The sequence below is a fragment of the Agathobacter ruminis genome, assembly GCF_002735305.1.
Taxonomy (GTDB): Bacteria; Bacillota; Clostridia; order Lachnospirales; family Lachnospiraceae; genus Roseburia; species Roseburia ruminis.
The window spans coordinates 1-50,574 of sequence record NZ_PDYG01000112.1; the positions used below are offsets into that span (position 1 = coordinate 1).

Genomic DNA, 50,574 nt, shown 5'->3' on the forward strand with positions numbered 1-50,574 from the left:
GCGGAGGGAGAAAATCGAAAATGGGCAGTGGCGCGCGGCGGGAATTTCGAATATAATAGTGGGTGACCCTAATGCGGTCAGACAAAAAAGGAAAGAGGAATTTCAATGAATAAAAAAGAAGTTATGGAACTGAAGCGCCGCTTTAAGAAGGACGCGGCCACATTCTCGCGTCTGGTGGGATGCTATGTGGATGGAGAACATCACAAGGTATGTAAATTCGGCGGACAATTTCTGACGCTCGAGGAGGACGAATATTATAAGTATCTGGAGATTGCGAATAAGCTGCTGTCCGGAACCATCGGCAATAATCTGCTGAATCTGGAGTTTCCGATTGATGAGGAGGCAGTGGGCGGAAGACAGCAGATTCTGATGGCACTGCGCGACTGTGATCTCGAGAATGAGGATTTGCTGGATACCTATTATGATCTGGTGATTGATACCTATGATGAGGTGGGAAATTATCTGATTCTGCTGTATCTGGACAGCTATGATGTAATGACACGCACCAAAGATAATATCAATCTGGATGAATCGGAAGAAATCTATAAATATTTGCTGGTAGGTATTTGTCCGGTATCGCTTTCGAAACCGGGTCTGGGATATCTGGAAAAGGAAGGACGCATCGGACCGCGTATCCGCGACTGGGTTGTCGGTGCACCGGAGACCGGATTTTTGTTCCCTGCGTTCAATGACAGAAGTACTGACATCCACTCTACCCTGTTTTATACCAAGAATACGAAGGAGCCGCACTCTGAATTTATGGCCAACGGATTGGGCTGTGGCATAGAGCGTACTGCAACTGAGCAGAAAATGGCATTCCATTCGATTGTCAGAAATGTACTCGGTGCGGAGGAAGAGTCGACCGAAGATACTTTGCTCGATATCCAGCAGACGCTGGCCGACATGGCGGAAGATTATGCGGAAGTTCATGATGTCGAGGAAGATCCGTTTATTCTGGACAAAGAAGTCATCAAGCAGGTACTCGAAAGCAGTCATGTGCCGGAGGAAAAGATTACCCGCATCGAAAAGAATGTCGATGAGGCATTTGGAGAGAAACTGCCGCAGGCTGAGAATGTCATCGACAATAAGGCTTTGGTTGCAAACGAACTTCGCGTCGAGAAGCTGGCACTCGAAGAGCAGGTTGGCGATCTGACACTGAAATTGAACGAAAAGCAGGAAGAGATTGACAGTTACAAGGAAGAGGTCAAAACCTATGATGTGGTGCTGCATGTAAAGCCGGAAAAAGCATCTCAGATTAAGTCGACCACCATCGATGGTGAGAAGTGTATTGTCATCCCGATGAAAGAAAACGAAAATGCGACCATCAATGGTGTAAATACCACAATTTAACTTGTGGCATTATGGCGCATCTGTTATGATAAAAATTGAAACAAACAATCAAATAACGGAGGTAAGTTATGGATAATAACAATTACTATCAACCACAACAGCCATTCGCACCTAGACCTGGCTTCCAGTTTAGCAGCTTATTACAGCTGACATGGAAGAATCTGGTGATTTGGGCCGGAGCATTACTCTTTGTATTATTCTTCATTCCAATTATGTCAATGAAGATAACCTTCTTCATCGAAATGAAAATGCGTGTCAGTGGATTAAACATGATGATCAATCGCTTTCATTTCATGGGCGAGTGGGGATCTCTCGGAGGTGGATTCTTCCTGATCGGATTCCTGCTGTTTTTGATTCCGATTGCACTGATTGTCATTTCACTGATCAATGCAATTGCCAATCAGCTGAAGGCCATCCTCACCATCGTGCTCGGCGCATTGGGATTCATCCTTGAAATTATCGCATTTGCAAAGTTAAAAGCTGAATTATCAGATGCAGATTCCGCACTGGGCGAGCTTTTCGATGCCGATGTGAAGGTACATGTGAATTTCTTCTATGTGCTTGTCATCCTGCTTTTCCTTGTTGTAATCGCCGCAGGTGTTATGATGATAATCACTAAACGCACCGATTCCATTAAGGACAGTATTCGCCAGCTTTCAGGTACCCGTCAGGTATATGCTACTCCGGTACAGCCTGTTGCTACCCCGGTTCAGCCTGTTGCCACTCCGGTTCAGCCTGTTGCCACTCCGGTTCAGCCGACTGCCGCTCCGACTCAGGAGCCAACCAGAATCTGCAAAAACTGCGGTTCTCCGGTAACCGGAAAGTTCTGTGCGAAATGCGGAACTCCGATCGAGTCATAATCAATTCAAGTCTCGCTTTATCAAAAAAAGAGCTGCAAATGCAGCTCTTTTTTTTACCATGTATCAACAACCGTTCCTGTTCCGTTTGTGACGGTTGTGTAGACATGATTGGATCCGCTTTCCCATACAACATTTCCTGCGGCATCCTTTTTGATGTACTTATACTCGATTCTGGTACCAGCCGGCAAACTGATATCATAGAACCAGGTAGGGTAATTTGCAATACTTGCAGTGTTATTGAAGAAGCAGCCTACTGCTTTATCCGGATTCCAGTTGCCCAATTCCGCGATGTTACCTACGATATAGAGGGACTGACCATAATTGGTATAGGCATTGTTCACAAAGAATCTTGTAGCAACCTGTGTGCGTCCGAATGTAACGATGCCTGCAGTATTGGTTACATCCTATAACTAGCCTTTCACAGCACCTGCTGCGATTCCGTTTACCATATTTCTGACAAGGCAGAAATACAACACTACGATTGGCAATGCGATAAATACACTGCCGGCAGCAAATCTGGCAAATTCCGTTTCATCCAGGCTCATCAGTCCGACCGCAACCGTATAGAGATTTTTTTCTTTTAACAGCAGCTTCGGCAAAATGAAATCACTCCACGGCCAGGTAAACGAAGTCAATGCGGTATAGACAATCATCGGCTTTGCCAGCGGAAGATTTATTTTGGTGAAAATTTGCAGATTTGTTGCGCCATCAATCTTTGCCGCTTCATCGATTGCCTTTGGAATGGTATCGAAGAAGCCTTTTTGTGTCAGATACCCCATAGGTGCGCCGGCAGCATAAATCAGAATCAACCCCCACAAATGGTTGATCAGACCAAATTGTGTCATCAAAAGATACACTGCTGTCATACCCATGAAAGACGGAAACATTCCAAGCACCATCGTGATTTTCATCATCGGTTTGCGCGCTTTGAATTCGAACCTTGACATGGTATAAGCTGTCAGGATGGTCAGAAATGTTCCAAGTATGCAGCTTCCCGTCGCAACCATAAGCGTGTTCAAAAACCACTTTGGGTAGTTATACATGGTTGTGTCCGTAAAAAGCTTTTTAAAAGTCGCAAGACTGTATGACCGTGGGAAAAATCCATCAAAGGAGTAGATGCTTCCTGATTTTGACAGTGAGGCTAAAATAATCCACAAACATGGAAAGAAAAAGATAAACGCCACAGCAATCAAAAGGACGTAGGTCACGCCGGTATCGAGCATTTTAAATCCATTCTTTTGTTTCATTACTGGAATGTATCCTCCTCTCTGTAAGATGGTGATTTCACATAAACAGTCAGAGAAATCACAGATGTAATCAGGAATATTACCAAACTGATGGCAGCACCGATACAATAATAATTGTTATCGATTGACAGGTTATAAAGCCAGTTGATCAGCAAATCGGTATCGCTTGCAAGGAAATATCCATCCATATACATACCGCCTCGCAGGAAATAGAAAATTCCGAAATTGTTGAAATTTCCGATAAACTGTCCCAGCAATACCGGCATGGTTGCAAAGAGCATAAACGGAACGGTCAGTTTACGGAACTGTGCGAACCGTCCTGCCCCATCGATTTTCGCAGCTTCATACAAGGACATATCACGGTTGGAAAGATGTCCTGTGGCAAGAAGCATGATGGACGGCACACTGATCCAGCAATTGACCAGAAGTCCGATCAGACGCGCACTCCACTTTGCATCGATTCCGAGGAATCCGAACGGGGTTCCTCCATTACTGATGATCATCTGGTTGATTGGTCCGCCGTACGAAAACATGAATTTGAATGCGAGCAGGGTAATGAATCCCGGAATTGCATATGCAAGAATCGGAAATGCACGCCAGATGGCCTTGCCCTTGACACATTCCTTGTTCAATAACAATGCCAGCCCCAGTCCCGCAAAATAATTGATTGTGGTAGAGAGCAAAGCCCATAAAAGGTTCCAGCCCAAAATCTTGAGGAAGGTCGGACCGAATTTGGAAAGGACCATTAATTTCCGGAAATTGTCCACGCCCACCCAGTCAACCAGCTCCGGCGGAACAATATTGCCGCCATAGTTGGTGAATGCAATCAGAATCATAAAGATAATCGGAAGCACATTAAATACACAGACTCCGATCAGCGGCAATGCCAATACCAGCACATAAAATTTCTGATCCAGCAGGTCTGCCAAATCCTGGCGCAAGGTCTTCTGCGGGAGATTATTTTCTGCACGCTTCTGCATTGCATATGCGCCCTTGATGTTTTGGACATAGAAGAATGCAAATACCGCAATTACGATAAATGCAAAAATACCCATGAGCATCATCACGACCGAGTTATCCCCCTCGATGCCTGCCCATGCATCTGCACGCTGTGTTCCTAATGTAAAAAATCCCCTGATATCATTGAATCCGCGCTGTACCAGATAATAAATCATGGACAGTTCCACGAATAAATACAAAAGCCCCTTTGATATACTTCCGTAGCGGAAATGTCCCGCTCCCATCAGGAGCAGGGACATTTTCACCGGTACGGTAGCTGTCTTCATAAATGTCTGTACGGTTTGTTTCATTGTTATTGCCTTTACTGTAATGTCGTGATTGCCTCGTTAATCTGTTTGCACATGTCTTCGAGACCTGCTTTCATTGACGCAAGATCTTTGTATTTCTTTTCGTTATCCGCACGGTATACATCCTGTGCCAAATCGATAAAGAATGTCTGACCCGGGGTCCAGATTTGTGCGATTGCCGAAATCGATGGCATCAAAATGATATTGCCTGCATCCAGATTCTTGAAAATCTCCTCGGATGTTCCGCCGACTTCCTTTGCCACATCACCTCTCGCCGGAGCAATTCCAAGCATATGTGCACGGCGCTTTACCATATCATAGCTTGTTGCAAATTTTACAAATTCAAGACATGCATTCGGTGCCTTCGTATAAGAGCTGACTGCATATCCGTTGACACCACCCATGCACTTGGAAACAATCTGTTCTGCATTCTTGTCTGTCAGATCCCCGCTTGAAGGCAACTGTGGAAGTGCTGTCATCACAAGATTTTCTTCCGCCTTTTTTGCGGCATCCCACTCGGAAAGACCCTCCTGCTCTTCATAAGCCTTGGTCAGCTCATCAAGGAAGGTAGAATAAACATCCGGTGTGGAGATGGTTGCAAAATAGCTGCCGTCTGCAAGTTTGCTGTATGCATTTGTAGTGATGGTATCATCGATGCAGTCTTCGTTCATTGCAGAAGCAAGCTGGCTTAACACCTGCGCACCCTTTTCTGCTTCGCCGGCCGCAAAACCGATTTCGGAAGGATCGGTATTGTTATTTCCAAAAATATATCCACCATATGAGAATAAGAATCCGCTTGAGAAATACATATCATTGAGCGACTTCATATAGCCATACTGTTTTTTGTTTGCCTCATGACGGGCAACTGAGTAGTCGTACATTTTTGACCAGGACTGAATCATATCCGGTACACTGTCCTTGTCCTCATCCCATGCGCTCTCCCAATCTGCCGGCAGCAGATCCTTGCGGTAGTAAAGCATCGGTGCCTGCACATTGACCGGAATTCCACAGGTATATTCGGTTCCGTCCACTGTGGCATGAAAAGCATTCCATGCTGTATCCGGAATCTGCTCAAAGCAGTCGAATTCTTCTGCCGGAAGCGGAAGGATATGCTTTCCGTCCGCATATTTCATGATAATATCATTTGCCTGATACAACACATCAGGTCCATATCCGTAAGGTCCGTCATTCGCGAGATCCAGATACTGATCCATGTTGGCATCCACAGCCTGAATTCCCTTATCTTTATACTCCTCATTAAAGGCGTCAATCAGCTCTTTGAAATAGCCCTTTTCAATTGCGGTATCATTTTCCAGTACGCGGATGGTGACATTCTCCTCCAGCTGTCCGTTAAATACAGCAGCTCCTGTTCCACCCTTTTTTGCAGTATTATCTGTGGTATCTGTGTCCGCGCCACCGCAGGCAGTTGCAGTGAGCGCTACCGTGGCAGCAAGTACTGCGGCAATCCATTTCTTTTTCATGATTTCATTTCCTCCTCATAAACTTCATAGTTTTCACGATTTAATTTCAATATAAATTTTGTTTTTTGATAACGACGTTCCACATACAGATAATCATCCTTTGCATAGACACGAACGATTCCGTAGCGGATGACATCTTTTTTCTTCCACTGCAAAATACTTTGTACTTCGCGTAAGAAATCCATATCCCAATGGCTTTGATCCCAGTCGAAACAGCGTCTCGAATCCGGATCGTATCCGCCTTCCATGCAGATTTCCGTTCCGTAATAGATACAGGTTGCTCCCGGAAAAGCAATCTCAAGCGCGATTGCACTGAGCAATTTCTTTTTATTCTTCCCCACTTCGGAGAAGAAGCGATGTGTATCATGCGAATCCAGCAGATTGAGCATCATATCATTGACCTGTGCCGTGTTGCGCATCAAATTGCTGTTTAATTTTTCCGCCATCTGCTTTGCATCAAAATTATCATGTGCAAAATAGTCCAGGCACGCCTTGGTAAATGCATAATTCATAATGCTGTCATACTGGTCACCCATCAGATAGGAATAGGCGTCGTGCCAGTTCTCCCCGACAATGACACAGTCTTTTTTGAGTGCCTTGACCTCACGACGGAAGCGACGCCAGAAATCATGTGACACTTCATCCGACACATCCAGTCGCCAGCCGTCAATTCCGGCCTCACGAATCCAGTATAATGCAATATCCAGCAAGAATTCCTGTACCTGCTCATTTGCCGTATTCAACTTTGGCATATAATTGCAGGAGGCAAAGCATTCATAATTGCATTTCTCCGGTTCCGGATAATCTCCGTCAATGATAAACCAGTCATAGTATTCGGATTTGCGCCCCTTCTCCATTACATCGCGAAACTGTTTCATGTCCATGCTGCAATGGTTGAATACCGCATCCAATACGATGCGAATGCCTTTCGCATGCGCCAGTTCCACCAGTTCACGGAAGTCCTGCATGTTTCCAAACATCGGATCAATGGTTTTGTAATCTTCAATATCATATTTGTGATTGGACTTCGACAGAAAAATCGGTGTCAGATAAATAGCACTGATTCCGAGATTCTCAAGATAATCGAGTTTCTCGATGATTCCGCGAAGGTCGCCGCCCGCGAAGCTTTTCGGGGTTGGCTTGTCGCCCCATTGCATATTGATATAGGAGCGGTCTTTTTGTGTATCCCCTGCAAAGAAACGATCCACAAAAATTTGATAAAAAATGGCACCCTGCATCCAGTCGACCGTCTCCATACGGTCATTCTCATTGATGTAAGGCATTTGGAAGAAGTTGTAAAAAGCTTCCGGAAAGGAATAGCTTTCTGTCAGGCCGTCCTCACTGTAATACAGGCTTTTGCCATCTTCTTCCACTCGAAAAATATATGCCAAACGGACATCGTCCAATTTTAATCGTTTTTCATAATATTTGTAAAGATTGTCTTCATAATGTGCAGTCATCTCCATTTCAGACTGCTGCATCTGGAATTGGTATTTCGGTCCGTAAACCAGAAATACTTTCACTTGATCGTCTTTTGCCATTCGAAGACGAATTACAATCTCGTCTTTCCCGACTGCAAAGCAATATCGCGAATCAGGAATATGTAATAATGCATGTTGGTTCATCTTATTTCCTTTTCCCCGTCAAAAAATAATCATGCGCTCATATTGACAAATTATTTTTTCACTCTGATAATAATACTAAAATTGCTGAAGCGATTAAACCCTTTTATGGAGGATTTGAAAATGTCCAGAAAAAAAATCACAATCAAAGATGTGGCTCGTCAGGCCGGTGTGTCCACCGCAACCGTTTCGTATATTGTCAACAATCGTACCGATATCAAAATCACAGAAGAAACCCGCAAAAAAGTACTGCAGGTGGTCAATCTGTTAAATTACTCGCCGAATCAGGCAGCTCAGGCACTTGCGGCAAACCGTAAAAGCCTGCTGGCAACCTATCTCCCGGCAACCGATACCTTGTTGCAAAATGCGGAGAATTTGTACATTCTCAAAACACTGACCAACTATTTTCATCAGAAAAAATATGAGATGATTATCTTAAATGATCTCGATCTTGAAAAATGTGATCAGGCAGATGCCATCATCTGCTACAATACCGATTCCGAAACATTCCATAAACTCGGTAATAACAACTTCATTCCTCTGCTCGCTGTCGATTGCATGATCAATGATCCTTTGTTCTTTCAGATCAATTCGGACCCGAATCGTTTAAAGGAGGCAGCTGACAGGTTCTTCCATGGGGAAGACTATTCGTTTGTCATGCTGGTGACTCCGAACAAACCGCGCGAGCAGTTTTTACAGACCGCATTCCCAAAGATGACTTTTGTTTCCACTCCGCAGGAGTGCAATGCCATCTCCGGGAAAAATATTCTCACTTGCGACCATACCCTGTATGAACTCCTGAAGGAGGAAAATGAAGTATGCTATGTTCCATCGCTGAATGAACAAAAGCTGTCCACGATTCATACCTGTATGGAAGAGGCGCTGGCCCGTACACCGCTCGACCAGCACGATGTGCTGGTCTAGGCATTTTTCTTTTACTTACCGTTGTAGGTAAATGTGATGGTATCGTATGGATTCAGATTGAAGTTCTCTTTGGTTGCTTCTGTATAATACGCATCCTCAGTATCATAAATATCTTCTGCCGGATAAGTGGTAAGTGTGAATGTATAATTTCCAGCTACCGCAACTTCGATGTTAGACTTCTTTACGGAAGCATCACCGAGGGATCCGGCACTCTTGAAATATTCGGTTCCATCCTGCTCTACAGATGTCAGATATCCGAAACCTCTCTGATCTGACCAGTTCTTGTCAATTGCAAACTGGAACTGATCTCCTGCCTGAAGATCCAGAGTGATGGTATAAACATTTGCCTTATCATTGGATTCCTTGGTAAGTTTCTGTGCGTCACCGACTACTGCTCCCCAGTTAGATTCCTTTAATACATCACTCTCACCGCTTCCTACGATATAGAAAGTTCTTGTATCTTCCGTATACTGTGCAAATCCTGCATAAATGGAAGTGTCTGCGGTAATTGCTGCTGTTGCATCAAATGCTCTTGACAATTCAGGGGTTGCATACCATCCCATGAATGTGTATCCGTCCTTTGTCGGAGCTTCAATATCCAATGTCTTTCCGCTCTCAACTTTTACAGTGTCGAGTACGGTCTTTCCGTCACTGTCATAAACGGTTACCGTGCATTCCGAATCCTTCTGCTCACTTTCTGTTGCGGTCTGGTTCTTTGCTGCATCCGTACCTTTATCGGAACCGCCGCATGCACTAAGGCTTCCTACCATAAGCGCCCCCAAAACCAATGCTGTTACTAATTTTCTTTTCATCTTGTTTTCCTCCTATTTAACCGTTTAAATTAAACTGAAAAATAAAAGCGGGCGCCTATATCCCGCGCCATCGCTTAACCGTTTAACTGGTTTATATCATATCATCACTTATTCCCACCGTCAACCGACAATAATTGCTAGTTTTTGTTATTGATTTTTGTGCAATACTACAAAAGGCTCCTTTCGGAGCCTTTTGATAATGAGAATCTTATTTGTATTCATTTACATTGGTTGCGTCAACCGGTACAAACGGAACCCAGACATATTTATGATCTTTGCTCGCACCTTCAATGTTTGACAATGACTTGCCGTTTCCAAGTGCGACTGCAGATTCTACCGCACGTGCGCCCTGGCCGCCTGCATCCTGCAATACTGTCATATACATGCCACCATCAACGATGGACTGGCATCCGTCTGCAGTTGCATCTACTCCTGCCACCGGATATTTGGAAGTATCATATCCATTATCCTTCAGCCATTTTACGGCACCGAGTGCCATCGTATCATTGTTGCAGATGATTGCATCAAAAGGCTGACCTGTCATCTTAAAGACATCGAGCTTCTCATACGCTTCCGTATCAGACCAGTTTGCATTATCCATAAAGACGATATTGGCATCCACCTGATTGTCGCGGAAGAAATACTTCACGGCATTGGTACGGCCAATTGCTCCTGAATGTCCCTTTTCGCCCTCAAGTATAATCAGATTCAGGGATGATGGTTTGCCAAGCTTATTCCATACATATTCCGCCTGGAATTTGCCGGCGTCCTGTTCATAGGATGCGACACAAACAAACTCATCATCTTTTAAATATTCCTTGTCCGGCACATTGTTGACAAATATCATTGGCAATCCATTTGCCACCACTTCCATCTGAAGTGCTGTGGTAGAATCAACCAGAAGGCAGATAATTGCATCATAGCCGGCAGCTTTCGCACCTGCAATCTGTTTCTTTTGCTCTTCAATATCATTGCCGCAGTATTGCACATCCAGTGTAACACCCTGGTCTTTTGCCGCATTGCGGATTGCATCTGAAAGAGTTGCACGGAAGGTATCATCTTCATCCGTAAGCGTATACAGGATTTTGCTTCCTCCTGCCGATCCGCCTTCGGATTTTGCGCCTCCACAACCTGCTATCAATGTCAAAGTCAACATCATTGTAAATACAATGGATAATAATTTTTTAAATTTCATATTCATCGATCAATACCTCCTATATCTTAAACTGCTGCACATAAGCTGTCAGCGTATCAGAGGTATTCGCCAGTTCATGCGAATTATCTGCCACATCCTGGCTACTCTGCGTGATATTATTTGCCTGTTCTACCATTTGATGGCTGGTCTCGAGGATTTCATCCGCGCTGGCCGCCTGTTCTTCCGAAATTGCTGCGACATTGGAAGATACATCATTTACTTTTTCGACATCCTGAATCATCAGGTCAATCAGCTGATTTGACTTCTCGATGTTCTCATAGATGCGATCAAAGGTATCCACAGCCGTCTGAATCAGGCCGCTGTTCTCTTCAATGTTACGCGCACTCGTCTGAGCCTGTTCCACAACACTTGCAACTGCATCACGTACACTGTCGATCAGGCGTGCGATGCTCTCTGCAGATGAGGAACTGTTCTGTGCGAGCTTTCCGATTTCACTTGCAACAACCGCAAATCCTTTTCCCGCTTCGCCGGCGCGTGCCGCCTCGATGGAAGCATTCAGTGAAAGCAGATTGGTCTCCTCTGAGATTTCTGCAATCAAGCCGACAATCTTTGTAATTTCTTCGGAAACCCTTCCGACCTCATTGATGGAATCCACAAGTTCATCATTGGCCATCTTGATTCCCTGCATTGCATGATTCAGCTGTTCCATATCAGCACGACCCTGCTTGCTGATTTCTACAGTCTCCTTCATGCTTTCGTTTGCTTGATTTGAATTCTCACGGGTATCTGAAACAACCATCGCAAGTGTGGTTGCATTCTGTGCGATTTCATTAACCGCTACGGCAAGCTGATCCACCGTTTGATTCAGATTCTTCATTGCATCTGACTGTGACTGTGATGCCTGGAACATATTCTTTGATACACGGTCACTGTTGTCTGACTGCTCTTTGAGTTTTTCGGATTCCTGGTTGATGTCGGCGAGCATCTTGCGCATGGAAACCACGAATTCACTCACCTTGGTACCCATCACACCGATTTCGTCATTGCTCTTGTTGGTCACCTCAATTGTGAAATCTCCGGCTGACATATCGCTGATGCTCTTTGTAATATTGCCAAGCGGAGCGATAACCTTGGATACAGTCAGGTTAATCAGTACAATAATTAAAATAATTGCAACTACACCAACCAGAATCAGAATCTGTGTCAGTTTCATAACATCTTTCAAAATGGTATTTTCTGAAATATAAGATACCAGAACCCAGTCAGTTCCACTGATTTCAGAGAATGCCACCGCATTTCCGGACAAAAATTCTGTTGTATACTCACGATCCTTGATCTTCTTTGCAATCGCTGCCATCATCTTGTCGCTGTCAGTCTCTGTCAGTTCTCCGAAGATGCGCGATGAATCGCGATGTGCCAGGATGGTATATGTACCGGTATCCACCAGGAACGATGCTGCCTGATCCATCTTGACTCCGGAATTGACGATTGTGCTGATTTTGTCCAAAGACAAATCTGCCGCAATTACCTTCAATTCTCCGGATCCGTCGTTCAAAATACCGGATGCACTGATGACAGCCTTTCCATCCGCTGTCTGATAAGCAGCGCCGTAATCCATGTTTACGCGGGTCATTCCCTGCTGATACCATGTTTCCTGTGTCGGATTGGTCACCGTTTTCTGTGACTCTGCTGCCTTGTACATTTTTCCTGTGGCGGTTGCCACATAAACACCGTCTGTACAATTTTTATTGAATCCGTAATATGCATCCAAAAGCGCCTGCAGACCTGCCTCATCCGGCTTTGTCCGCTCAATCGCCTGCTTCACCGTGGAGAAATTCTCCAGATTCTGACTCAGCCACGACTCAATATTGTCGCCCTGGTTGCTGATTGATGACTCAAGCTGTGCCGTTGCCATTTTTGACATACTGTTTCTGGACAATGTGCCCGAAATCAGTACCAACGCCAAAATTGTCAGTACTACCGCCGGCAGCAGAAACAGCAACAGCTTATTCTTTATTTTGCCTTTCTTTTGACTTTTCTCTCTTGCCATTTGCCAAGCTCCCTTCCTTGTTCGCTGAATTTATTTCCATAGGAAAATATTACTACATTTTTCCTATTTTCGCACTACTTTTCTCTTTTTTACGAAAAAAAGCATGTTGCCTCTCCCGACAACATGCTTTCTGTTGCATTCTCATTATTACCAGCTGATGACTTCATAGCCATCTTCCGTAACAAGGACCTGAATCTCCCACTGTGCAGATGGCTGATGGTCGGCAGTATATACTTCCCAATCATTTTCCTCATCCACAAAAATATCGACCTTGCCCATATTTACCATCGGCTCAATGGTAAACATCAGTCCCGGCGCCAATACCATATCGGTTCCGCGTTTGGTATGATATCCGACCCATGGCTCCTCATGGAATTCCACGCCTACGCCATGTCCGCCGATTTCGCGCACTACAGTATAGCCATTCTCATATGCATGATCATGTACGGCCTGTCCCATATCTCCGAGGAATCCCCACGGTTTTACTTCTTTCAGGCCCAGTTCCACACATTCTTTTGTCACCTGCACCAGACGCTTCTTTTCTTCGCTTACCTCACCAATCATAAACATGCGGGAGCTGTCCGAAAAGTATCCATCCAGAATTGTGGAACAATCTACATTGACGATATCCCCGCTCTTCAGAATTCTATTTTCCAACGGGAATCCGTGACATACCTGATCATTTACCGAAGTACATACGCTATACGGATATCCTTCATAATTCAACGGAGCCGGAATACCTCCCATATCCGTTGTCATATCATATACCAGTTTGTCAATCGCTGCCAAACTCATCCCTTCATGCACGGTCTTTGCAATCTCGTCGAGCACTGCCACATTAATTTTGGCGCTCTCCTTAATTTTTTCCACCTGCTCCGGAGTCTTAATCAGATCTCTTGTCGGCACTCTGTGATGCTCCGCCGCAAGTTTCGCCAGTTTGTCATCAAATGCCGCATGGCATGTCTTATACTTTCTTCCGCTGCCACACCAGCACGGATCATTTCTTCCAATCTTTGTTGCCATCTTCTTCCTTCTTTCCTCATTATTTTCCTCAGCAACTTCACTATGCAAATATACTTTAATTTTTCCCATTCGTCAACTTCCGCCCCACACAACTCCCCTGTCCCTCCCACTACTCCCGTCCCGGCCACCCGCCGTGCCTATCCCTCAAACCACACGATAGGCGGGCAGCTTAGATTCTCCAAAGGCATACGCGACGCTTCAAGAGGCTGTCCTTTCACCGATTTTGCAATTCGACAAACTGTCTTTTCCACGCAAACACATGAGAACTATCATATTTCTTTCCTGTCCATATAGACCGGTGCGGAACACTGTCCACTTGCTAAGTAAAACAACGAAGCCGCTTTTGAGTACTCGATACCGCCTCAGAGCGTCCATCCGGGACGCCATCGGCTCTCGCCACCGTCCGTGGCGGCTCGTATCGAGCACTTCGCAAAAGCGGCTTCTGTTTTACTAAGCGCGTTCCCAATGATGTTCCTTCACCGGTCTATATGAACCAGGAAAGGAATCAGGACTTTCGGGTGTTTGCGTGGAAAAGACAGTGCGGAAGAAGTGCAAATAGTTGAAAGAACAGCCTCAATCGAAGAAGCGTCGCGTGGCTTTGCTGAGAATCTTGCCGCCTTATGCCGTGTGTGGTTTAAGGGACAGACAGGGTGTTGCATTTGCGGGGGCGGAGGGTTAGAATAAAAAAGTAGCGTAAATTACACAGGAGGAATTTATTATGGGAAAAAAATTTGTGAAGACTCTTATCGCTTCCGCAGCAATCGCCGGTGTAGCCTATGCGGCCATCAAGAATAAAGATAAAATTGCGAAATTTAAGGATAAGATGAGTGCAGATGATGACATCTTTGACGATGAGGACTTTGACGAAGATCTTGATGATGAAGATGAAGATGAAGAAGTTGAATCAGAAGATGATACCATCGAAGCATATGATACAAGCGGTGACGGCAAAGTGGATACCGTGGCCATCGACAATTCGGGCGACGGAAGACCGGACGAGCTGATTGTCGATACGACAGGGGACGGCAAAGCCGATACTGCATTCGTGGATACGACAGGGGATGGTGTGGTAGATACCACAGTGGATTTATAATTTGATTTGTTAGGCAGATAGAATGAGAAAAGAGACGCAAATGCGTCTCTTTTTGATTTAGCGATCAATTTCTCCTTCAAGCGTAATCATGACACGCTCTCTCAGATAAGTCGGACTGGCAGGCTTGATAATATAATCGGAGGCGCCCACTGCCTTTCCTTTCATGACGGTTTCACGGTCACAGCTTGCCGTCAGGAAGATGACCGGTATTTTGGTAAACCCGCTGTCACGAATGGAGCGGACCGCGCTGATTCCGTTTAAAACAGGCATCTCGACATCCATGATGATCAGATCCGGAACACTCTTTTCCTTGATGAAGGAAATTGCTTCAATTCCGTTTGCAATGGCGACGACTTCATAATCCTGCCCGATTGCAGCCTTTGTCTGCATCAGACTGATTGGGCTGTCATCTACAATCATCACCAGCTTGCGGCGATCTTCTGTATTGCGCTTTTCGTTGAGGACTTCTACCGGCTCGTCCTTGATGATAGTGGCAATTCCGGATGCAACAATCGTAATTTCTCGATATGCGTGATCATTGCTCAGATCCACTTTGACATTGCGATGTTTCAGGCGGATAATCGGTCGTCTCGGCTGATCGGACTGATCAATGACAATCGCCTCTTCCCCATTCGAGAGTTTCACATCGATTCCCGGCGGATAGGCCGGAATGACTGCATGAATGGCATCGACAACACTATGGTCAAATAATGTATCTTTCCCTCCTTCGAGATAGTCATGCGCTTTCTCATGTGGATAAGGATCTTTGTAGGAGCGCTTGCTGGTCAGCGCATCATAGACGTCACAGGCGTGAATGATCTTGGCCAGTTTCGGAATCTCATCACCGGTTCTGCCAAGCGGATATCCGGTGCCGTTTTCATTCTCATGATGCATCAGAACTGCCTGACGAACGGTCGCAGAAATTGCATCATTGTCATACAAAATATCATATGAAAATTTGGAATGATTCTTGATGGTGGCATATTCCTCATCGGTCAGTTTGCCCGGTTTGTTCAGAATTTCTGCCGGAATTTTGCTCTTGCCAAGGTCATGGCACAGAGCGGCAACCGCCAGTTCCTCCAGCTCCGCATAAGACAATCCCATTTCTTTTCCGACAGCAACCGCATAGATGCCGACATTGACCGAATGATGAAATGTATAATCATCATAAGAACGAAGGTCTACCATATCTACGGAGATGGCAGAACTCGAAGCAATCTGATTGACCATGCTCTGCGAAACATCAATGATATCATCGACATTTCCCTCTGCAACGGCCTCCACTCCGGCTTCGAAAGTTTCAGTTTCGATTGTCTCATGGATGACAACATCCTTTGACAGATCATCTTCGATATATGCGCCAAGATAGCCCTTTCCCTGAAGGTAATTGACATATTTGGCGGTCAGTTGCGTTCCTTTTGCAAGCATAAATGCCTGCTTGCGACTGATGATGCTGCGCGCAAGAATCATGCCCGGAACCAACGATTGAGCTGGTACAAATCTCATTTATTTATCTCCCCGAATTCATTCATAGGACAATGTAATTGATCCAAATTCAAGCTGCTTCCAGGCAGCTTTGTTTATTTCGCCTTCCCATTCTTTTAACAAATTCTCATAACCCGGTGCCGAAAAATCATAATCTTCATATTCGACTCCGTTCATCCCTGCATAAATCAATTGCATCTTTTGCGCATAACTCATGCGCTCTAAAGTTGCATCGATATCTTCTTTTGATACACCAAGCCGCTCTATCCGGTCATCTTCTTTCAAATCATTCCAGACATCCTTCTGGTAATTCGAGAGGGTACGCCGGTCCTCCTCATTGAGCGTAATCTTTTCTCGCATCGCCATCTGATAAAATATCTCATCATGCAATGCCATCTGTGCGCAGGCATTTCGCGCTGCGAGACGCACAAATACTCCATCCACATGGACATTCCAGTATTTCTCCGGATTCTGTGGATTATAGACGCGTGCCTGCTCGTCCACCTGACTTTCCTCATACGCGACATAAAAAGCCACCTCGCGAAAAGTCCTTGTCTGATCCCCGACCTTCACGGCAGTCTCATCAAGCACGGTATCAAACGGCACACCGGTCTTTTGACGCTGATCGTAATGATACAATGCGAGCGCGATCAAGACCGCGCTCAAGCATAATGTCAAAATCCATTTTTTAGGGCTCTTGTGAAAATTTCTGATCCCATTCCAAATTGTTCGAATGATATACATTAAATCAACCTGCGAATTGCTGTAATCGTATGGCAGTCTGCGCGACGATTGTCCGTCACACCCTGTCTGCTTCCCTGTGCTTCAACAATGCATCCGTTTCCGATGTAAATGGCCACATGACCCGGATATACGATGACATCACCGGCACGCATATTGTTGTATGAAACCGGCTGTCCGACAGACTTGAATGACTGCGAATAACGCGGTGTGCTAATGCCGAAATGACCGTATACCATATGCACAAATCCGGAGCAGTCGATTCCTTTGTCCGAACTCCAGTCATAAGTAATAACATCTCCGCCCCATTTATAATGAGCGCCGACAAACTGTCGTGCATAAGCAACCAATTCTTCACCGGATACCGAAGTGCGGTTGGAAGGATCGTTGGAATCATCTGTCAGATATCCTGCATCACCGAGTCCACCCTTTCCGGATCCGCCACCTTCGTAATCATCCGCATTCTGTCCGGCAGCTGCAGCCTCTTCCGCACGTACGCGCGCTCCCAGCTCCGATACAGATTCTTCGTATTCTTCCTTTTTGTCTTTTGCATTTGCAATTTGCGATGCATAAGTAGCCTGCTCTTTTTCAAGCATCTTCACGGTCTTTTCCGCCGCAACCTGCTGCTTTTGATAATCGCTTTGCATTTCAAGCAGTTCTTCCATGTTGCTTGCGAGTTCTTCGCTGACCTTTTCCACTTCCTCAAGTGCCAGCTGATAATTGTCCATCAGCTGACGGTCGGTCTCATGCACCTGCGTAATATATTCGAGACGGTTGAGCACCTCCGAAAAATTGCCTGCGGATATAATTGCCGACCAGACCGAATTGGCAGAACTGTTCTCATACATGAACTGAATACGCAGCTTCATGGATTCGTATTCTTCATCCACTTTTTTCTGTGCTGCTGCCAGTTTAATATTGTTCTCATCAATTTCATCCTGGCATGCGCTGATACGACGCTCCAGTTTTTCCTGTGCCGCAATCAGTTTGTTTAATGCGGCGGATGCTTTCTCGAGATCTTCCTTGGATTGTTCAGCCTGTGATTCGAGATCATCGATTTCATCAATGGTCTCCTGCAGTTCCTTTTTGGCATCCTCCCATTCTTCTCGTGTATCTGCAAATACTTCCTTACTTTTTTCTCTCGTAATTGGGAGTGTCGCTAATAAAACGGTTGCCAAAAGCAAAGCACACGCGCGCATCCATTTTTGATTTTTTTGTTTCAAAAAGAATCGCATAAGTCTACCTCCACAATATTCTATTGATTTAAAAACTCTTCCGAAATCATGACCGGAATGTCATCGATATCTTTGTCAAGTGCAAAGGCGAGTTCCGTATATAATTCGTCCTCTGCCATACGAAAATATTTTTCGTCGCAGGCCGTCGACTTCTTGCCTGCATCCTGGCGGGCTTTTCTGCGGTTATACAGATCTTTTAGCACACTGACCAGACAATGCGGTTTGCCGCTTCGAATGGCCTCTTTGTATTCCTGTTCACGCAGTTTCTCCACCTTAACCTGCAATGGTTCAATCCGGGTAAACTGCCCGATCAGTTCCATCGCCTCTTCTTTTGTCATTACATCGCGGATTTTTGTCTCCGCCCCCTCAACAGGCACATATAGTTTGCTTCCCTTCTTTACCTCCGGAACCAGATAATAATACATCTGTGTTTTGTCTCCAACTGCGAAATCAGGATGTCCGATCTGATCAATCCGACATACTCCGTTTCCAATTTTTAACACATACTCTCCGACTTCAAACATATCTTGCCTCTTCAATTAAACTACATTTGCACGCATACGCGTGCCACCCTACTATATATTGTACACAACCCCTCCGTTTTTTTCAAATCCCCATCCTGAAAAAAATAATTCTAACCCAGATCTTCCGGCTCAATGGTTGACAAAATTTCTTTGTCAATCCGGCCCTCCTCCATTTGAACGACGCGACCGGCCTGTTTGGCAATCGCCTGTTCCATCAGATTACGCACAGAGCGCGCATTTGCGAAATTCTCTGTCTTTTCTGCAACCATGCGCTCCACAATCTCCGCGGCTTTGGCCTTTGCCGCCTCGGAAAGATGATATTCCTGCTTTTTCAGATTCATTTGCAAAATCGCCAGCAATTCCTCTGCCGTATAATCTTCAAAATGAATAAAATGATTAAAGCGCGATTTCAATCCCGGATTGGAACTTAAGAATTGCTCCATCAAATCCGTATATCCCGCCACAATCACAACAAGTTCATCGCGATGATCCTCCATCGCTTTGAGCAGGGTGTCCACAGCCTCCTGGCCAAAGTCTCCTTCACCCTTATTCACGGTCAGCGTATAGGCTTCATCAATAAATAAAATACCGCCCAATGCCGATTCAATGACCGTCTGTGTCTGTGTCGCCGTCTGTCCGACATAGCCGCGCACGAGTCCTCCACGGTCTACCTCAATCAGCTGCCCCTGCTTTACAACGCCCAGATATTTATAGATGTCCGCCAGGATTCTGGCAACTGTCGTCTTGCCGGTTCCCGGATTGCCGGAAAATACCATATGTTTGGAAACATCCGTCACCTTCAGTCCCTGCGCCTTGCGCATCTTCTGAACTCTGATGAGATTAATCATGGAATTCACCTGATATTTCACGCCGGTCAGTCCAACCAGATCATTCAGTTCCTCCAGCAAAGCTGACAGCTTTTGCTCGCGCACTTCCTCCGATTCGGTTGGTTCGGTGATGACATCCACAGGCCGATACTGTTTCTGTGAGCCGGCATACCAGACTGCATATTCGCGCAGGAATTGCTCCATACGATCCATATATGCAGTGAAAAAAGCGGATTCCGCCTCATCCGGTTCCTCGACATGCAAAGCCAGAAGCATCTGCCCGAACAGCAGAAATGTATCATAGATGACCATTGCTTTTTGTCCGTGAAACGGATCGTTTTGCACTTTGTTTCCCGCATCCGCAAGGACAGCAAACTTCAGTACGGACGGAATCTCATTTGCGAATCCCGCCGGAAGTTTTTCTTTTTGAGCAGCCAGGTATTCTCCTTCTGCCCGGATTCCGAGCGACTGTGAGATCAGCTGTGCTTCCGCAGGCTCAAGTTTGCCGTTTGCATCTGCCAGATAGATTGCAAATCGCAACAGTTCCGTGCGAAAACGCTCCGAAAGGGAAATCCCTTCCGAAGCGTTATTCCCTACATTTGCCGTCTTCAAAAGCTCACATATTTGATTTGATTTTTCAATGTAACCTTTTATATCGAGCTGTTGCATATTACATTCCCAGCTTTGCCTTCAATGCAGCAAGTTCATCATCCACAGAAGCAGAATCACCTGCACTGGTATACTTCTCGGTCAGGCTCTCTGCCGTAACCGTCTGCTCATCAAGTTCTGCCGAAGCATTTGCTTCAGCAAGCATGCGGTCTGCTTTTTCCTCATACTTGTTAAATGCCTCAAAATTCACAGCACTGTTTGCTTTTGCAGCGGTCTTGTTGATTGACTCCTGTGCCTTTGCCATCGAAATCTTTGCCTTTGCAACGTCCTTGCGCTGCTCAAGCTCTTCGATATTGCGCACAAGCTTGTTGTAGCCATCCTGCATCATCTGTGCATTCTTCTGCGCCAGTTCAAGATTTGCAGCCAGACTCTGACGGGTTACTTCCGCAGTCTGCTTTGCAGCCAGCAATGTGCGGGCATCGTCCTCGTTGCCTGCCTTTAATGCATTCTCTGCTGCCTTCTGCTTTCTTGCAATGTCAGCATCACAATCTGCCAATTTCTTTTCTGCCATCTTGACATCTGCCATAACTGCAGCCGTATCGCGCTTGACATCTGCGAGATCTCTCTTGTAATCGATCAACATCTGATCAATCATTTTTGCCGGATCCTCCGCTTTGTCCAAAAGCGCATTCAAATTTGCCTCCAAAATCTTTGGAATTCTTGCTAATGTGTCAGTTAATCCCATGTGAAACCCCTTTCTTATTTTCATATAAAAATAAATAAATTATTTTTGATCCTCATTTAAATATTTGCTGGTCAGATCATCTGCCTTGGCGTCGACAATGTCCTCCAGCGGCGTATTTAAGATGCGCTCGTCTTCCTGCGCCTTCTCTCTGGCACGCTGATTCTTCGTCTTGACCAGCCAGATAATCGCGCAGACCACCAATGCGATTGCCACCACTATCAGGAGCCATTTCATGACATCTTTTCCGGTTGTCGATACACGCATAATGGTCTTTGCGGTATCATGAAATGTATTCGTAAAAACATCATCGGTTGACATCCGTGTAACCCAATACTTATCCAGCGTATTCCAGAATATTTCCACAGCTTCGGAATCCATCACGGAGCTTGTCTGCTTTCCGTTGACATATGCCATATATCCAACGGAATCATCCGTATTCCGTTCTGCAAAATAGACATACAAAAAGATATTCTCGACCGTGAAATGTTCCTCATAATATTGCTCGGCCCATTCCTGCTTCTCGCTGTCCGAAGTCAGCTCCTCATCATATGCATGGAGTACGATATACGGCTGTACACCGGTCTTTTCCCAGAATTCTTTGAGTTTTTTCTCCGTCTTACCGACGTTGTCAAACCAACCGATCTCATCCACAATGCAATCATTGATATATGCATTTCCGGTATCAAGCTTTTTGCGCTCAATCGTGGATTTCGTCTTGCTTCCGCTTCCAATGCCAAAGACAATGCACATAATAATCAGGAAAAAGGCAAGCACCACGATTGCAAACAGGCCACCGCCGCTTCCGCCGTTACCACCGTTTCCGTTGTTACCGGTATTTACATATACCGTTCTTCTCGGTCCGTAGAATCTGGGTCCGCGACCGAATCCGCCACCGAATCCGCCTCGCATTCCGTTTCCCATTCCACTTCCCATTCCGCTTCCTGCACGAGATCCACCAACACGGTGTCCTCCGCTTACGCGTCCTGACGAATGGCCTCCGGATGATACATGGCCGCCTCCGCCACCAGCTCCTGCTCTAGGCATATCGTTTCCTCCCTTTTTGTTTTTCTCAACAAATCTATCATATCTTATTTCACTTCAAAAATCCACATTCAAACTCCAACTTCAATACGTTTCCGGCACAATATCCGGTTGCGAAATTCAGCATATTTCTATCGCGCGAGTGCGCATCCATAGCGGAGCGCTTTTTATCATAAAAAAAAGCCGATGGGAAATGATATGTACCCTCTTTACTGGACAACGAATAGTTCAGTAAGGAGGGTTATTTTTATGCGCTATAGTTATGAGTACAAAAGAAAATGTGTTGAGCTGTTTCGCCAAGGGATAATTCCAGATGTTCCAGAAGGTATTTCTAGAGATCGTTTCCTGAAGTATTTAAACAAATGGATGCGTCTTGAAAATGCAAATGGCCCTGGGGCATTAAAGCACAATAATCAACACAAAATCTGGGAACCTGATGATAAACTTGTTCTTGTTTCTAAAGTAATAGCTGGCCAATCTATCTCTTCTGTTGCGATTGATGCAGGAATAAATGAAGGAATGTTATATCAATGGGTTCGCAAATACAAGATTTATGGCTACAATGGACTTATCAATCAAAAGAAAGGTCGCAAGCCCATGAATCCCAAAATCAAGAAAGTTGGAACTAGAAAACCACCAAAGCCTGATGAATCCGAGTACGAGGAGTTAATTCGACTACGAGCTGAAAATGAATACATGAAAGCCGAAATTGAAGTGATAAAAAAAGAGATCGCCTTGAGAGAACAAAAGGAAGCTGCGCGACTCAAGGCGAAAAAGCAGCGATCATCAAAGAACTCAGAGAAAATGGATTCCAATTAAAGCATCTTCTTAAAGCTATGCATATGGCTAAATCAACTTACTATTTTGAGATTAGTAAGAAAGATGTTGTTGCCGAACGTAATCAAGAAATACTAAAAGAAATACAAAGTATTTTTGAATCAAACAAGCGCAGGTATGGTGTCCGACGAGTCCATCAAGAACTGAGAAATCGAGGATACCAGGTAAATCATAAGCGTGTTCAACGTCTTATGCACGAAGCAGGATTAGTGGGGAAACGCCCAAAAGAAAAGTACCATTCTTATAAAGGTGTAGTTGGAAAGATTGCTGATAATATAGTAAATAGGGACTTTAGCACAACTGCGCCTTTAGAGAAATGGACAACAGATGTATCGCAGTTTAATTTTTCATGGGGAAAGTGTTATCTATCGCCAATTTTAGATATGAATACAAATGAAATAATTTCCTATGATTTATCTAAGAGCCCTAATCTTGAGCAAATAGACAGAATGTTAAATAGAGCTTTTGATAAATTCCCCTCAGTTGAAGGACTTGTATTTCATTCAGATCAAGGCTGGCAGTATCAACATGCGTATTATAGAACTGCTTTAAAGGAACATGGAATTATTCAATCCATGTCTCGAAAAGGTAACTGCTATGATAATTGTATTATGGAGACATTCTTTGGAAGATTAAAAAATGAGATGTATTATGGCTACGAGAAAGAATACCATTCTTTCGAAGATTTCAAAAAAGCAATTGAAGAATATATAGACTATTATAATAACAAAAGAATTCAGGCAAAAACAAAATGGATGCCACCTGTACAATACAGGATAGCATCCATGTGTTCAGCCTAGTTCATAAATTTGTGTCCAGGATTCTGGGTACATATCAAAATCCCATCGGCTTTTGATGATTAATTGATTTTGAAGGTGCTGACAAAATCTCCTATTTTTGTAGCGGAGTTTGCAACCGTCTGTGCGCTTTGGTCTACGCCCTGACTCTCATTTGCAACCTGCTCGGCAGATTCCACAACGGTATCAACCGTATCCGTCACCTCAATGGTGCTCGCACTCTGTTCTTCGGAAATTGCCGCAACAGAAGATGCGATTTCGTTGACCTCGCTCATCATGTGGATCATATCCTGAACGGTGTGTCCGGTCAGATCCAGATTGCGGAAGATTTCTGCGAATGTCTCACCGGCAGTGGAAACTGCCTCGGAGCTCTGTCCGATTTCTTCGACATTTCGTTTGGACTTATCGGACAGATTGCGAATCTGTGCGGTAATATCCTGAATGATGGCACTGATCTCTGTGGTAGCATTTGCACTTTCGTTTGCAAGATTTCCGATTTCGTCTGCAACGACTGCAAATCCACGGCCTGCTTCACCGGCTCTTGCAGCTTCAATGGAAGCATTCAGAGACAACAGGTTGGTCTGTGAAGAAATGGAATTGATCATTTCTACAATACTATTGATCTTTTGTGCACTTTCGTCCACAACATTTACAACATCGTTCATTTCATTCATGGAATCGGCTACATTCTTCATGCTCTCCTGTACCGCTTCCATATCTTTCTGGCCACGGCCTGCCTGCTCAACCAATGCACCCATGGTTTCGCTTGCTTCCATTCCTTTATCGGTCAGGTCGCTTACCGCTCCGGCAAGGCTGGTTGCATTATTGGCAAGTTCTGTTACGGATTCGGAAATACCGTTCATGGTATCACGAATCTGCATCATAGACTGGCTCTGCTCGTTCGCCTGACGGTTCAATTCTCCGGAAGCATGCTGACTGTTGCCTGCCTCCTCAGAAAGCTGTCCGGTTACAGTCTTCATATCGCCAAGCGTATTGCGCATGGTGGAAACATAATCTGACATGCAGCGGTTCATCAGGCTGATTTCATCATTGCCCTGTCGATCGATTTCTACGGTGAAATCGCCCCTGGTAATGCGTTCAATATTTGCTGTCAGCTTTGTTACAGGTTTTGTGATAATCGTTCTTGTCAAAATAAACATCACGACTGCAATCAATACGACAACAACTGCGAGAATCACAAAGATTAAAATCATAAATGTGTTCAGGTCTCGCAAAACATCTTTTTCATCAATCGATGAAACCATGGTCCAGGTGGTGCCCGGAACATTGGTCAAAGCCATATAATAGGTAGAGCCCTGCGCTTTGGATGTGACAACTTCCTCTTTGCCACCCTGCATTACGCTCGAAAGCAGTTGCAGATATCCATTATCCGGATAATCAGAAATCTTTGTTCCGTTTAAAGAGCTGTCGGCAAAGGAAAGAATATTGTCTCCGTCAAACAGCATTGTGGTTCCGTTTCCCATCGGAACAAATTGTAAAATTTCTTCCATGATACCGGACAATTCCACATCAACTGCTGCCACACCGCTTCTGCCGTCTGCCATTTTAATTTCGCGGCTCATCGAAACAACCATTTCTCCGGTGCTGGAATCCAAATATGGAGTTCCGTATTCAAAAGATGGTTTTCCCTTTCCTTCGAGATACCAGTCGCGTTCTGTCACTACGTAGTCTGCGTCCGGAACCCATCCTGACGGATCAATAAATCCACCATCATCCAAACCGATATACATTGCATTTGCAGCAAGTTCATAACGATTCACAAATGAAGCCATGTAATTTAAAAGCGTCGCATCATCGGCAAATTTTACTGTCTGGATGGTGTCCGCTTCCACATTAAACGAGTCTGTTAAAGTTGTCACTTCTCGCCCGATAATTGCGGCATTTGACTGCCCCTCTTTCAGCAACGACTCCTTTGCCATTGAAGTAATAATCGCGGACGCCCGAAAAGATGTGAACAGCACAAGTGCAACAATTGCAATTGCGACCATAGGCATCAGAATTCGAAGCAATTTGAAGCTGATTCCAACTTTTACCTCCCGATTTTTTTGTGTGTTTGTTTTAGCCATATGCATCCTCCTTTAGTCCCCCATGCATCTCTCCTTAGTACTATTTTACCATCAAATATTCTCTTTTCAATAGCCATTTCATAATTTTCGTCAACTATTCGTGGAGAATCACACACAAAAAAAATTATTAATCCATGGGCCCGCTAAGCCCTTCACAATGCAAGAATATTTTGGTTTTCATATATGCAAAAGCTCACATCTTGATTACCATGTGTAATGAATGCCTGTACAATTTTGAAAAAAGTTTATCGTTGGCGGACACACAAAGCGATCGTATTTAATCTTTTGTGATGCGATTCTTTCCGTTCTTTTTGGAGTGATATAAATGGTCGTCCGCACGCTTCACCACATCATCGCGCCCTTCTCCCTTTGCAATTCCCATGCTCAGGGTAATGGTCAGCCCATCCTGGAAATCCCAGATTTGTGCTTCAAACAGTTTGCGAATGCGTTCTGCAATTTCATCTACAGTGCCAAGCGCATCTTTGCTGACCAGCAGAACAAATTCCTCTCCGCCATACCGGTAAGCACGCACCTGTCCCTTTGCAAATTTGCGCAAAATCTTTCCCAAACGGATCAATACGCGGTCACCGGCCTGGTGGCCGTAGGTGTCATTGACCGATTTAAAATTGTCGATGTCCATCATGACAATTCCATAAGTATTCAATGTCTTCTTCGCCCGTTCAAGGTCATGATTGAATACCTTACGCGCACGCAATTTGGTCAGTCCATCTGTCTGGCTGTTGCCAATGATGATAATAAAGATCACAACCAGAATCGCAATCAGCAATGCCGAGGCAATCATATAGATGACTCTCGTGGAATTCTCCTGTTTGTACTTTTCCTGATGCTCCATGACAAGTTTTGAATCGTCCACCTGTCCGGCAATCAGTCTGGCATAATCCTCATTTTGCGCATCAAACAGACGCACATATAATTTTTCGATGGTAGCCTGAAATTCTTTGGTGATTTCTTTGCCCTGCGCTCTGAACTGTTTTTCCATCATGAGCAGACTGTTCAATTCCTGCTTCTCGCAGCTTTCGCGCTCACAAAGAATAATATATTTGTTGATTTCTGCCCGAGCAGCCTCATCATTCAAATCCGTCGCATTGGCCAGGGCGATATAGCATTTCACCTCATAATAAGGCAAAATCAGATCTTTCATCAGTGCGTCATGATAGATTGGTCTGGCAACCAAGCTGCTTTCCTTGTATGCATCAACAATGTCCGCGGCCTTCTCGTATCTTCCTGTTACTGCATAGACACGCGCCAATGCCACTTCCGTCATCAGGCGATCCGTATTTTCGTAGAGATCGTTGTATGACCTGTTGATCAGCTCCAATGATTTTTCTAACGCCTGCTCCGACAGATTATATTCTTTTCGATAGAAATGCATCATGCCCTGCATTCGATATGCAAGACTTTTGATTTGTGAATCCGCAATCTCATCAAACTGCTCCACCTGCATTGCATGCGTAATCATCTCTTCCGCTCGTTCAAAGGAAAAATTATCGATATAGGAATTGGCCAGATCCATATAAAGCTTTACGGTATCATCCTTTTCCCCGCTCTGCTCCAGATAATAAAGCGCATATCCGGTATAGCGATAATAGGTAATCATCTCGGATTTTGCACGATAAATCATGCTCGCGCGCTCATACAAAAGACCTTTGTCACGATCCGTCAGGCTCATGGTTTCGATACAGTCCAGCACCTGATCAAGCTGCTCCTGCAATTCTTCCTCGGACTGCGGAATCCTGTGGTTGACAATATTATGGACCTTCTTTTGATTGGCCACTTTGTCCAGATAGTTTTTTACTTCATAGAATGTCTGCAGCGCGATTAGAAGCCCCATCACAATCAGCACTGTCACTAAGATTTTGCGATTTGTTGTTTTTGTCATGATAACCCCGTATTAATTCTATTTCTTTTGCATACCCAATATCGTCATTCGGTGTTTCCAGAATGAACGGCTTTCCCTGTAAAACAGGGTGCATTGATAGATTCCCTAAAGTCTCTTCGCCGAGAAATCCTTCTCCGATTTTCTCATGGCGATCCTTGTGAGATCCAATGGCATTTTTGCTGTCATTGATATGCAGTGCATGCAAGCAGTCAAGACCGATGATTCGGTCAAATTCTTCAAATACTTCATCCGGATGTGTCAGTAGATCGTAACCTGCATCCCAAACATGGCAGGTATCCAGACAAACTCCGATTTTGTCCTTCATCTCAACCCGATCGATAATCTGTCTTAACTGCTCGAAATTTCTTCCGATTTCACTGCCTTTCCCCGCCATCGTCTCAAGCAGCACCGTCGTGTGCATTCCTTCAAACATACACTCGTTCAGTGCATCGGCAATCTGTGCGATTGCAGTCTGTTCATCCTGTCCTGTGGCGGAACCCGGATGAAAATTATAATAATTGCCCGGAGTGAATTCCATCCGACGCAAATCATCATATAACATATCATGTCCAAATTTACGGACATCTTCTTTGGCAGAACAAAGATTCATGGTATAGCTTGCATGCGCCACCAGCGGGCCAAATCCGTGTTCTTTCTGATAATGCATAAAAGCCATCGCATCAGCCGGATCAATTGCCTTGGCTGCTCCGCCGCGCGGATTGCGCGTAAAAAATGCGAATGTGTCTGCACCCAATCTGGTTGCATGTTTGCCCATTGCAAGAAATCCGTCGGATGATGACAGATGGCATCCGATATAAATCATCGTATTTCCTCTCAAAATAACTTGTCTTTCACTTTTCTTTATAATACCCTATATATAGAAGTTCGTAAACCTTACCCAAAAGTATGTCGACACTTCCATTATTAACCTTGGAGGACCATTTGTCTATGAATAAAAAGGCTCGTTTTTCTATCATCCTTGGACGATATATGCTTTTGACACTCGCGACCATAATTATTATCATTGGAATCTATGTTTTTAAATTCCCAAATAATTTTTCTTTTGGTGGTGTCACCGGTATCGCAATCGTTCTTGCACCGTTTGTACCCGTCACACCGGGTATCCTGACACTGATCATCAATATGTTTTTGCTTTTGCTCGGTTTTATCTTTTTGGGCAAATCCTTCGGCCTGATGACGGCCTATGTCAGCATCCTGATGTCTGTCGGTCTGCGACTTTGTGAATTGTGGTTTCCGATGAATCAGCCACTCACCGACGAACCGGTATTGGAACTGATTTTTGCAATCGCCCTTCCGGCGGTGGCATCCGCTGTCTATTTCAACATCGGTGCATCCGGCGGCGGTACGGATGTCGTTGCAATGATTTTGTCCAAATATACCTCGCTCAACATCGGCGCTGCTTTATTTGTTGCAGATTTGTTGATTGTCATTGCGTCCTGCTTCGTCTTTGATACCAAAACAGGACTCTGCTCGTTGACCGGACTGCTTGCCAAGTCCCTGGTAGTGGACGGTGTCATCGAAAACATCAACCTCTGCAAATACTTTACGATTATCTCCGACAATCCTAAGCCGATTTGCGATTTTATCACAAATGAATTAGGCCGGAGCGCTACCCTGTACAATGCTCAGGGCGCATACTCCGGCGCTGATAAAACCATCATTATTACAATTACCAAGCGTTCACAAGCCGTGAAGCTTCGTAATTTTATCAAACATATGGAACCGAGTGCCTTTATCGCAATCACCAATTCGAGTGAAATCATCGGAAAAGGCTTCCGCGGAATGAATTAATTCCGTCCTATTTGGATGGGGATGGTGTCGGTTCACATACCTCTGTATAATGTTTCTTGCGGGCCTGGAATTCCGGGTCCTTAAACAAATCCATCAAACGGCCTTCGTTCTCGAAAATATCCTGGCCGTGTGCCATTTTGCCCGGCAAAATGTCATGCGCATGTTCCGGCAGTCCATTCGGGACAATGCTCGGATCGTTTTCGAAACGGAATGCGCCATCCACCAGTTTCAGACGACCTTCCAATCCGCACAATTCGCATACCACATGATCGGTTCCCGGGAAAATATAAAATGCATTTCCGTGACAATGCGGACATGCGCCGTCTTTTCCCTGCCAAGGATCATATTCCTCGGATCCCGGAATAATCATCTGCTTGTCAATCATATCCTGAGCCGCATCGACAAGATTCCGGCCGATTTCCTGCATACGTGCAATCTTGTCATCCTGCATGATAACATCCTTACACCATGAGAAATATTCATTGTTGACTACTTTCCATCCCGGACTTAATGCAAACATTCTGTGGTCGGTCTCAACACGCACCGCCCAGTCCGATCCGCCGATGCCGACAAAAGACAATGCCTTCTGGCGGAAGTAGCGTGGATTGAGTCCTTCTTTGCCCTGCTCTTTTAATTTTCCGTCAGCCATCAGCATCATGCCAGTATCATGTCCCGGTCCCATACGGTCGGTAATGATATGGAACAATCCGGATGCACCTGACTCATAAATCGGATCGACAAAGAGCACACCATCTGCCTCGATGATTTTTTCGTAAAGCGCATGGAAGTCATCCTTTACAGTACATACCATGCCTTTTCCCATAACCAGGCTTCTCGAACATGCAACACATCCGGTGCATGGTCTGATATCCCAGTCAAACAGATGGATAAATTCAATCTCTGCGCCTTTCTCTCTTGCTGCTTCCAGCGCAACACGGCACATTGTATCATTATTTCCGTTTTTTGTACCCAGTGAAATACCTAAAATCTTCATTTGTAAAACCCTCCTGATTAAACTCACCTGTACCCTTATTATCTATGCTATTTGTCGACTTGTCAACAAGTTTATTAAATAAAAAAGAAAGCAGGCTCTGGCCTGCTTTCTCTTGTATGATTAAATGTTAAGTAAATCGCTGTATACAGCCAATGCGCCTTCGGTTTCATGAGCCAAAACACGCTTTGCAAGTACCTTACCAAGCTGAACACCTTCCTGATCGAAGCTGTTTACATTCCATACGAATCCCTGGAACATTACCTTGTTCTCGAAATGCGCAAGCAATGCACCAAGTGATTCCGGAGTCAGCTGATCTCCGATGATAATGCTGCTTGGGCGTCCGCCCTCGAAGTTCTTGTTCTTGTTCTCATCTTCCTTGCCGCAGGCGAATGCTACAATCTGTGCTGCAACATTTGCGCAAAGCTTCTGCTGGCTTGTGCTTCCCTGAATATCAACATCTGTTCCAATCTGGCTGTTCTTGAATCCGATGAACTGAAGCGGAATGATGTCAGTTCCCTGATGAAGCAGCTGATAGAAAGAATGCTGTCCGTTTGTACCAGGCTCACCGAAAATAACCGGTCCTGTAGGATAATCAACAGGCTCTCCGAAGCGGTTTACGCTCTTTCCGTTTGATTCCATATCCAGCTGCTGTAAATGTGCAGGGAATCTTGAAAGGGCCTGAGAATATGGCAATACTGCAGTCGAATCATATCCGAGCATATTGCGCTCATAAACACCGATCAAAGCGTCAAGCAATGCAGGGTTCTCCTTGATATTGCTGTTCGTTGCAAGCTTGTCTTCCTCTGCTGCACCGTTTAAGAAGCGCGCAAAGATTTCCGGTCCGAATGCCAGTGAGAGCACAGCTCCACCAACTGCGGATGTAGAAGAATATCTTCCTCCGATATAATCATCCATAAAGAATGCTGCAAGATAATCGCTGCTCTTTGCAAGCGGAGAAGTCTCTGATGTAACTGCAATCATATGCTTTGAAGCATCAAGACCTGCCTTTGCAAGTGCATCTTTTACAAATGACTCGTTTGTCAAAGTCTCAAGTGTGGTTCCTGATTTGGAAACCAGGATGAAGATACATTTGGAAACATCTACAGAATTCAATACCGCAGCTGCATCATCCGGATCAACATTGGAGATGAATTTTGCATCCATCTTGAAACATCCGTTCACCTTTGCCCAGTTCTCAAGTGCAAGATACATTGCGCGAGGTCCGAGATCCGATCCACCGATTCCAATCTGAACTGCAGTTGTAAATTTCTCACCCTTTTCGTTGGTGATTTCACCATTGTGAACCTTGTTTGCAAAATCAGCAATCTTGTTCTGCTGCTCTACATAAAACGCACGCTTGTCTACGCCGTCTGCGTTAACCGCATTGCCAAGCTGGCCGCGTGTCAGCTGATGCAGTACCAGACGCTGCTCGCCTGTATTAATCACTGCTCCGTTGTAGAGTTCCTTAAACTTCTCTACGAGCTCAGCTTCCTCAGAAAGCTTTGCGAGGAGCTCCAAAATCTTATCATCTACCTGTTTCGCCGCATAATTATATGACATGCCGGCTGCCATTGGTACAGTGTAATTTTTAACACGTTCTGCCGTAAGCGCCTGAACCAGATCAACACATTCGGTCTCATTCAAAGCCTTATAGCTCTCTAACTGATCAAAATTCTTCCATGCTACCATACTGTATAACCTCCATATAGATATAGAAAAATCGCTCTTCCACGAAATCCTAACCTATTATATATGGTTTATCCTTACTTTTCAACCATTCTCGGGCTTTGAAGCGTTATAAAGTTACCATTCACAGTCTGTTTTATATCAAACAGCCTCGCTCATGCCCCCGGTACGCGCTTCACATTTTGCGAATATTTAAGGTTTTCAATATGCAAAAGGCGAGCATCACACATGTGTCTTTTGATGAATGAACCATTTTGAAAAAGGTTTATGAAGTGGCGGACACTTAATTTATTGATATTATGTACTCCTCAGTCTAAGGGATACCCGGGTATCCTTTAGATGAAAAGTACATATACAATCGCTTTGTGTGTCCGCCAACGATAAACTTTTTTCAAAATTGTACAGGCATTCAAAAGACATATGGTAATCAGGATGCGAGCTTTTGCATATATGAAAACCAAAATATTCTTGCAAAGTGAAGGGCTTACCGGGGTCATGAGCGAGGCTGTTATTATATGCTATAAATTGTGAATGGTAACATTAAAAATGTCCGTTACCGGCAGCCTGTTCAATTTGATCTACGCGCATGACACTGTCCCAGTGCTCTGCAAGCTTTCCGTCTTCAAGGCGGTACATGTCGAAAACCTTCGCAACAGTTCCATCCTTAAAGCTACATTTAAAAAACATGCAAACCATGTCATCTTCCGCAATGGCCTTGACAATCTCCGCATGCGGTTCCTTCTTGATGAATTCACGCATGAATTCCATGAATCCCTCTTTGCCGTCACGCACACCTGCAGAATGCTGGCGGTAATCGTCTTTCATATGCGCATCGACATAGGAAAGATCCCATCCGTTAAATACCTTTTCGTAAAAATCCAATACAATTTGTTTGTTATCCATACCCGTCTCCTTTTTGTTTTTTATTGTCAAGACTCGCTCGCCTTGCCGAATTTCTGCAACATAAAATAGGTCACCAGACCCGTAAACGCACCGGTAATCACCCCACTGATCATCAAATAAGGAATATATACCAGAATTCCGGTCATGTGTAATACCACAAAAGCCGCAAAAATCTGTCCGAGATTGTGCGCAATTGCACCGAAGATACTCGTCACAAAAATTGCATGACCCTGCAAAAACCGGTTCAGTATCCACATCACAATCAGACATGCCACGCCACCGCAAATACTGTACAGAAATGACACAGCCTGTCCGGCGATTACGGTTGCCAGTACAATTCGCACCAAAAGAACCGCTCCCGCTTCGCGCAGTCCCATCTCATGTATCACATACAATGTAATGATATTTGCAAGTCCCAGCTTAATTCCCGGAATCGGAATCGATGGAATCGCTGACTCCAGTACGAAAATAGTCAGTGCCACCGTGGTCAGAAGCGCAAGTTTTGTTAACTTTGCCGTATTCAAATTTCATATCCTCCCATCTAAATCCGATTCAGATAAAAACGATTTGCTGCATTCTCCCCACTTAGATGAATTGCCGCAATTCCCGCAGCGATTCCGCCCTGATAATCATTTTCAAAGCTGTCGCCAATCATCACGGTTTTTTCCTTGTCCATCTCATATTTGTCCAGCAGTGATTGATAAAACAGGACATCCGGCTTCATGCAATGGTATTCACTGGACAAAAAGATATCATCCATCATTTTTTCCAACCCAAAATTGTGAATTTCCGGCCAGGTAAACGATGCCTGTGCGTTGCTTAAAATATAAATTTTCTTTCCGTTGTTTTTTAATGCACTTAAGAATTCCTTGACGCCCGGGAAGAGTTTCATATAACTGCGTGAAGCTTCGCGAAATGCATAGGCCGCCTTTAAAATCAATTCATCCGACAGATCTTTGTTGCCATAGGTGGCAAACATATCGCGGTAAATATCGCAATAATCGATTTCCGGACATTTAAAATCTCCCTTTGATTTTGCCTCTTCGATATATTTTTTCTCGAGCCGGTAAAAGTCTCTGCGACATTTGCGATAGCGAGGATGCGCAATATTCTGGGTATTCAGATATTTCAGCCAGGTCTTCCAGGTCTTTGCATCATACTCATCGGTTCGGATATCAATCAATGTTCCATACAAGTCAAATAAATAATTGTCATACACCTTTTCTGTTTCCACTTCTAAATTCCTCCTTGATCCCCTATAAATCCGCGAGTCGCTTCTCTACTTCCTTCTCATATTCCCCCCATTTATCCAATACAATCTGCTGTTGCCGTGCCAGACCTTCCCATACGTCCTCTCGATCCGTTGCCCGCTTCATTTCGACCAACGAAAGAAACATATCCTGACATTGCAATCTGCGTGCACGAAATTCTTTTTTTAATTCCTCATCCGTGCATGCTTCCACACGCTCATCCAGTTCCATAATACTTGTTTCCTTTTCTTGTTCCTTTGCTTATATCTTATACTTTTTATCTTTACATTTTACCATTATATCGTTTCGAAGCCGAATATACTACGAATATTTTACCCCTGATGATCGGGAGTCGGTTTGATGTCGCCGGCTTTGATATGTTCTTTTAGAATCTGATCGACAACTTCAAACAGTTTTTCCGATCCGAGCACGGTCTTCCCCTGGCGACCGTAAACCTGGTCGGCGTCCACTTCGTGCAGGCGCCAGTCCCTGCCGCCGTTGCTGTGATTGAGCAAGAGCGGCTGCAGATTGTCCATCGCTTTGGCAAACTTTGCCTCGCTTGTCTCATATGCTTCAAATTCATCAAACAACGCAATCAGTTCCTGCTTTTGATCTTCCGGCAAAACGGAAAATATTTTTTCCTTTGCCGCATCCTCGCGCATCTTTTGCGTCTTCAAATTTTCCTGATCGTAGGCATAGGTGTCTCCGGCCTCAATCTCGACGATGTCATGAATCAGACACATCAGCATCACCTTGCCGATATCGACAGGCTCATTGGCATACTCGCGCAGAAGGTATGCCATAATCGCCATATGCCATGCGTGTTCCGCATCATTTTCGGCGCGCCCGTATCCGGACAGATGCGTCCTTCTCATGATATTCTTTTCCTGATCAATCAAGAGGGAAAAATCAAGCTGCTTTTTTAATCGTTCATCCATAGTTCGTTCCTTTGTTATATTTATTTTCGAAAGTTTATAAAGTGTTTATGTTCATGTCACATTACTGTCATATTTTATGATTATGATGATTCTATCAAAAGGAGCTGTAGAGTTGTAGACGGGGGTTTATAGTTCGAGCAGTTCCGCCTAAATAATCCCAATTTTTTGGTTTTCATATATACTTTTTCATAACTCCTCAACGATAGGCCGACGTTTGTCGGCTTATTTGTTTTGTGCTATACTTATTTCCCGGAGGTAATTACAGATGAAATTTGAAACAGTCACAGTCGATGATGCCGCAGAACTGCTAAGCATCTATGCGGGATATGTCACCGACACCGCCATCTCTTTCGAGTACGAAGTACCTTCTTTGGCGGAATTCACACAACGTATTGTAAACATCCGGAAAAAATTCCCCTACATCAAAGCCGTTGATGATTCCGGCGCGATTTTGGGATATGCATATGCGAGCACGTTTAAGGGACGCAGCGCCTATGACTGGTCTGTCGAATCCACCATCTATCTGCGCCAAGATGTGCATGGAAGAGGCATCGGCCGCGCACTTTATACCGAGCTGGAAAATCAGCTTCGTGAACAGGGCATCCTGAATATGAATGCCTGCATCGCACTGGCCGGCGAAAACGATCCGTATCTGACCAACGCAAGCTATTTCTTTCATACCAGCATGGGGTTCTCACCTGTTGGCACATTTCACAAGTGCGGATTCAAATTCAACCGCTGGTACGATATGATCTGGATGGAAAAAATGCTTGGAGATCACACCGATAAACCAAAGAATCCATTTTCATCCACATCCATCTAAATACATGAGAAATTCCCGGACATTCCACATTGGAAAGTCCGGGATTTTATCTCAGTCGGATAAGACCCCTTCCTCTAAGCGAAGCGAATGTAGGGGTTATAACAAACTGGTCTCAGTCGGGGTTACAATCTCCGACTGAGATAAACGCTCCGCGAGGATGCGCAGAGATTTGCATATGAAATATGTCAGCTACGCTGACGCAAATCTCGCGCCAAGTCTCGCGAGCGAGACTTGAATTTAATCTAAATTATACATTTGCAATTGCTGCAACCAGCGCCTTGAGCTGTGGCTCATCTGCCTCATGCAAAGTTGATTTAATGGTCAAGGTTTCTTCACAAACTTCGATATTTTTCATTTCTTCAAGCATCGCACGCATCACCTTGCCAGCCTGAGCTGCCCATGATCCGTTTTCCACAATTGCGACCTTGCGATTCTGCCAGGTCTTTGCTGCCAGATGTGACAAAAAATCATGCATTGGCAGGAACAGTCCACCGTCATAAGTAGACGCACACAATACCGTGCGGTCATACAAAAATGCCAGTTCCACGGCATGCGACATGTCTTCGCGGCACAAATCCATAAAAGTCACTTTCTGTCCGCATGCCTGTAATTCCTCTGCGATTCGCATCGCAGCCGCTTTGGTATTCCCGTGAATAGAAGCGCATGCAACCAGAATTGCTTTCTCCTGCGGCTCATACTTACTCCAGGTATCATATGCTTGGATATAAGGGGTTAAATCTCCTTTTAATACAGGTCCGTGTAATGGACAAATCGTCTCGATTGCCAGACCGGATGCTTTTTTCAACAAAGTCTGTACCGGTGCACCGTATTTTCCCACAATATTAAAGTAATATCGTGCAGCTTCCAGCTTCCAGTCCTCGATGCCATGCTTGCAGTTCGCACCGAAGGTTCCGAATCCGTCTGCCGAGAAGAGAATCTTCTCCGTGCTCTCATAGCTTACCATCACTTCCGGCCAGTGCACCATCGGCGCCATATAAAATGTCAGGGTATGACTTCCCAGCTCCAAACTGTCGCCCTCTTTGACTACAACCTGATCATTTGACGGCGCTGTCTGCAGAAACTGTGGCAGCATCTGAAAAGTCTTTGCATTGCCCACCAGTTTCACATCCGGATACAGTTCCAGCACTCTTTGCACGCTGCCTGCATGATCCGGCTCCATATGCTGGATCACCAGATAATCCAGGCTTCTCTCCCCGAGAGCCTCCTTCAGATTGCTTTCCCACTCTGCGGTGCCTCGCTTGTCCACCGTATCCATCAAACAAGTCTTTTCATCTAAAATTAAATATGAATTATATGAAATCCCTTCCGGAACCCGATACTGACTCTCAAACAAATCAATCGTCAAATCATCTACCCCAATATACCGAATTGCATCCGAAACTGTCATCGCCATTTTTCTCCATCCTTCCTGTATCCCGGGCCTTCTTGTATCCCCTTTATTCTACCACACCCCCTCTGTTCCCGCAATCTACTGTCATCCCCCACTCTTCCCATTGCTGCCGCCCCTTCCATACCTCTGTTCCCTTCTCCCTCCTCCCTCCGTGTACAGACCACAAAAGATTGATTCTTTGGAAAGTCACGCGTCGCTTCTTTCATTGAGAGTGTTCTTTCAACTATTTGCACTTCTCCTGCACAGTCTTTTCTACGCAAACACCCAATATTCCTGATCACTTTCCTGTCCTATATAGACCGGTGGAGGAACATCATTGGTAATGCGCTTAGTAAAACAGAAGCCGCTTTTGCGAAGCGCTCGATACGAGCCGCCACGGACGGCGGCGAGAGCCGATGGCGTCCCGGATGGACGCTCTGAGGCGGTATCGAGTACTCAAAAGCGGCTTCGTTGTTTTACTTAGCAAATGGACAGTGTTCCGTACCGGTCTATATAGCACAGGAAAGCAATTTGAAACACTTCAAGGTGTTTGCGATGAAAAGACAGTTTGTCGAAGTTATGATATAGAGGAATTTCGGAGAAATTTCATATATCATAAAAAGAGCAGGTTCTTCTGAACCTGCTCGGTATTATTCGGTGATACTTAGGTCTCTGGTGAAATACCAGATGAGTAAAGAGCCGGCCATGTTGCCGACAATGGCAATGAGAAGTGACGGATGGATTGTTCGTGCAACTCCCATGTAGACCACATTGGCGATACAGTGCTGGAATCCGCAGAGGATAAAGAGCGGGATACCGATGATGATGCCAAGGATTGTGCCACATTGGTACAGTTTAACCGCAATATACATCAGGACGCCACAGAGGAGCGACTTGATGAAAAAGCCCGGCGTGAAATTCCAGGTAGAAACCTTCGCGGCAGCGGCGTCAACCAATTCGGAAGAGATGGTACTGTAGGCAAGGCCGAGCAGATAGCCGGTAGCAAGGTTGCCAAGCAAGATGAGCCAAAGCTCTCTCCACTTCTTGTTTTCGAGTACGAAACCGCACTTCCCGGTAAATAAATTCAGTTTTAATTTACAGATAGTCAGTAGGCCCAGTGTGAATAAGAGGGCGGATGCATAGTTGTTTTCAATCACAAGTATGCCGTAGGCGCCGATAGAAATCATGATTCCGGCGGCAATTGATTTGCGTAATGTGTCCATATATTACTCCCTTTGCTGTGATTTCGCGTGCCTACTCAAACAAGTCCTTCATCAGATTTGCAGTATTACCGGACTTTGCGCGTTCTTTGACGGCTCTTTGAAATTTCTCTGTGAATGAGAGATTCTCTTCATCCGGGAGAGTGCGCTTCTTTAATTCTTCCGCGATACAGGAGTGACACATGTTGCGAAGATGTTCTTCTTCCCCGTCGGCAAACCATCTGTTAAAATGATCCGTCAGGGCATCCTGATCTGCAGTTTCCGTTCCGGGCTTGAAATTGCTCATTCGAAGCATCAATTCCGAATTGACACGCTGATTGATAATACCACGAATCTCTCCGTCAATCAAGGCATTTTGGTTTTCTTTCAGATACAATTCCATCTCCTCGTTTGCAATTGCCGTCGCACGCGCATTGATTAGTTGTACCGTTGCCGATAAGATTTCCTGATTGCTAAGCCCACTCATACCAAATGCTCCTTTCCCTCATAAAAGAATCAATTTGCTTTTTCAAAGTGTTGATAGTCCTTGCTGTCCTCCCAATTGCCTCCCCAGGTAAAACCATGTTCCGTAAACAAACGGTATGCCAGATCATTTTCATCAATCTTATAATCAAAGGATTTGCTGCGGTCCGCATACTTTTTGCCAAGCGCCGGCGAGCAAATCTCGACACCGGATGCGGTGCGATAAATATAAGGATTGTAAAGCGGATTGATATCCACTGCCAGACCCTTGCTATGATTGGATAAGATGTCCGTATTTTCGATTGTACGATAATTAAATGCAGATGTATTATTTGCGCTCATCGAGCGTTCATCATTGGCATCATAGTCATCCACAAGCACCATCTGCTCAATCGGATAGGACTGACGATATAATTCCCGAAAGATCGCAAGCACATCGGCTGCAATGGACTGGTTGACAATCATCTCCCCGATATGTGTCTTGCCATTGATATCTTTATATAGCATACGCAGATAACGCAGCTCATCAATCGTGACCATATGATTCTTACGATAGGATTTGCCGTCGATTCTGCGAAAAATTTCTTCATCAATCACTCTGCTGTAAAACATGCGATCCAAGTCGCCCTCTGAAAAATCACTCACATCAAGCTCTGTCGATGCAGGCAGATTCTGAGTATGAATTACCACTTCAGGAACCTCACTTTCCGTATTGCTTTGCGCCCCATGACACGCAGACAGATTCACTGCAAGCACGCAGCACATCAGCGCAATTGTTCGCATTTGTTTTCGTTTGAACTTATTCATATCATTGCATTACTCTCTGCGATTGTTTTCACTCTTGGCATAAAATGCCTTTTTGTCCTCGTACATACGCTGATCTACGATATTCATGATATCTTCCACCGTCTGTTCATCCAGATCAAATTCACTATATCCGATGGACACAGACAATGTATAGCCACGATTTAATTTCTTACTATAAATTCGAAGCTGTTCATGAATGTGACTGATATATTCTTTGACAACCGCTTCATCTCTGGTATTGAGCAGTACTACAAACTCATCACCGGCATAGCGGATGACCATTCCGTTGTCGCCGACCACCTCCCGAAGAATCTCTGCAACCGCACGCAAGGCCATATCTCCCTCAATATGACCGAATTGATCATTGATGGCTTTAAAGCCGTTCATGTCCATCATCATCGCCGTCAGCTTGCGTTCCCGGAATTTCACATTTCTGTTGCTGAGATTGTCAAGAAACAGACGATTATAAGAGCTTGTCAGCTTGTCCAGAAAGACATTTTCATTCTGTAGGCTAAAGCATACCCCGCACATAGAGATGGTCAGGCACGGCCAAATCGTTGACACGCCATAGAATACGGTCTGTAACACCAGTCCCACCAGAAGCGGGAGCAAAAATTCCGTCACCGGGAAGAAGCGAACCACAACGCCCCGCCGTTTGCTGACCAGATAACAAATCACTCCGTCCGTCAGGAAGACATACATGATTGCGATATACAGCCAGTATAATGACTGCCTTGAATAAACATTGTGACTGTCAATTTTGAAAACCACCGGCACAAACAGATTAAAAATCAATACCAATGTTCCCACCACTACCATCAGACGAATGAAATATTTGTGAATGGTACTGATTTGACAGTGAATATGGCTGGTAATCATCGCGATTCCAAGCGGGCCTACCAGCACGCCGGAGAAAAACAGCCATGAATTGGTTGCCTTCCCTGCGATTCTGGCAAATGTTCCTGCCATTCCATCCACCGTAAAAGACAGTGATTCCGCGATACATGCAATCAGCAAAACATATGTCAGTGTCAGCAAAATTTTGCTTTCGACCGTCTGCTCCCGAAAACGCCACGCATTCTCATACAGAACCACTATGGATAACATCACACCCATTAAGTCGGCCACATAGACCGCCGTTAGATTTGTCACTTTTTATTACCCCCTATTTGCATTTATTTCCGTTGAAATAAGGTTTCCTTCGTCGATACAATTTTGTCTGCCAGACAGACAATCCAGGCCTCCCTGGATTTCGGTACGCGCGTCAGATTAAGCGGCCACATATGGGAATATATGATTTCCTGCTCTTTCCGGTTGATATTAAAATATTTTTTTGCGTTCTCAAGTGCGCGATCCGCATGATGAAAACCATGCCATTGATGTGTCCCCTCATCATAATCATGCCAGTCATAGAGATAAAAATCATGCAGCATCGCACCGCGCAGCATTGCCTCCCGGTCGAGATTGCGAATATGCAGTCTGCGGCTGATCCGATCGCTCATTTCCGTCACGCGTTTGCAGTGCTCCAAAGTGGTAATCCGACCATGCTGGATAAAGTTTCCCATCTTTTGTACCTGCTCATGCATGGTCAATTTTGCAATATAATCAAAAGCTGCGTCGTTCTTTTCTTTTCTCGCACGAGACAGCTCATCTCTGATATGTTTCAATTCCCCTTTACGCTCCTTAAAATGGGCCAGCGCCCCGATTTTGTTATATGGGAAAAAGCTCCAGACAAGCACTTTGTTCAGCCTGCCCAAACGCTCCTTCAATGTGCCGTAATATTTTTCGCCACCGCATTCCATCGGCTTTTTGGCACGAATATATGCAATGAGATCATCCTCATTACAGATTGGCTCCTCGATCTTTGTATATGCCAGACCAATGCTGTCCTCTCTGTGTGCATCGCTGCCACCGGTTGTCGGAAGTTCATAAAGATGACCGATTTCAACAGCGCGACGATTGACCTCCATCGACTCTCCAGAATTGTATCCTTCGATAAAATCAAATTTTGATGCTATGGAAATATTATATTTGTATTTTCCTGTCGAAAAAATACTCAAGAATGGCTCTCCGCATGGATGTGCCGGTCCGAGGACACCTCCATACTTATGCACAATATGAATCAATATCTCCACCGGAAGACCCCGATGTTCCAGAATTTTCAGATGCACATTATGTGGCATGATGACAATAATATGGCCTGCATTGGAGGTATCATATTCGATTCCTTTCAGACACACAAAATCCCCCGGCATGGTCTTTCTGTTGCGCATATAATGCCGCCATCCGTCATATGAATCATGATCCGTGACAAGCATACCGCCAAAGCCTTGCTCTTTCAAACGGGCGATATAGTCTCCGATTGCCACTTTCGCATCCGGAGATCCTTCTTTTGTGTGACAATGCATATCTAATTTCATAACACTTATTCCGCGAAGCGCTTCCACATCCAAACATGCGGTACGCCTTCATCCTCATCCTGTTCTCCTTCGGCCTGATAGCCAAAGCGTTCATAAAAAGACATCTTGCTCACCTGCGCATGCAATGCCAGGTTTCGGCCGTGCAGATCCTTTACATAATTCTGCGCCGCCTCAATCAAGTCCTCTCCAAGCCCCAGGCCGCGATAATCCTTCAGCACCGCGATACGCCCCAGGCAATAGGTTTCCATCAAAGCATCAAAGTAAACACGCGCTGTCGCTACGGGTTTCTTGCCATCGAAGATTACAAAATGATGTGCATTTTCATCGATGAAATCAAACTCGTTCTTGTATCCCTGCTCATTGACGAACACCGAGGTGCGAACAAGCATTGCAAACGGAGACAATTCATCATACTGCGTGATAGTTAAATCATAATTATATGTACGCAGTGAACGCTTTGCCGCTTTGCTTCCTGCCATTGCGCCCTCCGAAAACCAATGCATGGCCTCGGCTTCATTCTTTTCGGTGCCGATTCCGCTGCTGTAGCACACGCCCAGTTCATACATCGCATCGGCAATTCGATAGTTTTCCGCACCGATTTTCATACAGCGAAAAAACTCATCGTAATTGTATGACAGACCGTATCCCGTCTTGACATTATTGCAAACAATGCGGATTGCGCGCTCATCCCCCAGCAGCCCCGCACGAATGTAATAAATCATGGCTTTCGCATGCTCTCTGCTAAAATCATACTGTTCTGCCTGATCCAAGAAAAATTCGATTTTCTCCTGTTTTTGCTTTTTGAAATCCATTTAAACCCATTCCCTTTTTGTATTATATAAGAAGATTATACCATGCTTATCGCGATTTGGTCGACTAATTATTTTGCGCGATTTCTCCGATTCCACATCGTAAACATCATCAGCGAAACCATCGTCATCATTTCCAGGAATCCGACCAGCAAGGTAATGATCAGTGCGCGGACACCCCATCCGTTGTCACTGTATTGCAGATAATCATCCAGACGATAAACCTCAATCTGTGTATAGTCCCCGATGTTTTTGACATCTTTTCCAAACAAAATCAATTTATCATCCTGCCCGCCGGCATTGTCCGAAAAAGACGCATCCGCACGCACAATGAAATCCGCGTCATATTCGCCCTCTCCACTGTCGGCGCGATGTGCATGGAATTGTAAATATTCCACATTCTCAAGCACAATCGGATTCTTTCTTTCGCAGACATAATATTCTTTTGCAAATCCGGCGTTCTGCGCCTCAGCCTGCACCTGCGCATAAAGGTTCTGCTTTTGAGAAAAGCGAATCCATGCAAAAATATCAAAAAAAATGACTGCCGCAAAAATTGCAAGCATAATCAGCAATAATTTCTTCGTAAATTGTGTCGATCCAATCATAATTTTCTTTTTCTCCTCTACAATTATCTATTATAGCGATTTTACACATATTACGCTATGTTTTGTTACAATTTGGGCAGGCACTTTCCTTCTGGTAATAGCAAATTGTTCCTATTTTTTAAATTTTTTAAAAAATTCCTTGCATCCGGGCGCAAAATACTGTATGATTGCTTTCAAGTGAAGAAATTGTTTATAGAGCTGATGGCTTCTGCGACGCGAAACGCAGGGGTTGTTGGCTTTTTTATTTTCGCAAATCTGTCAAAAAAGGAGCTGTTATCTACAGCTCCTTTTTTTGGCAGATTCTATGTCATTTTGTTTGATGGAATTATGAGAAGAAGTGCCTGATCATCGACAAATATTTTCGGTTTGCCAGATCCGCACAGGCCTGGGCACGATGATGTTTCCACTTTTGATTATTCTGCAGGGCACGAAGCGGGCTCTGTTTTGCCATCGCAACCATTCCCTTGTATTCAGCCGAATCGCGTCCCAACTCATCCGCCATTTTCTGCTCGAAATCATCAAACAATTTGCGAAATACACGGGATTCTTCCAGCAAATCCTCGAAATTGGTATTGATATCAAAAGCAGCGTTTGCCGTTATATCCGGCAGCGATTGTTTGTACAAAGTCAAAAAATCCTGCTCGGACGGAGCCCCGACCGGATTGCGATACCAGTTTGCAAGTTTCGAAAAAGCATCACTGTTTCTGCTCTCATGCGTCGGTCTCATGGCATCTGCCTGCTGGCGTACCTGCCACTTGCTGCCTACATTGACACGGTCCAACATATCCAGATCTGCCTCAATCTTCAAGACGGTTCCTGTCTCAAGCGGGCTTCCCGTCACCTCACACAGATAGTATCCTTCATCGACAATCCATCCATGATCCCAGATAGCGAAATCACGTTCATCTAACTGAATGACAACGTCCATTCGTTCTCCTGCTTCAAGATCCACTTTTTCGAAATGTTTCAGGACACGCTTTGGCCGGTAGCAGTCCTTGAACAGATGACTGACAAACAGGAACAATGTCTCTTTTCCCGCACATTTTCCTGTATTTTTCACCGTAACGGTCAAAGTCTTTGAAATACGGTCAAGCCTCGGATTGCTATAGGCAAATGTCGTATATGACAGTCCATATCCAAATGGGAATCGCACCGGGACACCCGCGGTTTCATAATAGCGATATCCCACATAGATTCCTTCACGATATTGTGCATTGCGATGACCTTTTCCATAATAGCCGGCTGTCACCACATCCTCATAATGCATCGGCCAGGTCTCTGCAAGTTTTCCGGACGGATTCACCTCTCCAAGCAGAATTCGCATGATTGCTTTTGCTCCAGCCTGCCCAGATAACCCGGCATAGAGAATGCCCTCCACATCATCAGCCCATGGGACTTCCACCGCCGAACCGCATTCCAACACCACAATGACGCGTTGGTTAACTTTCGCAACTTCCTCGATCAGACGATTATGCCCATCCGGCATCTTCATATTCGCACGGTCATATCCCTCCGACTCATAGATATCCGGCAATCCTGCAAACAGAATCACTGTTTTTGCTTTTTGTGCCAATGCAACCGCTTCCGCAATCAGCGCATCATCCGTATCTCCGTTTGCATCATATCCCGGCGCATATGGCACCTGCGGATAAAGATTAGTTACCTGTTCAAGCTTTGTCGGAGTCACACGACTGCTTCCGGAGCCCTGATATCGAATCTCTTCGGCCATTTTCCCGAGAAAAACAACTTCTTCAAGTCCGTCAAGCGGCAAAATATGATGTGCATTCTTCAGCAGAACCATACTTTCTTCTGCCACTTTTTGAGCTGTCTGGTGTGAAATTTCATGCTGGCTGCGCGAATCTACATGCGCCTGTATCAGAGCCTTTTGGGCTTTGCGCGCCATTCGTGCAACGCGCCGCGCCGAACGGGTCACTTTTTCCCTCGGCAATGTTCCGTTTGCAATATTGCGCAGAACCTCACGCTCGCCATAAGCATTGCCACCCGGCATCACCAAATCACAGCCTGCAAAAAATGCATCGGTTCGATCCTCGACTGCAGTCCAATCAGTAATTACGGCGCCTTCGTAGTGCCATTCTTTACGCAATACATCTGTCAACAGCCACTTGTTGGAACAGCAATAGGTTCCGTTCAGCTTATTATATGCCCCCATGACCGCACGCGGATGGCCTTCCTTAACCGCTACTTCAAACGGGAGCAGATAGATTTCACGCAAAGTCCTCTCATCGATCAGACTGTCCGATGTCATGCGATAATACTCCTGATTATTACAAGCGAAATGCTTCAGACAGGAACCGATTCCCGTACTCTGTATTCCTCGGATCACAGCCGCTCCCAGATATCCCGAGACAAGCGGATCTTCAGAAAAATATTCAAAATTGCGCCCACATAAAGGATTGCGCTTGATATTGACTCCCGGCCCCAGAATCAGGCCGACATTCTCTGCTTTCGCTTCTCGCGCAAGCTCATACCCGTAGCGCTCCATCAAATCTGTGTCAAAACAGCAGGCTGCAATGCTTGCTGTCGGGAAACAAGTCGCCGGCTTTTTGTCAATACGAAGGCCGTTTGGTCCGTCACTCATGCGAAACGATGGGATGTTCTCCTTGGGAAACGCTTTCGTGTTCCACTCGTCCGCACCGCTGCATAATGCAATCTGTTCTCTAATTTTCATATAACCGCCCCATACAAAATCATAGCACTAACTTTTTGGTCACTGTACTACTATTATATGACTTTTCGCCTATTTTGTCTTTACAATTCTTTTAAAATCCAATCAATTTTTGACGATTTGTTTTTCACTGCGCTCACAAGCATAATGATGATCGAAACAGCACCAATCAAAACTGCGCTTTGCCATATCACTTCCAATCGGATCCATTCATCCTCCACAATCACATAGTGATACAAAACAAAATTCAGACATTGACATAATAACAATCCCAACAGCCATCCAAACAGGATTGCAAAAGCAGTTTCCAGCGACTTTAATCTTTGTAGCATTTTCGGAGAAATACCCATGGCATTGAGCAGTGCAAATTCATTTTTGCGGGAATCAAATTCATAGATGTTTTGCAATTGCATATTGCTGTATACGAATAGAATTCCCAAAATAAACATGGTCATCATTCCATACCACATCAATCGATGAACATGCGTGATATCATCCAAAACTTCATGCTGGTTCAACAATCGGATATGTGTCTGATCCGTAAGCATCCCCTGTATTTCATTTACTTCTTCCTCTGTCAGATGTTTCAGATAAAATGATGATGCATAATCATGCCCGTACAGATACAGATACTCATTAATATCGATCAAAAGGCATAGGGTATCTTCTTCCAGCATCGGATAAACCGGAATATTGTCTGCAAGATTACAGATTTGAAATTCCACATCGATATAATTAGGATTTCCGAATTCATCCGGTTCTCCCTCCGTACGCAATGCTTCTTTTTTGATGACGGCGCCCTCCATACCGGAAAGGCTGCCTTCCATATTGTGCTTCCCCGTAATGCGATTCAACAGAATCGCTCCATGCTCCGGCAGCGGATCCATTCCCATCTCAGCGACTGCCTCCGGACCAATTGCCATAATCGCCAGTTTGCATTGAAAGGATGCATTGGTACGCGCGAGCGCTGCAGCGCCTTGCGCAGTTCGCGCATAGGTATGTTGCAACTCTTTGGACATGTTCTGTTTCGTAATATCATAATGATCTACGAAAAAGGCATCATAATATGGGATATGCCCCTTTGAAATGCAATAATCGCGCACGTTCTTCCATTTGCTTAACAGATTCTCATATTCAGCCGGATAGGTGGATGCGTCCACAACACCATAAAGATCCATCTGCAAGTAGTAATCATATGAGTCATTATTATCCTGTTGCTTCGTCTGGTCCTTTACCACCAGACTCACCACAAACAAAAGCACAACACAACCTGCAATCGCCAGAATATTCACGACTTTTTTGAGATGATAAGTCATAAAATTGCGCAGCGCAAATCGCACAAACATAAAATGTTTTCCGCGAAAGATGGTACGCGCTCCGGTCAATCTGATATTTCGGTTATATTCCTTTACACGAAGTAAAATGACAAAAAAGAACAGTGCTTCCAAAATCAAAGATACTGCAATCATCTTAACCGGAACATATAAGGTAAATCCAAGCAGTCCGGAAGCGCCCAAGCCGATTGTTAGGCCAAGCAACATTCCAAGCAATTCTCCGCAAAAACAATATGTGTAGAGCACTTTGATAAAGGTTCGATTGATTTCACTCATATTTGCGCCGAGCACAAAATAAATTTCAAAAATGCCATGCATTTTTTGCATCATGACGCGCAGCACATTGCGAATCAGTATTGCGCTGAGCAATACCGTCACAATCATAATTGCAAGATATCCCCCCAGATAGCGAAGCATATTGCGCTTTCCATCTTTGGTGATTCCTTCCAGATAAAGAATTTCGTCATTGCTGTCGCAGGTAATTGTCTCAGATTCATATGTAAAACCCGGTACAAGACTGCTTACAATGTCCTCTTTAAAATCTGTCCCTTTGAGCCGTACATATAATACATTCACTTCCCCCGGCCATTGTATGGTATCCTCATTAAAAAACACGCTCGTCCCATGGTGTGCTGTTAAGCGTATATTGCTATACCCACTGCAAACAATTCCGGATACTACTTTCGGTTCATTCTCACCGCTGATCGGGTCGATCATCTCAATGACATCACCAACCTGAGGATTCTCAGAATGACTTCGTTGTTCCAAAAACCACCTCGGCACCAATACCTCATTGGCAGCCTGTGGAAATCTCCCCTCGACCATCCGGTATTCAGAGATATCAAACAATGACTCATTCACACACATACAATTACAAACATAATCTTTGCCAATTGTTTCTATGTTTCGCACAAGCGCGGTTTGCTCAACCGCATCATGATGATTCACATAATCGATTTGTTCGTCCGTTAATCCATGGAAACAAAAATGATAACTACCGTAGAGATCAATGCTTTGATCCAGTTGATTATTGCGATAAGATTCGAGAATTACACCAAATGCAATAAAAATAAGAGTCGCTATGAAAGCTGTTATCATTGCCCAAATCATATATTTACGATTCGGTCGAAAACTTTTTTTAATCACGCTATTTCCCCATCTACAATCTCGATTTTGCGATCTGCCATTGCTGCAAGTGTCTCATTATGTGTCACAAAAACCAAAGTATGTCCCAGTTCTTTTGCACACGAAATCAACAAATCCATCGTCTTGAATCCATTTTGTGAATCCAGATTTCCGGTTGGCTCATCTGCAAAAATCACACTCGGTTTTAATGCCAAAGCTCTTGCAATGGCAACTCGCTGTTGCTGTCCGCCGGACAGTTGATCCGGCATTTTTTCCAATTCTGATTCTATCCCCAGATTTTGAACAAGCTGCGTCACATACGCTTCATCCACCGATTCTTTTGCCAAAACATACGGGAGACAAATATTATCATGGATATTTAAAGTCGGCATCAATTGATACTTTTGAAATACGAAGCCGATATTGTGTAATCGATAATCAGACGCTTCTTTGCCATTCATTTTGGTAATATCCGTATCGTCAAAAAAGATTTCGCCCTCGGTCACATCCGTAAGGCAGCTCATGACATTGAGCAATGTCGTTTTCCCGGCTCCGCTTGCACCGACTATGGCGCATATTTCTCCTTTTGGGATTGTCAGATTGACATGTTTGAGTGCCGGAAATCCACCACCTGATGTCCCATATAATTTTGATACATCCACTAATCTAATATTTTGATTCATAATTACTTCCTTCTATTCTGCAGACCTATTCATACGGATTTGGTTTAAACAAACTTAGAAACGACTCATATGTTTCACCTTCATAAGCTTCATATCCAACTTTGTAATCATCTGCACAAACCGTCAATTGTCGCTTGCTGACATGCCCATTTTGGTCCTCGATATACGCATATACCTTCAGCTTATTCGCAATCTTTGCAATCGCATCATAAGACATGCCATAAGTACATCCACACAAAGTTACGCCACGCGCACATTTCTTATCGGTGTCCTCCTCATGGAACAGTTCATCCACCTCATTCATTCCCTCTTCTGCGAAAAACACCTGTTCATCCTCATCCAAGTTTGAATAATCAATGGAAAAAGAGACCTTATAATCATTTCCGGTCCATTTCCTTGTCCACTCATAACGCACATGTATATTAAAAAGTTCTCCATATTGCTGATTATCATTTAAGTCAGCTATATGCATTCTTCCTGTCCACCAATCATTTTTTATCTTTCCATTTGCAATTTGATCAAACAGGCTGTTAATCTCATCCACATGTTCCTGCGTCAAGTCCACATCCTTGTACGCCTCAAAGAATACTTCAATCTCTTCTACATTTAAGCGGCGATACCATTGTCGATATCCATAAAATCCGGCAACCGCCAGCAAGGCAAGCACCAACACAGCCCAAACAATCATTCTATTTTTCTTTATTTTCACAATCAAATCCCCTACTTAAAATGAAAAATGCGATATTTACAAGTTTCTCCCCAAATATCAGATGCGTCTTCCCGAAATTTCTTAAATGAATAGCTATGTCGTGCATTTGTATGCGCACATATAAAGAGATCATTTATATTTTTTTGGGTTACGATGATCGAGTGC

General features: G+C 44.6%; 46 protein-coding genes. 8 read left to right on the forward strand and 38 right to left on the reverse strand.

Features of this window, described 5'->3' with window-relative positions:
- Window positions 1–105: 105 nt before the first annotated feature.
- Both CSX02_RS10870 and CSX02_RS10875 read left to right on the forward strand, forming a co-directional pair.
- Window positions 106–1,350: a DUF4317 domain-containing protein gene (locus tag CSX02_RS10870; RefSeq protein WP_031543546.1), complete on the forward strand. Its 1,245-nt coding sequence runs from the start codon at window positions 106–108 to the stop codon at window positions 1,348–1,350.
- A gap of 68 nt (window positions 1,351–1,418) precedes the next feature.
- Window positions 1,419–2,210, forward strand: coding sequence for a zinc ribbon domain-containing protein (locus CSX02_RS10875; RefSeq protein WP_099386695.1), 792 nt, complete (start codon window positions 1,419–1,421; stop codon window positions 2,208–2,210).
- A gap of 53 nt (window positions 2,211–2,263) precedes the next feature.
- Here CSX02_RS10875 and CSX02_RS10880 read toward each other — a convergent pair whose 3' ends face one another.
- From CSX02_RS10880 to CSX02_RS10900, 5 genes are read right to left on the reverse strand one after another with little or no spacing between them, the layout of a single operon-like run.
- Window positions 2,264–2,593, reverse strand: coding sequence for a carbohydrate-binding module family 20 domain-containing protein (locus tag CSX02_RS10880; protein WP_099386696.1), 330 nt, complete (start codon window positions 2,591–2,593; stop codon window positions 2,264–2,266).
- Between the two features lie 27 nt (window positions 2,594–2,620).
- Window positions 2,621–3,457, reverse strand: a complete 837-nt coding sequence (locus tag CSX02_RS10885) for a sugar ABC transporter permease (protein ID WP_189281537.1) — start codon at window positions 3,455–3,457, stop codon at window positions 2,621–2,623.
- Window positions 3,457–4,767, reverse strand: a complete 1,311-nt coding sequence (locus CSX02_RS10890) for a carbohydrate ABC transporter permease (protein ID WP_099386697.1) — start codon at window positions 4,765–4,767, stop codon at window positions 3,457–3,459. The genes CSX02_RS10885 and CSX02_RS10890 overlap by 1 nt, the downstream gene beginning before the upstream one ends.
- 11 nt (window positions 4,768–4,778) lie before the next feature.
- Complete coding sequence (locus CSX02_RS10895) at window positions 4,779–6,245, reverse strand: sugar ABC transporter substrate-binding protein (RefSeq protein ID WP_099386698.1); 1,467 nt, start codon at window positions 6,243–6,245, stop codon at window positions 4,779–4,781.
- Window positions 6,242–7,870, reverse strand: a complete 1,629-nt coding sequence (locus tag CSX02_RS10900) for a glycoside hydrolase family 13 protein (RefSeq protein ID WP_099386699.1) — start codon at window positions 7,868–7,870, stop codon at window positions 6,242–6,244. Before CSX02_RS10900 ends, CSX02_RS10895 begins: the two co-directional genes overlap by 4 nt.
- A 120-nt stretch (window positions 7,871–7,990) precedes the next feature.
- Here CSX02_RS10900 and CSX02_RS10905 point away from each other — a divergent pair, with 120 nt between their 5' ends.
- The gene (locus CSX02_RS10905; protein WP_189281539.1) at window positions 7,991–8,791 is read left to right on the forward strand and encodes a LacI family DNA-binding transcriptional regulator; all 801 of its coding nucleotides are present in this window, start codon (window positions 7,991–7,993) and stop codon (window positions 8,789–8,791) included.
- Between the two features lie 11 nt (window positions 8,792–8,802).
- Here the strand turns inward: CSX02_RS10905 and CSX02_RS10910 are convergent, their stop codons facing one another.
- From CSX02_RS10910 to CSX02_RS10925, 4 genes are all read right to left on the reverse strand, one after another.
- Window positions 8,803–9,603, reverse strand: a complete 801-nt coding sequence (locus CSX02_RS10910) for an InlB B-repeat-containing protein (protein WP_099386700.1) — start codon at window positions 9,601–9,603, stop codon at window positions 8,803–8,805.
- 208 nt (window positions 9,604–9,811) lie between these two features.
- Entirely contained in the window at window positions 9,812–10,804 is a 993-nt protein-coding gene (locus tag CSX02_RS10915) for a substrate-binding domain-containing protein (protein ID WP_099386701.1), read from the reverse strand.
- A gap of 13 nt (window positions 10,805–10,817) precedes the next feature.
- The gene (locus CSX02_RS10920) at window positions 10,818–12,809 is read right to left on the reverse strand and encodes a methyl-accepting chemotaxis protein (RefSeq protein WP_099386702.1); all 1,992 of its coding nucleotides are present in this window, start codon (window positions 12,807–12,809) and stop codon (window positions 10,818–10,820) included.
- 147 nt (window positions 12,810–12,956) lie between these two features.
- Complete coding sequence (locus CSX02_RS10925) at window positions 12,957–13,832, reverse strand: methionyl aminopeptidase (protein WP_031543534.1); 876 nt, start codon at window positions 13,830–13,832, stop codon at window positions 12,957–12,959.
- Between the two features lie 718 nt (window positions 13,833–14,550).
- Here CSX02_RS10925 and CSX02_RS10930 point away from each other — a divergent pair.
- On the forward strand, window positions 14,551–14,925 hold the full coding sequence (locus tag CSX02_RS10930) for a hypothetical protein (RefSeq protein ID WP_099386703.1): 375 nt from the start codon (window positions 14,551–14,553) through the stop codon (window positions 14,923–14,925).
- A 57-nt stretch (window positions 14,926–14,982) separates the two neighbouring features.
- Here CSX02_RS10930 and CSX02_RS10935 read toward each other — a convergent pair whose 3' ends face one another.
- From CSX02_RS10935 to CSX02_RS10965, 7 genes are all read right to left on the reverse strand, one after another.
- Window positions 14,983–16,431: an HD domain-containing phosphohydrolase gene (locus tag CSX02_RS10935; RefSeq protein WP_099386704.1), complete on the reverse strand. Its 1,449-nt coding sequence runs from the start codon at window positions 16,429–16,431 to the stop codon at window positions 14,983–14,985.
- 18 nt (window positions 16,432–16,449) lie between these two features.
- Complete coding sequence (locus tag CSX02_RS10940; RefSeq protein ID WP_189281541.1) at window positions 16,450–17,088, reverse strand: hypothetical protein; 639 nt, start codon at window positions 17,086–17,088, stop codon at window positions 16,450–16,452.
- 65 nt (window positions 17,089–17,153) lie between these two features.
- Window positions 17,154–18,386, reverse strand: coding sequence for a C40 family peptidase (locus tag CSX02_RS10945; RefSeq protein ID WP_031543531.1), 1,233 nt, complete (start codon window positions 18,384–18,386; stop codon window positions 17,154–17,156).
- 20 nt (window positions 18,387–18,406) lie between these two features.
- Window positions 18,407–18,910, reverse strand: coding sequence for a CarD family transcriptional regulator (locus tag CSX02_RS10950; protein ID WP_031543530.1), 504 nt, complete (start codon window positions 18,908–18,910; stop codon window positions 18,407–18,409).
- Window positions 18,911–19,020: 110 nt separating this feature from the next.
- Entirely contained in the window at window positions 19,021–20,349 is a 1,329-nt protein-coding gene (locus CSX02_RS10955) for an AAA family ATPase (RefSeq protein ID WP_242970476.1), read from the reverse strand.
- Between the two features lie 58 nt (window positions 20,350–20,407).
- Complete coding sequence (locus tag CSX02_RS10960) at window positions 20,408–21,091, reverse strand: PspA/IM30 family protein (protein WP_034219215.1); 684 nt, start codon at window positions 21,089–21,091, stop codon at window positions 20,408–20,410.
- A 39-nt stretch (window positions 21,092–21,130) separates the two neighbouring features.
- Window positions 21,131–22,135 carry a hypothetical protein gene (locus tag CSX02_RS10965; RefSeq protein ID WP_099386706.1) on the reverse strand — a complete coding sequence of 335 codons (1,005 nt, stop codon included), beginning with the start codon at window positions 22,133–22,135 and terminating at the stop codon, window positions 21,131–21,133.
- A 246-nt stretch (window positions 22,136–22,381) separates the two neighbouring features.
- Between CSX02_RS10965 and CSX02_RS10970 the strand changes: the two genes are divergently transcribed.
- A complete protein-coding gene (locus tag CSX02_RS10970) occupies window positions 22,382–22,951 on the forward strand; it encodes a helix-turn-helix domain-containing protein (protein ID WP_099386707.1) in 570 nt (189 codons plus the stop codon).
- Window positions 22,918–23,769 carry an IS3 family transposase gene (locus CSX02_RS10975; RefSeq protein WP_242970480.1) on the forward strand — a complete coding sequence of 284 codons (852 nt, stop codon included), beginning with the start codon at window positions 22,918–22,920 and terminating at the stop codon, window positions 23,767–23,769. Before CSX02_RS10970 ends, CSX02_RS10975 begins: the two co-directional genes overlap by 34 nt.
- A gap of 59 nt (window positions 23,770–23,828) precedes the next feature.
- Here the strand turns inward: CSX02_RS10975 and CSX02_RS10980 are convergent, their stop codons facing one another.
- The 3 genes from CSX02_RS10980 to CSX02_RS10990 form a co-directional block, all read right to left on the reverse strand.
- Window positions 23,829–25,853 carry a methyl-accepting chemotaxis protein gene (locus CSX02_RS10980; RefSeq protein WP_189281544.1) on the reverse strand — a complete coding sequence of 675 codons (2,025 nt, stop codon included), beginning with the start codon at window positions 25,851–25,853 and terminating at the stop codon, window positions 23,829–23,831.
- Window positions 25,854–26,130: 277 nt separating this feature from the next.
- The gene (locus CSX02_RS10985; protein ID WP_099386710.1) at window positions 26,131–27,753 is read right to left on the reverse strand and encodes a tetratricopeptide repeat-containing diguanylate cyclase; all 1,623 of its coding nucleotides are present in this window, start codon (window positions 27,751–27,753) and stop codon (window positions 26,131–26,133) included.
- Window positions 27,671–28,576, reverse strand: a complete 906-nt coding sequence (locus CSX02_RS10990; protein ID WP_099386711.1) for a deoxyribonuclease IV — start codon at window positions 28,574–28,576, stop codon at window positions 27,671–27,673. Before CSX02_RS10990 ends, CSX02_RS10985 begins: the two co-directional genes overlap by 83 nt.
- A gap of 125 nt (window positions 28,577–28,701) precedes the next feature.
- On the opposite strand from CSX02_RS10990, the gene CSX02_RS10995 reads away from it, so the two are divergent.
- Window positions 28,702–29,565, forward strand: a complete 864-nt coding sequence (locus CSX02_RS10995; protein ID WP_099386712.1) for a YitT family protein — start codon at window positions 28,702–28,704, stop codon at window positions 29,563–29,565.
- A gap of 7 nt (window positions 29,566–29,572) precedes the next feature.
- Here the strand turns inward: CSX02_RS10995 and CSX02_RS11000 are convergent, their stop codons facing one another.
- The 7 genes from CSX02_RS11000 to CSX02_RS11030 form a co-directional block, all read right to left on the reverse strand.
- On the reverse strand, window positions 29,573–30,559 hold the full coding sequence (locus CSX02_RS11000; RefSeq protein ID WP_031543522.1) for a flavodoxin family protein: 987 nt from the start codon (window positions 30,557–30,559) through the stop codon (window positions 29,573–29,575).
- Window positions 30,560–30,679: 120 nt separating this feature from the next.
- Window positions 30,680–32,248 (reverse strand): glucose-6-phosphate isomerase, encoded by a 1,569-nt coding sequence (locus CSX02_RS11005; RefSeq protein WP_099386713.1) that lies wholly within the window; start codon window positions 32,246–32,248, stop codon window positions 30,680–30,682.
- A 537-nt stretch (window positions 32,249–32,785) separates the two neighbouring features.
- A complete protein-coding gene (locus CSX02_RS11010) occupies window positions 32,786–33,148 on the reverse strand; it encodes a nuclear transport factor 2 family protein (RefSeq protein WP_031542945.1) in 363 nt (120 codons plus the stop codon).
- A 26-nt stretch (window positions 33,149–33,174) separates the two neighbouring features.
- Window positions 33,175–33,672 (reverse strand): Gx transporter family protein, encoded by a 498-nt coding sequence (locus tag CSX02_RS11015; protein WP_242970477.1) that lies wholly within the window; start codon window positions 33,670–33,672, stop codon window positions 33,175–33,177.
- Between the two features lie 17 nt (window positions 33,673–33,689).
- Window positions 33,690–34,382, reverse strand: a complete 693-nt coding sequence (locus CSX02_RS11020) for an HAD family hydrolase (protein ID WP_189281546.1) — start codon at window positions 34,380–34,382, stop codon at window positions 33,690–33,692.
- Between the two features lie 22 nt (window positions 34,383–34,404).
- Complete coding sequence (locus CSX02_RS11025; protein WP_031542938.1) at window positions 34,405–34,629, reverse strand: hypothetical protein; 225 nt, start codon at window positions 34,627–34,629, stop codon at window positions 34,405–34,407.
- Window positions 34,630–34,730: 101 nt separating this feature from the next.
- On the reverse strand, window positions 34,731–35,336 hold the full coding sequence (locus CSX02_RS11030) for an HD domain-containing protein (RefSeq protein ID WP_099386715.1): 606 nt from the start codon (window positions 35,334–35,336) through the stop codon (window positions 34,731–34,733).
- 265 nt (window positions 35,337–35,601) lie between these two features.
- Here CSX02_RS11030 and CSX02_RS11035 point away from each other — a divergent pair, with 265 nt between their 5' ends.
- Window positions 35,602–36,159 (forward strand): GNAT family N-acetyltransferase, encoded by a 558-nt coding sequence (locus CSX02_RS11035; protein WP_099386716.1) that lies wholly within the window; start codon window positions 35,602–35,604, stop codon window positions 36,157–36,159.
- Window positions 36,160–36,406: 247 nt separating this feature from the next.
- Here the strand turns inward: CSX02_RS11035 and CSX02_RS11040 are convergent, their stop codons facing one another.
- The 12 genes from CSX02_RS11040 to CSX02_RS11105 all read right to left on the reverse strand — a co-directional run bounded on the left by CSX02_RS11040 (window position 36,407) and on the right by CSX02_RS11105 (window position 50,409).
- Window positions 36,407–37,573 carry an FprA family A-type flavoprotein gene (locus tag CSX02_RS11040; RefSeq protein ID WP_099386717.1) on the reverse strand — a complete coding sequence of 389 codons (1,167 nt, stop codon included), beginning with the start codon at window positions 37,571–37,573 and terminating at the stop codon, window positions 36,407–36,409.
- A gap of 626 nt (window positions 37,574–38,199) precedes the next feature.
- Complete coding sequence (locus CSX02_RS11050; protein ID WP_099386719.1) at window positions 38,200–38,772, reverse strand: formate/nitrite transporter family protein; 573 nt, start codon at window positions 38,770–38,772, stop codon at window positions 38,200–38,202.
- Window positions 38,773–38,803: 31 nt separating this feature from the next.
- Entirely contained in the window at window positions 38,804–39,235 is a 432-nt protein-coding gene (locus CSX02_RS11055; RefSeq protein WP_099386720.1) for a hypothetical protein, read from the reverse strand.
- A gap of 29 nt (window positions 39,236–39,264) precedes the next feature.
- Window positions 39,265–40,038, reverse strand: coding sequence for a M15 family metallopeptidase (locus tag CSX02_RS11060; RefSeq protein ID WP_242970478.1), 774 nt, complete (start codon window positions 40,036–40,038; stop codon window positions 39,265–39,267).
- 9 nt (window positions 40,039–40,047) lie between these two features.
- Window positions 40,048–41,190, reverse strand: coding sequence for a GGDEF domain-containing protein (locus CSX02_RS11065; protein ID WP_099386721.1), 1,143 nt, complete (start codon window positions 41,188–41,190; stop codon window positions 40,048–40,050).
- A 23-nt stretch (window positions 41,191–41,213) separates the two neighbouring features.
- Window positions 41,214–42,458 carry a PHP-associated domain-containing protein gene (locus tag CSX02_RS13950; protein ID WP_242970479.1) on the reverse strand — a complete coding sequence of 415 codons (1,245 nt, stop codon included), beginning with the start codon at window positions 42,456–42,458 and terminating at the stop codon, window positions 41,214–41,216.
- A 5-nt stretch (window positions 42,459–42,463) separates the two neighbouring features.
- On the reverse strand, window positions 42,464–43,270 hold the full coding sequence (locus CSX02_RS13655; protein WP_051637841.1) for a GNAT family N-acetyltransferase: 807 nt from the start codon (window positions 43,268–43,270) through the stop codon (window positions 42,464–42,466).
- A 68-nt stretch (window positions 43,271–43,338) separates the two neighbouring features.
- Window positions 43,339–43,872 carry a hypothetical protein gene (locus tag CSX02_RS11085; protein ID WP_099386722.1) on the reverse strand — a complete coding sequence of 178 codons (534 nt, stop codon included), beginning with the start codon at window positions 43,870–43,872 and terminating at the stop codon, window positions 43,339–43,341.
- Window positions 43,873–44,197: 325 nt separating this feature from the next.
- On the reverse strand, window positions 44,198–46,561 hold the full coding sequence (locus tag CSX02_RS11090; protein WP_099386723.1) for a beta-glucosidase family protein: 2,364 nt from the start codon (window positions 46,559–46,561) through the stop codon (window positions 44,198–44,200).
- 80 nt (window positions 46,562–46,641) lie between these two features.
- Window positions 46,642–49,038, reverse strand: coding sequence for an ABC transporter permease family protein (locus CSX02_RS11095; protein ID WP_099386724.1), 2,397 nt, complete (start codon window positions 49,036–49,038; stop codon window positions 46,642–46,644).
- Window positions 49,035–49,700, reverse strand: a complete 666-nt coding sequence (locus CSX02_RS11100; protein WP_099386725.1) for an ABC transporter ATP-binding protein — start codon at window positions 49,698–49,700, stop codon at window positions 49,035–49,037. Before CSX02_RS11100 ends, CSX02_RS11095 begins: the two co-directional genes overlap by 4 nt.
- A 25-nt stretch (window positions 49,701–49,725) precedes the next feature.
- Complete coding sequence (locus tag CSX02_RS11105; RefSeq protein ID WP_143248185.1) at window positions 49,726–50,409, reverse strand: hypothetical protein; 684 nt, start codon at window positions 50,407–50,409, stop codon at window positions 49,726–49,728.
- Between the last annotated feature and the right edge of the window lie 165 nt (window positions 50,410–50,574).

Bases quoted from the DNA above. Each gene is read 5' to 3' on its own strand.
- CSX02_RS10870 (WP_031543546.1), top strand. From the start codon at position 106: ATGAATAAAAAAGAAGTTATGGAACTGAAGCGCCGCTTTAAGAAGGAC.
- CSX02_RS10875 (WP_099386695.1), top strand. From the start codon at position 1,419: ATGGATAATAACAATTACTATCAACCACAACAGCCATTCGCACCTAGA.
- CSX02_RS10885 (WP_189281537.1), bottom strand. From the start codon at position 3,457: ATGAAACAAAAGAATGGATTTAAAATGCTCGATACCGGCGTGACCTAC.
- CSX02_RS10890 (WP_099386697.1), bottom strand. From the start codon at position 4,767: ATGAAACAAACCGTACAGACATTTATGAAGACAGCTACCGTACCGGTG.
- CSX02_RS10895 (WP_099386698.1), bottom strand. From the start codon at position 6,245: ATGAAAAAGAAATGGATTGCCGCAGTACTTGCTGCCACGGTAGCGCTC.
- CSX02_RS10900 (WP_099386699.1), bottom strand. From the start codon at position 7,870: ATGAACCAACATGCATTATTACATATTCCTGATTCGCGATATTGCTTT.
- CSX02_RS10905 (WP_189281539.1), top strand. From the start codon at position 7,991: ATGTCCAGAAAAAAAATCACAATCAAAGATGTGGCTCGTCAGGCCGGT.
- CSX02_RS10910 (WP_099386700.1), bottom strand. From the start codon at position 9,603: ATGAAAAGAAAATTAGTAACAGCATTGGTTTTGGGGGCGCTTATGGTA.
- CSX02_RS10915 (WP_099386701.1), bottom strand. From the start codon at position 10,804: ATGAATATGAAATTTAAAAAATTATTATCCATTGTATTTACAATGATG.
- CSX02_RS10920 (WP_099386702.1), bottom strand. From the start codon at position 12,809: ATGGCAAGAGAGAAAAGTCAAAAGAAAGGCAAAATAAAGAATAAGCTG.
- CSX02_RS10925 (WP_031543534.1), bottom strand. From the start codon at position 13,832: ATGGCAACAAAGATTGGAAGAAATGATCCGTGCTGGTGTGGCAGCGGA.
- CSX02_RS10930 (WP_099386703.1), top strand. From the start codon at position 14,551: ATGGGAAAAAAATTTGTGAAGACTCTTATCGCTTCCGCAGCAATCGCC.
- CSX02_RS10935 (WP_099386704.1), bottom strand. From the start codon at position 16,431: ATGAGATTTGTACCAGCTCAATCGTTGGTTCCGGGCATGATTCTTGCG.
- CSX02_RS10945 (WP_031543531.1), bottom strand. From the start codon at position 18,386: ATGCGATTCTTTTTGAAACAAAAAAATCAAAAATGGATGCGCGCGTGT.
- CSX02_RS10950 (WP_031543530.1), bottom strand. From the start codon at position 18,910: ATGTTTGAAGTCGGAGAGTATGTGTTAAAAATTGGAAACGGAGTATGT.
- CSX02_RS10960 (WP_034219215.1), bottom strand. From the start codon at position 21,091: ATGGGATTAACTGACACATTAGCAAGAATTCCAAAGATTTTGGAGGCA.
- CSX02_RS10965 (WP_099386706.1), bottom strand. From the start codon at position 22,135: ATGCCTAGAGCAGGAGCTGGTGGCGGAGGCGGCCATGTATCATCCGGA.
- CSX02_RS10970 (WP_099386707.1), top strand. From the start codon at position 22,382: ATGCGCTATAGTTATGAGTACAAAAGAAAATGTGTTGAGCTGTTTCGC.
- CSX02_RS10980 (WP_189281544.1), bottom strand. From the start codon at position 25,853: ATGGCTAAAACAAACACACAAAAAAATCGGGAGGTAAAAGTTGGAATC.
- CSX02_RS10985 (WP_099386710.1), bottom strand. From the start codon at position 27,753: ATGACAAAAACAACAAATCGCAAAATCTTAGTGACAGTGCTGATTGTG.
- CSX02_RS10990 (WP_099386711.1), bottom strand. From the start codon at position 28,576: ATGATTTATATCGGATGCCATCTGTCATCATCCGACGGATTTCTTGCA.
- CSX02_RS10995 (WP_099386712.1), top strand. From the start codon at position 28,702: ATGAATAAAAAGGCTCGTTTTTCTATCATCCTTGGACGATATATGCTT.
- CSX02_RS11000 (WP_031543522.1), bottom strand. From the start codon at position 30,559: ATGAAGATTTTAGGTATTTCACTGGGTACAAAAAACGGAAATAATGAT.
- CSX02_RS11005 (WP_099386713.1), bottom strand. From the start codon at position 32,248: ATGGTAGCATGGAAGAATTTTGATCAGTTAGAGAGCTATAAGGCTTTG.
- CSX02_RS11010 (WP_031542945.1), bottom strand. From the start codon at position 33,148: ATGGATAACAAACAAATTGTATTGGATTTTTACGAAAAGGTATTTAAC.
- CSX02_RS11025 (WP_031542938.1), bottom strand. From the start codon at position 34,629: ATGGAACTGGATGAGCGTGTGGAAGCATGCACGGATGAGGAATTAAAA.
- CSX02_RS11030 (WP_099386715.1), bottom strand. From the start codon at position 35,336: ATGGATGAACGATTAAAAAAGCAGCTTGATTTTTCCCTCTTGATTGAT.
- CSX02_RS11035 (WP_099386716.1), top strand. From the start codon at position 35,602: ATGAAATTTGAAACAGTCACAGTCGATGATGCCGCAGAACTGCTAAGC.
- CSX02_RS11040 (WP_099386717.1), bottom strand. From the start codon at position 37,573: ATGGCGATGACAGTTTCGGATGCAATTCGGTATATTGGGGTAGATGAT.
- CSX02_RS11050 (WP_099386719.1), bottom strand. From the start codon at position 38,772: ATGGACACATTACGCAAATCAATTGCCGCCGGAATCATGATTTCTATC.
- CSX02_RS11055 (WP_099386720.1), bottom strand. From the start codon at position 39,235: ATGAGTGGGCTTAGCAATCAGGAAATCTTATCGGCAACGGTACAACTA.
- CSX02_RS11060 (WP_242970478.1), bottom strand. From the start codon at position 40,038: ATGAATAAGTTCAAACGAAAACAAATGCGAACAATTGCGCTGATGTGC.
- CSX02_RS13950 (WP_242970479.1), bottom strand. From the start codon at position 42,458: ATGAAATTAGATATGCATTGTCACACAAAAGAAGGATCTCCGGATGCG.
- CSX02_RS13655 (WP_051637841.1), bottom strand. From the start codon at position 43,270: ATGGATTTCAAAAAGCAAAAACAGGAGAAAATCGAATTTTTCTTGGAT.
- CSX02_RS11085 (WP_099386722.1), bottom strand. From the start codon at position 43,872: ATGATTGGATCGACACAATTTACGAAGAAATTATTGCTGATTATGCTT.
- CSX02_RS11090 (WP_099386723.1), bottom strand. From the start codon at position 46,561: ATGAAAATTAGAGAACAGATTGCATTATGCAGCGGTGCGGACGAGTGG.
- CSX02_RS11100 (WP_099386725.1), bottom strand. From the start codon at position 49,700: ATGAATCAAAATATTAGATTAGTGGATGTATCAAAATTATATGGGACA.